Annotated in this window: 54 protein-coding genes (1 of these 54 only partly in view); 13 read left to right on the forward strand and 41 right to left on the reverse strand. The window is 60.8% G+C overall.

The features are described from left to right. Positions 1-186 precede the first annotated feature (186 nt). From hemG to ACJ8QI_RS18955, 5 genes are all read right to left on the reverse strand, one after another. Positions 187-720 carry a menaquinone-dependent protoporphyrinogen IX dehydrogenase gene (hemG, locus tag ACJ8QI_RS18935; RefSeq protein ID WP_004934493.1) on the reverse strand — a complete coding sequence of 178 codons (534 nt, stop codon included), beginning with the start codon at positions 718-720 and terminating at the stop codon, positions 187-189. A 21-nt stretch (positions 721-741) separates the two neighbouring features. Beyond that, on the reverse strand, positions 742-2,193 hold the full coding sequence (gene trkH / locus ACJ8QI_RS18940) for a Trk system potassium transporter TrkH (RefSeq protein ID WP_004934492.1): 1,452 nt from the start codon (positions 2,191-2,193) through the stop codon (positions 742-744). A 35-nt stretch (positions 2,194-2,228) separates the two neighbouring features. After that, a complete protein-coding gene (locus tag ACJ8QI_RS18945) occupies positions 2,229-2,843 on the reverse strand; it encodes an IMPACT family protein (protein WP_087762646.1) in 615 nt (204 codons plus the stop codon). Then, the gene (gene pepQ, locus ACJ8QI_RS18950) at positions 2,843-4,174 is read right to left on the reverse strand and encodes a Xaa-Pro dipeptidase (RefSeq protein WP_197808536.1); all 1,332 of its coding nucleotides are present in this window, start codon (positions 4,172-4,174) and stop codon (positions 2,843-2,845) included. The genes ACJ8QI_RS18945 and pepQ overlap by 1 nt, the downstream gene beginning before the upstream one ends. A 112-nt stretch (positions 4,175-4,286) precedes the next feature. After that, on the reverse strand, positions 4,287-5,483 hold the full coding sequence (locus tag ACJ8QI_RS18955) for an MFS transporter (protein ID WP_442532942.1): 1,197 nt from the start codon (positions 5,481-5,483) through the stop codon (positions 4,287-4,289). 233 nt (positions 5,484-5,716) lie between these two features. Between ACJ8QI_RS18955 and fadB the strand changes: the two genes are divergently transcribed. Then, positions 5,717-7,906, forward strand: coding sequence for a fatty acid oxidation complex subunit alpha FadB (gene fadB, locus ACJ8QI_RS18960; RefSeq protein ID WP_060424134.1), 2,190 nt, complete (start codon positions 5,717-5,719; stop codon positions 7,904-7,906). 10 nt (positions 7,907-7,916) lie between these two features. Continuing rightward, complete coding sequence (gene fadA, locus ACJ8QI_RS18965; protein WP_197780173.1) at positions 7,917-9,080, forward strand: acetyl-CoA C-acyltransferase FadA; 1,164 nt, start codon at positions 7,917-7,919, stop codon at positions 9,078-9,080. 172 nt (positions 9,081-9,252) lie between these two features. On the opposite strand, the gene fre is transcribed toward fadA, so the two are convergent. The 3 genes from fre to pepE all read right to left on the reverse strand — a co-directional run bounded on the left by fre (position 9,253) and on the right by pepE (position 12,313). Then, complete coding sequence (gene fre, locus ACJ8QI_RS18970) at positions 9,253-9,954, reverse strand: NAD(P)H-flavin reductase (protein WP_004934474.1); 702 nt, start codon at positions 9,952-9,954, stop codon at positions 9,253-9,255. Positions 9,955-10,004: 50 nt separating this feature from the next. Continuing rightward, a complete protein-coding gene (gene ubiD, locus ACJ8QI_RS18975) occupies positions 10,005-11,501 on the reverse strand; it encodes a 4-hydroxy-3-polyprenylbenzoate decarboxylase (RefSeq protein ID WP_025304926.1) in 1,497 nt (498 codons plus the stop codon). Positions 11,502-11,587: 86 nt separating this feature from the next. Further along, positions 11,588-12,313 (reverse strand): dipeptidase PepE, encoded by a 726-nt coding sequence (pepE, locus tag ACJ8QI_RS18980; protein ID WP_159318834.1) that lies wholly within the window; start codon positions 12,311-12,313, stop codon positions 11,588-11,590. A gap of 246 nt (positions 12,314-12,559) precedes the next feature. On the opposite strand from pepE, the gene rfaH reads away from it, so the two are divergent. Next, positions 12,560-13,048, forward strand: a complete 489-nt coding sequence (gene rfaH / locus ACJ8QI_RS18985) for a transcription/translation regulatory transformer protein RfaH (protein ID WP_004934466.1) — start codon at positions 12,560-12,562, stop codon at positions 13,046-13,048. A 45-nt stretch (positions 13,049-13,093) separates the two neighbouring features. Here the strand turns inward: rfaH and hemB are convergent, their stop codons facing one another. The 12 genes from hemB to udp form a co-directional block, all read right to left on the reverse strand. Continuing rightward, positions 13,094-14,116, reverse strand: a complete 1,023-nt coding sequence (hemB, locus tag ACJ8QI_RS18990) for a porphobilinogen synthase (protein ID WP_033636707.1) — start codon at positions 14,114-14,116, stop codon at positions 13,094-13,096. Between the two features lie 14 nt (positions 14,117-14,130). Beyond that, entirely contained in the window at positions 14,131-14,913 is a 783-nt protein-coding gene (gene tatD / locus ACJ8QI_RS18995) for a 3'-5' ssDNA/RNA exonuclease TatD (RefSeq protein WP_070915677.1), read from the reverse strand. A gap of 53 nt (positions 14,914-14,966) precedes the next feature. Beyond that, on the reverse strand, positions 14,967-15,737 hold the full coding sequence (gene tatC, locus ACJ8QI_RS19000) for a Sec-independent protein translocase subunit TatC (RefSeq protein ID WP_004934456.1): 771 nt from the start codon (positions 15,735-15,737) through the stop codon (positions 14,967-14,969). Between the two features lie 3 nt (positions 15,738-15,740). Further along, the gene (gene tatB / locus ACJ8QI_RS19005; RefSeq protein ID WP_060424141.1) at positions 15,741-16,310 is read right to left on the reverse strand and encodes a Sec-independent protein translocase protein TatB; all 570 of its coding nucleotides are present in this window, start codon (positions 16,308-16,310) and stop codon (positions 15,741-15,743) included. Between the two features lie 3 nt (positions 16,311-16,313). Further along, positions 16,314-16,577: a Sec-independent protein translocase subunit TatA gene (tatA, locus tag ACJ8QI_RS19010; protein ID WP_004934452.1), complete on the reverse strand. Its 264-nt coding sequence runs from the start codon at positions 16,575-16,577 to the stop codon at positions 16,314-16,316. A gap of 80 nt (positions 16,578-16,657) precedes the next feature. Beyond that, positions 16,658-18,289, reverse strand: coding sequence for a ubiquinone biosynthesis regulatory protein kinase UbiB (gene ubiB, locus ACJ8QI_RS19015; protein WP_038874180.1), 1,632 nt, complete (start codon positions 18,287-18,289; stop codon positions 16,658-16,660). Further along, complete coding sequence (ubiJ, locus tag ACJ8QI_RS19020; RefSeq protein ID WP_060424142.1) at positions 18,286-18,894, reverse strand: ubiquinone biosynthesis protein UbiJ; 609 nt, start codon at positions 18,892-18,894, stop codon at positions 18,286-18,288. The genes ubiB and ubiJ overlap by 4 nt, the downstream gene beginning before the upstream one ends. A gap of 13 nt (positions 18,895-18,907) precedes the next feature. Further along, complete coding sequence (gene ubiE / locus ACJ8QI_RS19025; RefSeq protein WP_025304918.1) at positions 18,908-19,663, reverse strand: bifunctional demethylmenaquinone methyltransferase/2-methoxy-6-polyprenyl-1,4-benzoquinol methylase UbiE; 756 nt, start codon at positions 19,661-19,663, stop codon at positions 18,908-18,910. Between the two features lie 78 nt (positions 19,664-19,741). After that, positions 19,742-21,289 (reverse strand): DNA recombination protein RmuC, encoded by a 1,548-nt coding sequence (gene rmuC, locus ACJ8QI_RS19030; protein WP_442532943.1) that lies wholly within the window; start codon positions 21,287-21,289, stop codon positions 19,742-19,744. 140 nt (positions 21,290-21,429) lie between these two features. Next, entirely contained in the window at positions 21,430-21,960 is a 531-nt protein-coding gene (locus tag ACJ8QI_RS19035; RefSeq protein WP_019455291.1) for a DedA family protein, read from the reverse strand. A 79-nt stretch (positions 21,961-22,039) separates the two neighbouring features. Beyond that, positions 22,040-22,822 (reverse strand): tyrosine-protein phosphatase, encoded by a 783-nt coding sequence (locus ACJ8QI_RS19040; protein WP_049209368.1) that lies wholly within the window; start codon positions 22,820-22,822, stop codon positions 22,040-22,042. A gap of 130 nt (positions 22,823-22,952) precedes the next feature. Further along, complete coding sequence (gene udp / locus ACJ8QI_RS19045) at positions 22,953-23,714, reverse strand: uridine phosphorylase (protein ID WP_004934432.1); 762 nt, start codon at positions 23,712-23,714, stop codon at positions 22,953-22,955. A 487-nt stretch (positions 23,715-24,201) separates the two neighbouring features. Between udp and ACJ8QI_RS19050 the strand changes: the two genes are divergently transcribed. Next, positions 24,202-25,029, forward strand: coding sequence for a dienelactone hydrolase family protein (locus tag ACJ8QI_RS19050; RefSeq protein WP_038874174.1), 828 nt, complete (start codon positions 24,202-24,204; stop codon positions 25,027-25,029). 84 nt (positions 25,030-25,113) lie between these two features. Here ACJ8QI_RS19050 and metE read toward each other — a convergent pair whose 3' ends face one another. Then, the gene (metE, locus tag ACJ8QI_RS19055) at positions 25,114-27,402 is read right to left on the reverse strand and encodes a 5-methyltetrahydropteroyltriglutamate--homocysteine S-methyltransferase (RefSeq protein ID WP_442532944.1); all 2,289 of its coding nucleotides are present in this window, start codon (positions 27,400-27,402) and stop codon (positions 25,114-25,116) included. Positions 27,403-27,492: 90 nt separating this feature from the next. Here metE and metR point away from each other — a divergent pair, with 90 nt between their 5' ends. Beyond that, on the forward strand, positions 27,493-28,437 hold the full coding sequence (metR, locus tag ACJ8QI_RS19060) for an HTH-type transcriptional regulator MetR (RefSeq protein ID WP_038874173.1): 945 nt from the start codon (positions 27,493-27,495) through the stop codon (positions 28,435-28,437). A 36-nt stretch (positions 28,438-28,473) separates the two neighbouring features. Here metR and ACJ8QI_RS19065 read toward each other — a convergent pair whose 3' ends face one another. Next, complete coding sequence (locus tag ACJ8QI_RS19065; RefSeq protein ID WP_048232416.1) at positions 28,474-29,334, reverse strand: carboxylate/amino acid/amine transporter; 861 nt, start codon at positions 29,332-29,334, stop codon at positions 28,474-28,476. Between the two features lie 151 nt (positions 29,335-29,485). On the opposite strand from ACJ8QI_RS19065, the gene ACJ8QI_RS19070 reads away from it, so the two are divergent. Then, positions 29,486-29,815 (forward strand): hypothetical protein, encoded by a 330-nt coding sequence (locus ACJ8QI_RS19070; RefSeq protein WP_038874168.1) that lies wholly within the window; start codon positions 29,486-29,488, stop codon positions 29,813-29,815. Here the strand turns inward: ACJ8QI_RS19070 and ACJ8QI_RS19075 are convergent. The 12 genes from ACJ8QI_RS19075 to ACJ8QI_RS19130 form a co-directional block, all read right to left on the reverse strand. Beyond that, positions 29,796-30,752 carry an AEC family transporter gene (locus tag ACJ8QI_RS19075; protein ID WP_049202434.1) on the reverse strand — a complete coding sequence of 319 codons (957 nt, stop codon included), beginning with the start codon at positions 30,750-30,752 and terminating at the stop codon, positions 29,796-29,798. The two genes, ACJ8QI_RS19070 and ACJ8QI_RS19075, sit on opposite strands and share 20 nt — an antisense overlap. 60 nt (positions 30,753-30,812) lie before the next feature. After that, complete coding sequence (ugpQ, locus tag ACJ8QI_RS19080; protein ID WP_141957700.1) at positions 30,813-31,550, reverse strand: glycerophosphodiester phosphodiesterase; 738 nt, start codon at positions 31,548-31,550, stop codon at positions 30,813-30,815. Further along, positions 31,550-32,620, reverse strand: a complete 1,071-nt coding sequence (locus ACJ8QI_RS19085) for a sn-glycerol-3-phosphate import ATP-binding protein UgpC (protein WP_060424153.1) — start codon at positions 32,618-32,620, stop codon at positions 31,550-31,552. Before ACJ8QI_RS19085 ends, ugpQ begins: the two co-directional genes overlap by 1 nt. 5 nt (positions 32,621-32,625) lie before the next feature. Continuing rightward, the gene (ugpE, locus tag ACJ8QI_RS19090) at positions 32,626-33,471 is read right to left on the reverse strand and encodes a sn-glycerol-3-phosphate ABC transporter permease UgpE (protein ID WP_019455301.1); all 846 of its coding nucleotides are present in this window, start codon (positions 33,469-33,471) and stop codon (positions 32,626-32,628) included. After that, positions 33,468-34,355, reverse strand: coding sequence for a sn-glycerol-3-phosphate ABC transporter permease UgpA (gene ugpA, locus ACJ8QI_RS19095; protein ID WP_015376293.1), 888 nt, complete (start codon positions 34,353-34,355; stop codon positions 33,468-33,470). Before ugpA ends, ugpE begins: the two co-directional genes overlap by 4 nt. Before the next feature lie 78 nt (positions 34,356-34,433). Then, entirely contained in the window at positions 34,434-35,753 is a 1,320-nt protein-coding gene (gene ugpB, locus ACJ8QI_RS19100; protein ID WP_049195230.1) for a sn-glycerol-3-phosphate ABC transporter substrate-binding protein UgpB, read from the reverse strand. 312 nt (positions 35,754-36,065) lie between these two features. Next, positions 36,066-37,253: an aminotransferase-like domain-containing protein gene (locus tag ACJ8QI_RS19105; RefSeq protein ID WP_049202437.1), complete on the reverse strand. Its 1,188-nt coding sequence runs from the start codon at positions 37,251-37,253 to the stop codon at positions 36,066-36,068. Positions 37,254-37,297: 44 nt separating this feature from the next. Beyond that, positions 37,298-37,999: a high-affinity branched-chain amino acid ABC transporter ATP-binding protein LivF gene (gene livF / locus ACJ8QI_RS19110; protein ID WP_038874157.1), complete on the reverse strand. Its 702-nt coding sequence runs from the start codon at positions 37,997-37,999 to the stop codon at positions 37,298-37,300. A gap of 1 nt (position 38,000) precedes the next feature. Then, positions 38,001-38,771 (reverse strand): high-affinity branched-chain amino acid ABC transporter ATP-binding protein LivG, encoded by a 771-nt coding sequence (gene livG / locus ACJ8QI_RS19115; RefSeq protein WP_025304904.1) that lies wholly within the window; start codon positions 38,769-38,771, stop codon positions 38,001-38,003. Further along, on the reverse strand, positions 38,768-40,051 hold the full coding sequence (locus ACJ8QI_RS19120; protein ID WP_060441197.1) for a high-affinity branched-chain amino acid ABC transporter permease LivM: 1,284 nt from the start codon (positions 40,049-40,051) through the stop codon (positions 38,768-38,770). Before ACJ8QI_RS19120 ends, livG begins: the two co-directional genes overlap by 4 nt. Beyond that, positions 40,048-40,974: a high-affinity branched-chain amino acid ABC transporter permease LivH gene (livH, locus tag ACJ8QI_RS19125; RefSeq protein ID WP_149571834.1), complete on the reverse strand. Its 927-nt coding sequence runs from the start codon at positions 40,972-40,974 to the stop codon at positions 40,048-40,050. Before livH ends, ACJ8QI_RS19120 begins: the two co-directional genes overlap by 4 nt. A 117-nt stretch (positions 40,975-41,091) precedes the next feature. Continuing rightward, positions 41,092-42,207 carry a branched-chain amino acid ABC transporter substrate-binding protein gene (locus ACJ8QI_RS19130; RefSeq protein ID WP_025304902.1) on the reverse strand — a complete coding sequence of 372 codons (1,116 nt, stop codon included), beginning with the start codon at positions 42,205-42,207 and terminating at the stop codon, positions 41,092-41,094. Positions 42,208-42,612: 405 nt separating this feature from the next. Between ACJ8QI_RS19130 and panM the strand changes: the two genes are divergently transcribed. The 3 genes from panM to ACJ8QI_RS19145 are packed head-to-tail and all read left to right on the forward strand — an operon-like array spanning position 42,613 to position 46,281. After that, positions 42,613-43,005: an aspartate 1-decarboxylase autocleavage activator PanM gene (gene panM, locus ACJ8QI_RS19135; protein ID WP_049198652.1), complete on the forward strand. Its 393-nt coding sequence runs from the start codon at positions 42,613-42,615 to the stop codon at positions 43,003-43,005. Next, complete coding sequence (locus ACJ8QI_RS19140; protein WP_442532945.1) at positions 43,002-44,219, forward strand: DUF3142 domain-containing protein; 1,218 nt, start codon at positions 43,002-43,004, stop codon at positions 44,217-44,219. Before panM ends, ACJ8QI_RS19140 begins: the two co-directional genes overlap by 4 nt. A 43-nt stretch (positions 44,220-44,262) precedes the next feature. Next, positions 44,263-46,281 (forward strand): hypothetical protein, encoded by a 2,019-nt coding sequence (locus ACJ8QI_RS19145; RefSeq protein WP_442532983.1) that lies wholly within the window; start codon positions 44,263-44,265, stop codon positions 46,279-46,281. A 62-nt stretch (positions 46,282-46,343) separates the two neighbouring features. On the opposite strand, the gene rpoH is transcribed toward ACJ8QI_RS19145, so the two are convergent. From rpoH to ftsY, 4 genes are all read right to left on the reverse strand, one after another. Beyond that, positions 46,344-47,201 carry an RNA polymerase sigma factor RpoH gene (gene rpoH, locus ACJ8QI_RS19150; protein ID WP_038874147.1) on the reverse strand — a complete coding sequence of 286 codons (858 nt, stop codon included), beginning with the start codon at positions 47,199-47,201 and terminating at the stop codon, positions 46,344-46,346. Positions 47,202-47,518: 317 nt separating this feature from the next. Further along, positions 47,519-48,472 carry a permease-like cell division protein FtsX gene (gene ftsX / locus ACJ8QI_RS19155; protein ID WP_033636680.1) on the reverse strand — a complete coding sequence of 318 codons (954 nt, stop codon included), beginning with the start codon at positions 48,470-48,472 and terminating at the stop codon, positions 47,519-47,521. Beyond that, positions 48,462-49,133, reverse strand: coding sequence for a cell division ATP-binding protein FtsE (ftsE, locus tag ACJ8QI_RS19160; protein ID WP_004934337.1), 672 nt, complete (start codon positions 49,131-49,133; stop codon positions 48,462-48,464). The genes ftsX and ftsE overlap by 11 nt, the downstream gene beginning before the upstream one ends. 5 nt (positions 49,134-49,138) lie before the next feature. Then, entirely contained in the window at positions 49,139-50,773 is a 1,635-nt protein-coding gene (gene ftsY / locus ACJ8QI_RS19165) for a signal recognition particle-docking protein FtsY (RefSeq protein ID WP_442532946.1), read from the reverse strand. A gap of 242 nt (positions 50,774-51,015) precedes the next feature. Between ftsY and rsmD the strand changes: the two genes are divergently transcribed. Both rsmD and ACJ8QI_RS19175 read left to right on the forward strand, forming a co-directional pair. After that, a complete protein-coding gene (rsmD, locus tag ACJ8QI_RS19170; protein ID WP_141971659.1) occupies positions 51,016-51,636 on the forward strand; it encodes a 16S rRNA (guanine(966)-N(2))-methyltransferase in 621 nt (206 codons plus the stop codon). Next, positions 51,626-51,898, forward strand: a complete 273-nt coding sequence (locus ACJ8QI_RS19175) for a DUF1145 family protein (RefSeq protein WP_004934327.1) — start codon at positions 51,626-51,628, stop codon at positions 51,896-51,898. Before rsmD ends, ACJ8QI_RS19175 begins: the two co-directional genes overlap by 11 nt. Before the next feature lie 3 nt (positions 51,899-51,901). Here the strand turns inward: ACJ8QI_RS19175 and ACJ8QI_RS19180 are convergent, their stop codons facing one another. Continuing rightward, positions 51,902-52,258, reverse strand: coding sequence for a DUF2500 domain-containing protein (locus ACJ8QI_RS19180; RefSeq protein WP_442532947.1), 357 nt, complete (start codon positions 52,256-52,258; stop codon positions 51,902-51,904). A 159-nt stretch (positions 52,259-52,417) separates the two neighbouring features. Between ACJ8QI_RS19180 and ACJ8QI_RS19185 the strand changes: the two genes are divergently transcribed. After that, positions 52,418-53,044 (forward strand): lysoplasmalogenase, encoded by a 627-nt coding sequence (locus ACJ8QI_RS19185; protein WP_164268762.1) that lies wholly within the window; start codon positions 52,418-52,420, stop codon positions 53,042-53,044. Between the two features lie 40 nt (positions 53,045-53,084). Here ACJ8QI_RS19185 and ACJ8QI_RS19190 read toward each other — a convergent pair whose 3' ends face one another. Both ACJ8QI_RS19190 and ACJ8QI_RS19195 read right to left on the reverse strand, forming a co-directional pair. Next, a complete protein-coding gene (locus ACJ8QI_RS19190) occupies positions 53,085-53,462 on the reverse strand; it encodes an AprI/Inh family metalloprotease inhibitor (protein ID WP_038874139.1) in 378 nt (125 codons plus the stop codon). A gap of 55 nt (positions 53,463-53,517) precedes the next feature. Beyond that, positions 53,518-54,981, reverse strand: a complete 1,464-nt coding sequence (locus ACJ8QI_RS19195; RefSeq protein WP_141971664.1) for a serralysin family metalloprotease — start codon at positions 54,979-54,981, stop codon at positions 53,518-53,520. 681 nt (positions 54,982-55,662) lie between these two features. On the opposite strand from ACJ8QI_RS19195, the gene ACJ8QI_RS19200 reads away from it, so the two are divergent. After that, positions 55,663-56,448, forward strand: the start of a protein-coding gene (locus tag ACJ8QI_RS19200; RefSeq protein ID WP_308381372.1) for a zinc/cadmium/mercury/lead-transporting ATPase. It continues 1,533 nt past the right edge of the window; only the first 786 of its 2,319 coding nucleotides appear in the window; the start codon lies at positions 55,663-55,665; its stop codon lies off the right edge, out of view.

The following is a 56,448-nucleotide window of genomic DNA, read 5'->3' on the forward strand; positions in this document are numbered from 1 at the left end:
CTTTTCACCCGGAGAGTCAAGCGTTTATTTCGCTTTTCTCTCGCTGACCCGGCGGCTTGTCAGTCGTTGTTCCCGGTCAGTGGAGGCGCATTATAGGGAGTTCTCGGCGGGCCGCAACCCCTAATTGCAAAAAACTTTTCAAGCGCGGGTTTTTTCGGCAAAACGCTGGCCAAACCCGCATTTTTGTCACTTTTCGTACTGGATCTGGCTAAATTCCTGGGCGAAACGGTCGACCTGCTGCCAATCGGTGTACTCCACTTCCTTACTGGTATCCGTTTCACCGCCCGTCATACGCATAATAAATTGAATCATGATGCGGTCGAACCAGCGATAGCGCGGATAACGCAATGCGCCGGCAAACACCGCGCACTGTTTTGGCTGCCACGGCGAGGCCAACAGGAACTTGCGGGTATAGGCGTTGGTTTGCGGCGAACGCTTTTCCGGTTTACGCGCGGTCAGGTTCACCGCGAAGAACGCGCTCGGCATCCTATTCAGCTGTTCGGCATGGCGCTTAACGAATTTATCCAGTACCGGGTTAAAGTGCCCGTAGCGGATGGAGGCGCCGATCATCACCTGCTGATACTGGCTAAGGTCGACCTGTTCCGCCTGCAGCAGATCGATCACCTCACAACGCAGCGTGTCCTGCAGCTTGCTTGCTATATAAGAAGCGATAGCGCGTGTTTGCCCGTCACGGCTCGAATAAAGTATCAATGCCTTCATGGCGTACTCCTTATATCAGGCTCACTCACGCCAGAAGGTTGGCGTGAACAGCACCAGCAATGTGAACACTTCCAGGCGCCCGAACAGCATCGTCACCACCAGGATCCACTTGGCCGCCGCCGGCATCGTGGTGAAGTTATCCGCCACTACGCCCAAGCCGGGGCCGAGGTTATTGAGCGTTGCCGTCACTGCGGCGAACGCGGAAAAGTCGTCAACACCGGTGGCAATGATCGCCAGCATGCTGACGATAAACACCAGCGCATAGGCAGAGAAGAATCCCCATACCGCCTCCAGGATGCGTTCCGGCAGCGCGCGGTTGCCCAATTTGATGGTATAGACCGCGTTGGGGTGCACCAACCTTTTCAACTCGCGCGATCCCTGCAGGTACAGAAGCAGGATACGGATCACCTTCAGGCCTCCGCCGGTCGAGCCGGCGCAACCGCCGATGAACGCCGAGCACAGCAACAACATAGGCAGAAACAGCGGCCACTTGGCGATGCTGTCGGTCGTAAAACCGGCCGTAGTCGCCATCGATACCACCTGGAAGAACGCCTGATTGAGCGTTTCCATACCGCTCTTATAGACGCCATGCCCCCAGAGCACCAACGTGCATACCACCACCAGCGTCAACTGGACGAAGATGAACATGCGGAATTCAGGATCGCGCCCATACACCTTCAGACTGCGACCGCTTAGCAAAGCGAAGTGCAAGCCGTAGTTACAGCCGGAAATCAGCAGGAACACGGCGATGATGGTGTTGATGGTCGGACTGGCGTAATAACCGATACTGGCGTCGTGGGTAGAAAAACCGCCGATGGCGATAGTCGAGAAACTGTGGCCGATGGCATCGAACACCGACATCCCGGCACCCCATAGCGCCAGCGCGCAGGCGACGGTCAGCAACACATAAATTAGCCACAGAGTTTTGGCGGTTTCGGCAATGCGCGGACGCATCTTGTTATCTTTCAGCGGCCCGGGCATTTCCGCCCGATACAGCTGCATGCCGCCGACGCCGAGTATCGGCAGTATCGCCACCGCCAGCACGATGATCCCCATACCGCCCATCCATTGCAGCATTTGGCGATAAAACAGAATGGCCTTCGGCAGCGAGTCCAGCCCCACCAGCGTCGTCGCGCCGGTAGTCGTCAATCCCGAGAAGGATTCAAAGAAGGCGTCGGTCAGCGACAGGTTGGGCCGTTCCGAAAACAGGAACGGCAATGCCCCTACGCTGCCCAGCACGGTCCAGAACAGCACGACGATCAGGAAGCCTTCGCGCGGCTTCAGCTCGTGTTTCTGTTTGCGGTTCGGCCACCACAGCATCAGGCCGATGGTCAGCGCCACGAAGAAGGTTTGGCTGAACGCACGCCCCGCCCCATCGCGGTAAATCAATGCCACCAGGCCGGGAATAAACATCGTCCCGGAGAACAGGATGACCAGCAGACCAACGATACGGGTTATGGCGCGAAAATGCATTTCAGCACGATCCTTAGCAATTCAATTGGGAGGAATTATTGCGAAATGGGGGTTAATTGCAAATTACCGCGACTGAGATCACGCAATTTATTTCCAAACAGCTCGACCTCGGTGGCCGGCAAGGCCAGATGCAGCACGACGGCGGCGCCGTATTCGCCCTGCAGGATCCGGCCTGCGGTTTGCTGCAGCAAGTTCTCCACCAGCGCCAACTGCGCATAGTCGCACTGCAAGATATATTCTGCTTCCGGCACCTTTTGTACCAACGCCAACTGCTTCAACGCCTGTTGAACACCGTTGCCATAGGCTTTCACCAGCCCGCCGGTGCCCAACTTGACGCCGCCATAGTAACGAACGACCACGGCGGTCACTTCGCCGATACCGCTGCCCATCAGCTGCGCGAGGATCGGTTTGCCGGCGGTGCCCGACGGTTCTCCATCGTCGGAGAACCCCAGCTGCTGCGAGTCATCGGGGCTGCCGGCGACGAATGCCCAACAATGGTGCCGCGCCGTTGGGTGCTCATCCCGCACCTGCTGAATAAACGCCTTTGCCGCTTCTACCCCGCTGGTCGGCGCCAGCAGGGTGATAAAACGGCTCTTCTTTATTTCTTCGGTAAAGCAGGTTGCTTCCGCCGGTATCGGGTACGGCCGCATCAGGCCAGGTTCAGATCGCGCGTCATGTTCTCGATGCGCTTTTCGTGGATCACAATGTTGTCTTCGATGCGGATGCCGCCGTACGGCTTCAGCGCATCGATGCGATCCCAGGCGAAGTGCTGCTTGAACTCACCGCTGCGCCACGGCGCCAACAGAGAGTCGATGAAGTACAGACCCGGCTCGATGGTCAACACCATGCCCGGCTGCAACACGCGAGTGCAGCGCAGGAACGGATACTTGGACGGCGCCGCCAGATGGGTGCCTTGCTCGTCCTGCATAAAGCCGGCGGCGTCGTGCACCTGCAGGCCCAGCGGGTGGCCCAGCCCGTGCGGCAGGAACGGCGTAGTGATACCCGTTTCAACCATCGCCTCTTCGCTGAGGCCGTTCACCAACTGGTGATTCTTGAGCAGCTTGGCGATGCGCTGGTGCATCTGCACATGGTAGTCGGTATAACGCACGCCGGTTTTGATGGTGTCGATCAACGCCAGCTGCTCACCGTTGAGATCTTTCACCAGGTGGGCGAACTCGCTGCCGCTTTGCGCCGCGTAGGTGCGGGTCAGATCGGCGGCGTAGCCGTTATATTCCGCGCCGGCGTCGATCAGAAAACTCAGGGATTCGGCCGGCGGCTGATGATCCAGCTTGGTGTAGTGCAGTACCGAAGCGTGTTCGTTCAGCGCCACGATGTTGTCGTAAGGCACGTCGGTATCGCGGTGGCCGGTCGCCGTCAGGTAGGCCAGGTTGATGTCGAACTCGCTCATGCCGGAGAGGAAGGCCTCATGCGCCGCACGATGGCCGGTTACCGCCGTCTTCTGCGCTTCGCGCATGCAGGCCAGCTCATAGCCGGTTTTGATCGAACGGTGGAAATCCAGGTAGTTCAACACCGCTTTCGGGTTGATGTTCTCGGAAGGGATGCCGAGATCGCGGGCGCGCTGTTGCGCATAACCGATATAGCCCACGCGCTCGCGCTGCGGCGGAAGCTGCTGGGCGATGGCGTCGGCGTTGGCCAGCGGCATCAATTCAAGGGATTTGGTCCAGAAACTCTCCGGCAGCGGCTCTACGCTGTGCCAGTAGTCAACCGGGGAGTAGAACCACAGCTTCGGCTTGTTAACACCGTCGATCCACAACCAGCAGTTCGGCACCGACGTCACCGGCACCCAGGCTTTGAAATGCGCGTTCACTTTGAACGGATAGCTATGGTCGTCCAAAAATACCTTTTGCAGTTCTCCGGAGTGAATCAGCAGCGCATCCAACTTGTTGCGCTCCAGCACTTCGCGCGCGCGTTTTTGCAGCTCTGCCAGGTGGTCGTTATACAAAGAAGCCAGCGTTTCCATCACAGTACCCTTATGCCTTAGCACGAAAGAAGCCATCTTAACACAGCGCTCCGACGCACCAACCTCATCGCGTTGGGCATGCGGAGCAGCTCGCAATTCCCTGCAAATGCCGTTACATCCGCAGTTTAACCATTAGCCAACCGGCCAGGCCGAGCACCGCTATCGCCAGCGCCCACAGGCCATGGTGCTCCAACAACACCGCGCCGGCTGCGGCGACGCCCGCCAGACACTGCTGCAGAAAGCCACACAGTGCCATCGCATAGGCACCGTACTCTTTGGCGTCGCTGACCGCCATCGCCATGCTGTTGGGAAACAACACCGCCTGGCCAAAAATAGTCAGGCAATACAGCGCGATGAACAGCGCCATACCGGAAAGGTCGGCCAGAATGCCGCTCCACCACAATATCAGGATCGCCACCGTCGCCAGGGCCACGATGCCGCTGCCGGTTTGCATCAGTTTTTTCCCGCCGACGCGCGCCACCGTACGGTTCACCGTCAACGCGCCGCTAAAGTAGGCGATGCCGATCACCAAGCCCAGCGCGCCGAACGCCGTGACGTTGAGACCAAAACCCTGTTGCATGACGAACGGGCTCACCTCCTGCAACGTCACCGTGGTGGCGAAACCCAGCCCGCCGACGCAGGCCGGCCAAAAAAATCCCGGCCGCTGCAGGATGGCGAAGTAGGTAGCCGTCATCGCCGGGCGAGGCCCGCGATCGCGGCCCGCCTCCAGTGGCAGCGTCGCCATCAGCGCCAGAATGGCCAAACCGGTGGCACCCATCAAGACGAAGCCCATCTGCCAGTGCGAATATTGGCTGAGCAGGCCGCCGACGAACTGACCGCCGCCCAGCGCGGTGATAAAAGCGATAGAGAGCACCGACAGCCGCCGCGCCAGCTCGTCACCGCTCCAGTTATCCCGCACGATGATGCGTGCAATGATCGCCGCGCCACCGGCACCCACACCCTGCAGCGCGCGCAGCGCCAGCAGCTGGGCGCCGTTGCTGCACAGCGCCAACAGCCCGCTGCAGCCAATGAAAAGCAGCAGGGAAAGCGTCAGCGGCGCTCGGCGGCCAAAGCGATCGGCAGCCGCGCCCCAGAACAGCACCGGCAAGGCAGCGCCGATGACGAAGATCGAAATGGACAGCTCGGTGGCGCGCCGGCTCATTGCCAACTCGCGCATCACCGTCGGCAGCGAAGGCAGGTACACGGTCGTCGCCATCTGCGCCATAAATACCAACAGACACGCCAGCGTCATGGTTCTGGCGGGAATACTCCATAAGCCGCTGCGTTTGACACAAGCCGCCTTAGTCATGCCTTACCTCGTCTGAATGCTAAATCGCTGCAGGCAAGTGTATGAGGGCCGACAGACTCCAGCAAATGCCGATAGCACATAAAATATAACTTCGTTTTAAATCAAAAAACTAACTTGGCGAGATGTGATCCGACCAGCAAATATGCAATCTCTCATTTGCATATTTTTAACATAAAAACCACACTCCTCATCATCTGGTCATACCAGATCATACGCTGATTCAGGAGATAGACATGCTCTACCAAGGCGAAACATTACAACTGCACTGGCTCGATAACGGCATCGCCGAGCTGGTGTTCAACGCACCGGGCTCGGTCAACAAGCTGGACACCCGCACCGTCGCCAGCCTGGGCGAAGCGCTCACCGTGCTGGAAAACCAGCCTGAGCTGAAGGGGCTGCTGCTGCGCTCCTCCAAAGCCGCGTTTATCGTCGGCGCCGATATCACCGAATTCCTTTCTCTGTTCGCCGCACCGGCTGAAAAGCTGCAAGAGTGGCTGGTGTTCGCCAACAACGTCTTTAACCGGCTGGAAGATTTGCCGGTGCCGACCATTTCGGCCATTAACGGCTATGCGCTCGGCGGCGGTTGCGAATGCATTCTGGCGACCGATTTCCGCGTCGCCTCACCGGACGCGCGCATCGGCCTGCCGGAAACCAAATTGGGCATCATGCCGGGCTTCGGCGGTTCCGTCCGCCTGCCGCGCCTGCTGGGTAACGACAGCGCGCTGGAAATCATCGCCGCCGGCAAAGACGTCAGCGCCAAAGACGCGTTGAAAGTCGGTCTGGTGGATGCGGTAGTGGCACCGGAAAAACTGGCCGAAGCGGCGCTGAAAATGCTGCAACAGGCGATCGACGGCAAGCTGGACTGGCGCGCCGCGCGTCAACCTAAGCTGGAGCCGCTGAAGCTCAGCCCGATTGAAGCCGCGATGAGCTTCACCACCGCCAAAGGCATGGTGCTGCAGACCGCCGGGAAACATTACCCGGCGCCGATGACCGCGGTGAAAACCATTGAAGCCGCCGCCAAGCTGGGCCGCGATGAAGCGCTGAAACTGGAAACCGCCAGCTTCGTGCCGTTGGCGCGTTCCAACGAAGCGCGCGCGCTGGTCGGCATCTTCCTTAACGACCAGTTCGTGAAGGGCCAGGCGAAAAAGCTGGCCAAGAATGTGGATGCGCCGAAACAGGCGGCGGTGCTGGGCGCCGGCATCATGGGCGGCGGCATCGCCTACCAATCGGCGCTGAAAGGCGTGCCGGTGATCATGAAAGACATCAGCGACAAGTCGCTGACGCTGGGCATGAGCGAAGCGGCCAAGCTGCTCAATAAGCAGCTGGAGCGCGGCAAGCTGGATGGCCTGAAAATGGCGCAGGTGCTGTCGACCATTCAGCCGACGCTGGACTACGCCGGCATCGAGCGCGCACAGGTGATCGTTGAAGCGGTCGTCGAGAATCCGAAGGTCAAAGCCGCCGTGCTGTCGGAAGTGGAAAACCTGATCGATGAGGACACCGTTCTGGCGTCGAACACCTCGACCATTCCGATTAATCACCTGGCAAAATCGCTGAAGCGCCCGCAAAACTTCTGCGGCATGCACTTCTTTAACCCGGTACACCGCATGCCGCTGGTTGAAATCATCCGCGGCGAACAGACCAGCGATGACACCATCGCCAAAGTGGTGGCCTACGCCAGCCGCATGGGCAAAACGCCAATCGTGGTGAACGACTGCCCGGGCTTCTTCGTCAACCGCGTGCTGTTCCCGTATTTCGCCGGCTTCAGCCTGCTGCTGCGCGACGGCGCCGACTTCCGTCAGATTGATAAAGTGATGGAAAAACAGTTCGGCTGGCCGATGGGCCCGGCCTACCTGCTCGACGTCGTGGGCATCGACACCGCGCACCACGCGCAGGCGGTAATGGCCGCCGGCTTCCCGGATCGCATGAGCAAAGACTATCGCGACGCCATTGACGTGATGTTCGACAACCAGCGCTTCGGTCAGAAAAATCAATTGGGCTTCTACCGCTACAGCCAGGACAGCAAAGGCAAACCGCGCAAGGACAACGACGAGCAGACCGACGCGCTGCTGGCCGAAGTGAGCCAACCGCGCCAGACCATCAGCGACGAAGAAATCATCGCGCGCATGATGATCCCGATGATCAACGAAGTGGTTCGCTGCCTGGAAGAGAAGATCGTCGCCAGCCCGGCGGAAGCCGATATGGCGTTGGTTTACGGCATCGGCTTCCCTCCGTTCCACGGCGGCGCGTTCCGCTACCTGGATACGCTCGGCACCGCCAACTATGTTGAGCTGGCCCAGCGTTACGCACACCTCGGCGCCCTGTATCAGGTGCCGGCCGGTCTGCGCGCCAAGGCCGAACGCAATGAAAGCTACTACCCGGTGGCGACACCGCTGTCCGACGTCGCTACCCGCCAACCGGCATGAGGTCATAAAGATGGAAAACGTAGTTATTGTTGATGCCGTACGCACGCCGATGGGCCGCTCCAAGGGCGGCGCCTTCCGCCAGGTGCGCGCCGAAGATCTCTCCGCTCACCTGATGCGTGAAGTGCTGAGCCGCAACCCGTCGCTGGATGCCGCCGAGATCGATGACATTTACTGGGGCTGCGTGCAGCAGACGCTGGAACAAGGCTTCAACATCGCCCGCAACGCCGCGCTGCTGGCCGAGATCCCGCACCGCGTACCGGCGGTGACCGTCAACCGCCTGTGCGGCTCTTCGATGCAGGCGCTGCACGACGCGGCGCGCGCCATCATGGTCGGCGACGCGCACGTCAGCCTGATCGGCGGCGTGGAACACATGGGTCATGTGCCGATGAACCACGGCGTGGATTTCCATCCGGGGCTGAGCCGCAGCGTGGCCAAAGCCGCCGGGATGATGGGGCTGACCGCCGAAATGCTGGCCAAGATGCACAACATCAGCCGCCAGATGCAGGATGAGTTCGCCGCCCGCTCCCACCAGCGCGCGCATGCGGCGACGCTGGCAGGTTACTTCAAAAACGAGATCATACCGACCAACGGCCACGACGCCGATGGCGTGCTGACCCGTTACGATTTCGATGAGGTCATTCGCCCGGAAACCACCGTCGAAAGCCTGTCGGCCCTGCGTCCGGCGTTCGATCCGGTCAACGGCACCGTCACCGCCGGCAGTTCTTCCGCCCTGTCGGACGGCGCTTCCGCCATGCTGCTGATGAGCGAATCGCGCGCCAAAGCGCTCGGTTTGAAGGCCCGCGCCCGCATCCGCTCGATGGCGGTCGTCGGCTGCGATCCTTCCATCATGGGTTACGGCCCGGTGCCGGCCAGCAAGCTGGCGCTGAAACGCGCCGGTCTGAGCGTGCAGGACATCGATCTGTTCGAGCTGAACGAGGCGTTCGCCGCCCAGTCGCTGCCGTGCATCAAGGATCTGGGGCTGATGGACAGCATCGACGACAAGATCAACCTGAACGGCGGCGCCATCGCGCTCGGCCACCCGCTGGGGTGTTCAGGCTCCCGCATCTCGACCACCCTGTTGAACAACATGGAACGTCGCGACGCGCAGTTCGGCCTGGCGACCATGTGCATCGGCCTGGGCCAGGGCATCGCCACCGTCTTCGAACGCGTTTAGCTGTGTCTATCTTGGGATGACCGCGTCACCACTTCAAATCGCGGCATCCCGCCAAGTTTAGTTGCCGTTCTTCCCGCCTGTCAGGGGCGGGTTTTTTATGCCTGAAGTTTGCCGGCGCCCAAATAAAAACGGGGCGACCCTCGGCCACCCCGTTCACTGCGCACCGCATCGGTCAGATAAACGAAAACGCATCGCCGAACATATGCGCTTCCAGCGCGCCGCGCTCGGCGCAGAAACGCTCACGGGCGATTTTCGCCATCTCGAAACGCCCGGCGATATAGATATCGTGCTCCGCCAGCGTGCCGAAATCCTGCAGCACCGCGCTGAGCACGGTGCCGCTGCGGCCGCGCCATTCGGCTTCCGGCTGCTCGACCACCGGGATCACCTTCAGATTCGGATGCTGCAACGACAGCGCTTCCAGCTCGCTCAAATCGTACAGGTGCTTCAGCTCACGCCCGCCCCAGTAGATCGAAATGTCGCGATCGGGCTGCTGCTCCAACGCGGTCAACAAGATTGAACGCGCGTAAGAGAAGCCGGTGCCGCCGGCGATCAGCACCAGCGGACGGCTGCCCTCTTCCCGCAGCCAGGCGTCGCCGTGCGGCACGTCGACGGTGATCGCCTGCTCTTTCAGGATGCGATCCATCACCGCCATGGCATACAGATTCAGCTCCGAAGCGCCGATGTGCAGCTCGATATAATCTTGCTGCGTCGGGGTAGATGCCAGCGAGAACGGACGCTTGTCGCGCTCGTCCATCACCACCATCAGATATTGCCCTGCCTTGAAAGAAAACGGCTGCTCGGGCACCAGACGTACCCGATAAACCGTATCGGTAATGGCCTCTACCGAGGTCACTTTACAGCTCAATATTGTCATGCGTTCCCTCTGTCGGGTCATCAATGCAAAGCTGAGAACAGGGCCTGACGCTACAGCGTCGGTTCCCTGTCACTGAAGATTGCGAGCTCATCCCAGATTTCGTCGACGCGCGCACGTACCTTTTCATCCATCTGAATCGGACGGCCCCATTCGCGATCGGTTTCACCCGGCCATTTATTGGTGGCGTCCAGCCCCATCTTCGAACCCAGGCCGGAAACCGGCGAGGCGAAGTCCAGATAGTCGATCGGCGTATTCTCCACCAGAACGGTATCCCTTGCCGGATCCATTCGTGTGGTGATCGCCCAAATCACGTCGTTCCAGTCGCGCGCATTGACGTCGTCATCGCAGACGATAACAAATTTGGTGTACATAAACTGCCGCAGGAACGACCAGACGCCCATCATCACGCGTTTAGCGTGGCCGGCGTACTGTTTTTTCATGGTCACTACCGCCAGGCGGTACGAGCACCCTTCCGGCGGCAGATAGAAATCGACGATTTCCGGGAACTGTTTTTGCAGGATCGGCACGAACACTTCATTCAGCGCCACGCCCAGGATCGCCGGCTCATCCGGCGGGCGGCCGGTATAGGTCGAGTGGTAGATCGCGTTGCGGCGCTGGGTGATGTGGGTGACAGTGAACACCGGGAACTGGTCGATTTCATTGTAGTAACCGGTGTGGTCGCCGTAAGGGCCTTCCGGCGCCATTTCACCCGGCTCGATATAGCCTTCCAGCACGATTTCGGCGCTGGCGGGCACTTCCAGATCGTTGGAAAGGCACTTGACCACTTCGGTTTTATTGCCGCGCAGCAGCCCGGCAAAAGCGTATTCAGACAAGGTATCCGGCACCGGCGTGACCGCACCGAGGATGGTGGCGGGATCGGCGCCCAGCGCTACCGCGACCGGGAAACGCTCGCCGGGGTGCGCCTGGCACCACTCCTGATAATCCAGCGCGCCGCCGCGATGCGACAGCCAGCGCATGATCACTTTGTTCTTGCCCAGCACCTGCTGGCGATAGATGCCGAGATTTTGCCGTTCTTTATGCGGGCCGCGGGTCACCGTCAGCCCCCAGGTAATCAGCGGCGCGGCGTCTTCCGGCCAGCAGTGCATCACCGGAATACGGCCCAGATCGACATCCTCACCCTGCCATACCTGCTCCTGACAAGGCGCGGATCCCAGCACCTTGGTCGGCATGTTCAGCACTTGCTTGAACTTCGGCATTTTGTCGAACAGATCGCGGAAGCCTTTCGGCGGCTCAGGCTCTTTGAGGAACGCCAGCAGTTTGCCGACTTCGCGCAGCGCGCTGATGTCTTCCTGCCCCATGCCCATCGCCACGCGATTGGCGGTGCCGAACAGGTTGCACAGCACCGGCATGTCGTAGCCTTTCGGGTTTTCAAACAGCAATGCCGGGCCGCCCGCCCGCAGGGTGCGATCGGCAATCTCCGTCATTTCCAGGTAAGGATCGATCGGCTGGCTGATGCGTTTTAGTTCCCCTCTCTTCTCCAGCAACGAGAGGAAATCGCGTAAGTCACGGTATTTCATGCTGATCATTATAACGGCCAGTGGGGAGGGCATTATAAGCCCTCTTCACGGTTGTTGCTGCAATTTTGTTAACGCCGCCCGCTGCGGGGTGGCCCTCAGCCGCAGTTGAACGGCACCAGCGTGGCCAGCGCACGCGTATCCTGATACTCGCGCGTCTCCTCGCCGTGGCGGAACACCTTGAAGCCCTGCCCGTTAGCGCTGAAGTAACGCAGCGCATCGCCTTCAACGTGCAGCAGGCTGCCTTCACGCAGCGCCACCACCGATTCACTCGGGTTGACCGCGCAGAACTCCGCCAGGCGCTCGTCACGGGTTTCGCCCATGTGGCCGCTGATATGCGCGTCGATGTAATGCGGGTTGATCTGCACCGGGAACAGCCCCAGCGCTGGCAGCACCACGCTGCAGCGCACCGGCATATCATTGGTGGTACGAATGCTCGGCGTAGCCACGTTGCAACCGGCGCTCCAGCCGACGTAAGGCACCTCACGCTCGCGCACCGCGCGCTGGATAGGCACGATCAGGCCTTGTTCGTGCAGCATTTGGTTCAGCAACCAGGTATTGCCGCCGCTGACCAAAATACACTCCGCCTGCGCGATCGCCGCCGCCGGCGAAGCGGCGTGGTGGATACTGGTGACTTCGATGCCCAGCGTTTGCGCCAGCTCCTGCGCACGCTGGTCGTAGTCATAACGGATCAGGGCGTAAGGGATAAAGACGGCGGATTTGATGCCGCGACGCGCAATCATCGCCAGCAGTTGGTTTTTGGCGTACCCCAGCAGCTCGGCTTCGCCAGACAGCTTGCCGTTGCTCAACAGAAACAGCTCCATTTCTTTCCCCCTCGGTCAAAAACGATGAATAGCGTCACAGCCGGTAGCGCAACGCCTTGCCATACTGTGACGGTAACAAATTTTCAGCCCTCTGTTATACCAGCGCCGTATCGATAAGTGTGTGACCCCTCGCTAATAGCCGCATATTCATAGAGATAGGTGATGTTACACGCTGAAACTTGCATCACTATGTATCCGGAATAGCTTTTGATATGCTTACCGGCTGGCAGAAAGGCATGTGAAATTATGGAATCCTGGTATCTACTTTATTGCAAACGCGGTCAGCTGTTGCGAGCGCAGGAACATCTGGAACGGCAGCAGGTAAACTGCCTCAGCCCGATCATCACGCTGGAAAAGATCGTGCGCGGCAAGCGCATCGCGGTCAGCGAACCCCTGTTTCCCAACTATCTGTTTGTGGAGTTCGACCCGGAGCGCATTCACACCACCACCATCAGCGCCACCCGCGGCGTCAGCCACTTCGTGCGTTTCGGCGCGTTGCCGAGCGTGATCCCGAGCAAGGTGATCGATGAGCTGCGCACGCACGCCAGCGAAACCTATGTCGATCCGGAAACCCCGCAGCCGGGGGATACCGTTCTGATCGTCGACGGCGTATTCGAAGGGCTGCAGGCGATCTACACCGAGCCGGACGGCGAGGCGCGTTCCATGTTGTTGCTGAACCTGATCAACAAACAGGTCAGTCAAAGCATCGACAACCGACAGTTCCAGAAGATGTAATGCAAAAGGCGCCCTCAGGCGCCTTTTTGTTGGCTCAGTTGGCGCTTAACGACGCATCGCGTCGTCGTGCAGCCACTGGGCGACACGCTTGGCGAAGTAGGTCAACACACCGTCGGCGCCGGCGCGTTTGAAACACATCAACGACTCCATCACCGCAGGTTGTTCTTGCAGCCAGCCGTTCTGAATCGCCGCCATATGCATCGCGTACTCGCCGGACACCTGATAAGCGAAGGTTGGCACGCCGAAGGTATCCTTCACGCGGCGTACGACGTCGAGGTACGGCATGCCCGGTTTCACCATCACCATGTCCGCGCCTTCCTGCAGATCCTGTGCAATCTCCTGCAGCGCTTCGTCGCTGTTGGCCGGATCCATCTGATAGGTCTTCTTGTTGCCGCCCTTCAGGTTGCCGCTGGAGCCCAGCGCATCGCGGAACGGGCCGTAGTAACAGGAAGCATACTTGGCGGAATAGGCCATAATCTGGGTATTCACCAGGCCCTGCAATTCCAGACGATCGCGGATCGCCCCGATGCGGCCGTCCATCATGTCACTCGGCGCCACGATTTCCGCACCCGCTTCGGCATGGGACAGCGCCTGACGCACCAGGATGTCTTTGGTCACGTCGTTAATCACATAGCCCTGCTCATCGATGACCCCGTCCTGCCCATGCGTGGTGTAGGGATCGAGCGCTACGTCGGTCAGAATGCCCAGCTCAGGCACCGCGTCTTTCAGCGCGCGCACCGTGCGCTGCACCAACCCTTCCGGGTTATAGGCTTCTTCCGCATGCAGCGATTTCAGGCCCGGCTCGATCACCGGGAACAGGGAGATCACCGGCACGCCGAGTTTGGCGATGGTTTCCGCTTCCTTGACCAGCAGATCGATCGTCATGCGCGATACGCCTGGCATCGAGGCCACTTCTTCCTGACGGTTGCTGCCTTCCATGACAAACACCGGATAAATCAGGTCGTTGACCGTCAGCTGGTTCTCGGCGACCAAGCGGCGGCTGAAGTCATGACGGCGCACGCGGCGCATACGGCGACCAGGGAAGGTACCCGGAAATGCATAGCTCATAGTTTTCTCCTAGCTCAAACCAGCCGGAATAGCCGGCGGGCGTTCTCATCGGTTTTTTGCCCCAGCCATTGCGGCTCTTCCTGTCGCCAGACGGCGACCTGATGCACGATATGGGGCAGGAAACAGGGTTCGTTGCGGCGAGATGCGGGTTTAGGTTGTAAATCCCGGGGCAACAGATAAGGGGCGTCCGTTTCCAGCAGCAGACGCTCGGCCGGGATCTGCGGCAACAGGGCGCGCAGTTCCAGGCCGCGCCGCTCGTCGCAGACCCAACCGGTAATCCCGATCGACAGGCCCAGCGACAGGCAGCTTGTTAATTCTTCGGCGGTGCCGGTGAAGCAGTGCACCACGGCCGCGGGCAGTTTATCCAACCACGGCGTCAGTAGCTCGGCAAAACGTGCGTGTGCGTCGCGGCAGTGGAGAAACACCGGCAGCGCCAACTCCGCCGCCAGCGCCAGCTGCGCGGTGAACGCCGCTTCCTGCTGCGCGGGCGTCGAGAAGTTGCGATTGAAATCCAGGCCGCATTCGCCGATCGCCGCCACTTCAGGGCGCGCGGCCAACGCATAAATCTGCTCGGCGGTGTGTTCATCCCAACCGCTGGCGTAGTGCGGATGCACGCCGGCGGTAGACCAACCGTAGCCCGCATGTTGCTGCGCCAGTTCGGCGGCCTCGCGGCTCTCCGCCAGATCGGTGCCGGTAATCAACATCCCCGTCACGCCCGCAACGCGGGCGCGTTCCACCACCGCCTGGCGGTCTTTGGCGAATTGGCTGCTGGTGAGATTAACGCCGATATCAAACATGGTTTTTTCCAAAGCAAAAGCCGCCCAATGGGCGGCTTCGCAATCAATGTGGATCAGGGTGCTGGGGGTTCGTCACCCTCGTCTTCTTCTTCCGCCTGCGGGCGACGTTTACCGGTATAGAAGCGAGCGAAGAACACCCCCACTTCAAACAGCAGATACATCGGTATTGCCAACAGGGTTTGCGAGAACACGTCCGGCGGCGTCAACAGCATGCCGACCACAAACGCGCCGACCAACACATACGGCCGTTTCTTCTTCAGATCTTCCGGCGAGGTGACGCCGCTCCAGCACAGCAGAATGATGGCGACCGGCACTTCGAAGGCGACGCCAAACGCCATAAACAGCGCCATGACGAAATCGAGGTAGTTTTTAATGTCGGTCGCAATGGTCACCCCCATCGGCGCGGTCTTGGCAAAGAAGCCGAAGGCCAGCGGGAACACGATGAAGTAGGCGAAAGCCATGCCGAGGTAGAACAGCAGGCTGCTGGACACCAGCAGCGGCATCATCAGGCGGCGTTCATGCTTGTACAGCGCCGGTGCGATGAATGCCCACACCTGATACAGAATCATCGGCGCTGAGACGAACACCGAGACGATCATGGTCAGCTTGATCGGCGTAAAGAACGGTGACGCCACGTCGGTAGCGATCATGCTCGCCCCGGCCGGCAGCTGCTTGAGCAGCGGCGCAGAGACCAGCTGGTAGATGTCGTTGGCGAAAAACACCAGCACCACGAACACCGCCAGCACGCAAATAATCGAGTTCAACAGCCGCTTGCGCAGCTCTATCAGATGACTGATAAGGGGTTGGGTATCTTCAACAGCCATGTATTAACGATCGCCACTAGGTTGGTGAGACGCTGGGGTTTTATCCGCAACAGGTTCGACAGGTGCCGGCGCGGTTTCCACCGGCGCTTTAGCCTGCTGCGCTGGCACTGGCGCGGCCGGTGACACAGGCGCGACGGCCTCAGGCTCCGCTGCCGGTTTTGGCACGGCGGCGGGCGCGCTGGCGCTGGTTGCCGCTTCCGCCGGCGTCACGCCGTCGTGCAAGGCTTCCGGATCGGTGACCTGCGGGTTATGAATGGTGTTCGCCAGCTCTTCTTTCTCGCCCCGGTAGGTGCGTTTCAATGATTCCGCCGCGTCTTTCAGCTCATCCATTGACGCCTTCAGCTCCGGCGTCAGGTTCTGCAAACCGGCCTGTTCCGCTTTTTTCAGGCTGTCCTGCAGCTCCTGCAGCTTCAGTTCCTGAGACAGTTCGTGCTGCACCGAGGCCGCCAGCGAGCGCAGCGCGCGGATCCAGCCCGACACCGTTCTGACCGCGACCGGCAACCGTTCCGGCCCCAGAACAACCAGGCCGATCACCAGCACCAGCAGCAGCTCACTAAACCCAATGTCAAACACGGTTTATACCTGCTCTTTGTTCTTCGACTCTTCCGGTTTCACTTCCGGCTGCTTATCGGTAATAGGCTTGGCCGAGAAGTCAGCGTCATCCAGGCTGCTTTTCTCAGCCGTGTTGGGGGTCGACGGCGTGTCGTCGCCGATCGCCTTCTTGAAGCCCTTGATCGAGGCGCCGAGATCGGAGCCCAGCGTGCGCAGTTTTTTGGTACCGAACAGCAGCACCACGATCACTGCGATGATCAACAATTGCGTAATACTAATACCGCCCATTTTAATTACCTCTAATTTTAAAGGGTCTTTCAAAGCCAGCCCGCATTATAGGGCCGACTTTACCAGAGTGACGAATTAAATCAGGTGGTTCGCTTCCAGCCAATCACCCAGCATACGATGCCGGCGGCCATCATCCAGGCAGGAAACACCTCGATTTGCCCCAGCAGCAACAGCGTGCCGCTTACCAAGAGTGTAGCGCCAACGCCGAACAAATAACGTGACTGCCCCTGACGAACCCGCTGAGCCTGCATTTGGTTGGTCAGCTTATCAACGCTTTGTTGCAACAGTTTATGCTGCTGCAGGCTGTCGTAAAACAGCTCGGGCAGTTCCGGCAGCTTCTCCGCCCAGAACGGCGCTTTTTCTTTGAGCGCGCGCACCACGGCAGGGATGCCGACCTGATCGCGCAGCCAGCTCTCGAGGAACGGCTTGGCCGTGGTCCACAGATCCAGCTGCGGGTAGAGCTGGCGCCCCAGTCCTTCAACATACAGCAAGGTCTTCTGCAATAACACCAGCTGCGGCTGCACTTCCATATTGAAGCGGCGTGCGGTGTTGAACAGGTTCAGCAGCACGTTGCCGAAGGAAATCTCCGCCAGCGGTTTCTCGAAAATCGGCTCGCACACGGTGCGGATGGCGAATTCAAAGTCTTCCACATTAGTGTCGCGCGGCACCCAACCGGAGTCGACGTGCAGTTCCGCCACCTTGCGGTAATCACGGTTGAAGAAGGCGATGAAATTTTCCGCCAGGTAGCGTTTATCATCCTTGTTCAGCGAGCCGACGATGCCGCAGTCGATGCCGATATAGCAAGGATCTTCCGGATGTTCGTAGCTGACGAAAATATTACCGGGATGCATGTCCGCATGGAAGAAGCTGTCGCGGAATACCTGGGTAAAGAACACCTGAACGCCGCGTTCCGCCAACAGCTTCATGTTGGTGCCCTGCTGCTCCAGCGTGGCGATATCCGAGACCGGAATGCCGTAGATGCGCTCCATCACCAATACGCTTTCACGGCAGTAGTCAGAATAAACTTCCGGTACGTACAGCATCGGGCTGCCGTCGAAATTGCGGCGCAGCTGAATGGCGTTGGCCGCTTCGCGCAGCAGGTTCAATTCGTCCAGCAAGGTTTTCTCGTACTCACGCACCACTTCGCGCGGGCGCAGACGGCGGCCGTCCGGCAACAGCTTCGGCACCCAGCCGGCCAAACGGTACATCAGGCGCACGTCGGCCTTGATGATCGGCCCGATATCCGGCCGGATCACCTTCAGCACCACTTCCTGGCCGGTGGTTTTCAACCGCGCGGTATGCACCTGCGCGATCGAAGCAGAGGCCAACGGCTGCTGATCGAAATCGTCGAACCAGGTTTCCAGCGGGCCGCCCATCGCCAGTTCAATATGTTTACGCGCCAGCGCGCCGTCGAAAGGCGCGACCCGGTCCTGCAACAAAGTCAGCTGATCGGCAATCTGCGGCGGAAACAGATCGCGGCGGGTCGACATCATCTGGCCGAACTTGATCCAGACCGGCCCCAGTTCCTGCAGCGCCAGCCGCAGGCGTTCACCCAGCGGCTTGTCCTTGTGCCGATTCGGCATCCAGAACAGCAGCCGGCGGCCGAAGCGCAGCGGCAGCGTCAAACGCATTTTAGGGATCAGTTCGTCCAGCCCATAGCTGAGAAAAACGCGGACGATAAAATACAAACGGCGCAGTTCGCCTGGGGTCATCGCTTGCCCTCCAACTTGTCCATGCGGGCAGACAGCGCTTCCGCGCTGCGGGCGAGTGCATCAACTTCCTCGTTGAACCACACCACTTCCAGCGGCCCCGGTGCCAGACGCCACTCTTCCGTCAATGCCTCCGCCATGTCCTGCTGCCGGCGCATAAAGCCGGTTTTCAGCAGCGAGGCGCCTTTTCCCAGCGCCTGCGTAATGCCCTGGGCGGCGATATCGCCGATATAGGGCGCCAGCCACTCCGCCGGATCCCACTCCGCCAGATCGAGCAGGCCAACCAGCTGTTGCACCACCTGAATATCGCCTTCCACCGTCAATTCGCCGCTGCGCATCAGCACCGGCAACTGCTGGCGATCGCGCAGCTTCAGTAAGGCGGGAATGCGGCTGCGCACGGTGCAATCGGCGCTGTCCTCAGACTGCCCCAGCACGTCCACGCGCAGTTCGCTGAACACCAGCACCAGCGGTGAAGCCAGCTCTTCCAGTTCGATACGCAGCACCTTGCCCGCCAGGCGTTGGCGAGCGGCTTTCATGCTGCGATCGCGAAACAGCAGATTATTCAGCGAGGTTTCCAGCGCACCGGTCAGCAGAGGGGTAAACAGCATCGGCATCTCCCTCTCAGAACTTGAAGCCGCGATGCAGGGCGACAATCCCACCGGTCAGGTTGAAATAGGTGACGTTTTCAAAACCGGCGTTGCCCATCATGCCCTTCAGAGTTTCCTGATCGGGGTGCATGCGGATCGATTCCGCCAGGTAGCGGTAGCTGTCCGGATCCTTCACCACCAGCTCGCCGATCTTCGGCAATACGTGGAACGAGTAGGCATCGTAAGCTTTGCTCAGCGGCGCCAGCAGCGGCTTGGAGAATTCCAGCACCAGCAGGCGGCCGCCCGGCTTCAGTACGCGGAACATCGAGCGCAGCGCTTTGTCTTTGTCGGTGACGTTGCGCAGGCCAAAGGAGATGGTGATGCAATCGAAGTAATTGTCCGGGAACGGCAGCGCTTCGGCGTTGGCCTGCACGTAATTGATGTTGCCGACGATGCCGCGATCGCGCAGCTTCTCGCGTCCCATCTTCAGCATCGAATCGTTGATGTCCGCCAGCACCACCTGCCCCTGCTCGCCGACCATGCGGGAGAACTTGGCCGCCAGATCGCCGGTACCGCCGGCCAGATCCAGCACGCGCTGCCCACGGCGCACGCCGCTGCAGTCAATGGTGAAACGCTTCCAGATACGGTGGATGCCGAACGACATCAGGTCGTTCATCACGTCATACTTTGCCGCTACCGAATGAAAAACGTCCGCCACCATGGCCTGTTTTTCGTCTCTAGCGACGGTGCGAAAACCGAAATCGGTGGTTTCCTGCGGTTGATCTGCCATTGTCCTGCCTGCTATTCAGTCAATTTTGTGTGGATGAGTGTACCAGAAGCCAGGGGAATACCCCACCTCGCCACGGCCTCAGCCGTGCGAAACGAAGCCCGGTTCCCCGGCGGTATCGTCATCGTCTTTCGTCTGCGGCAGCGCGGCGACATCATCGTCGTTCGCCTCTTCCGCTTCATCGTGTTGCGCGCCGGCTTGCTGCGCCAGCAGCGGGTTGATCGGCCGTTTGACCTCAACCCCCAACGCGCGGAAACCTTCAATTTGGCCGATAAGGTTACCACGGCCTTCGCTCAGTTTGTTCATCGCCTGACGATAACTGCCCTGCGCTTTGTCCAGGCTCTGCCCCAGCGCGGACATATCGTCCACGAACAGCCGCATCTTGTCATACAGTTTCGCCGCGCGATCGGCGATGCGCTGGGCGTTCTGGCTTTGATGCTCATAGCGCCACAGGTTGGTGATAGTGCGCAGCGCCACCAGCAACGTGGTCGGGCTGACCAGCATGATGTTGTGCTTGAGCGCTTCGCTGATCAGCTCCGGCTCGCGATCGATAGCCAGCAGGAAGGCAGGCTCGACCGGAATGAACATCAGCACATAATCCAGCGAGCGCAGCCCCGGCAGCTGCTGATAGTCCTTGCGGCCCAGCATGCGAATGTGGCCGCGCAGTGAGGCGATATGTTCGCTCAGCGCCGCTTCGCGCTCCACCTCGTCTTCACCGTTGAAATAGCGCTCGTAGGCGATCAGCGACATCTTGGCGTCGATCACCACGTCCTTGCCCTGCGGCAGGCGCACGATCACATCGGGCTGCATGCGGCTCTGGTGATCCACCCGCACGTTGACCTGCGTTTCATACTCGTGCCCTTCGCGCAGGCCGGAGGCCTCCAGCACCCGGCTCAGCACCACTTCGCCCCAGTTGCCCTGCGTTTTGTTGTCGCCTTTAAGCGCCTTGGTGAGGTTAATGGCCTCGCGCGCCATCTGTGCGTTCAACTGCTGCAGATTACGTATTTCGTGCGTCAGCGTGTGACGTTCCCGCGCCTCCTGACCAAAGCTGTCCTGCACCTGACGGCGGAAACCGTCCAGCTGTTCACGCAGCGGCAGCAGCAACCGATCCAAGCTTTGCTTATTTTGCTCGTCCACCTTGCGGCCGCTGTGTTCAAAAATGCGGTTGGCGAGGTTTTCAAACTGGGTGGTGAGGCGTTGTTCGCTGTTGATAAGCACGCGCTGCTTCTCCTCCGCCGCCATGCGCGTCTCTTCCAGACGGATGGTGACTTCGCGCAGCTCGGCCTCCTGCGCGCTGTTAACCTCGCGCTGGGCGCGCAGCTCCTGGTTGAGCAATTCGCATTCGTTGCGCCAATGGTTGAGCTGTTGAAGCTTTTCATGCCCGGCCGCCAGCTGGCTGTGCAGGTTACGCAGCTCCAGCTCGCTCTGCCTCAGCTGCTGCTCGTGGCGCTGCAGAGCCTCCTGCCGCGCCGCCGTTTCCTGCTGCGCCTGCTGCAACGCTTGCTCCAGCAACCGCAGCTCGGTTTCATGCTGCGCATTCGTCTGTTGCACCCGCAGACTGGCGATCAACCACCCCAACAGCATGCCGATCGTTACGCCGCCAATCCCATAAATCAGACTGGTATCCACCCTGCCTCCTGTTGCACCTTGCCGTTCCGGCGTTTCGCACGCCCATTGCCCGTCACGTTAAGGGGAGCCTGTATGGATGTCCAGCCTGATTTTGCCCGCCGCGCACAATATTGCGCGGCGCTGCGCAATTTAGCGAGAAATCAGCCCAGCCACTGGCTGAGCCACTTGATGCCGAATGCCCCCGGCGCCAGAATGCCGAACGCCCAGATCATCGCCGACGTGACGTTGGCTAACTGGAAATAACGCTGCGGCATGCCGCAAATGCCGCCCACCAGCGGCACCACGGCGCGCAGCGGGCCGAAAAAGCGGCCGATGAAGATGCCCAGCACGCCCCAGCGTTCAAAGAACGCGTGGCCGCGCGCCAGCAGCTGCGGATTGCGCGACAGCGGCCACATATGCGCCACCCGGTCCTGATAGTGATAGCCGATCCAGTAAGAGAGCCAGTCGCCGAAAAACGCCCCGACGGCGGCAGCGGCCCAAATCGGCCAAAAGGCGATGCCGCTTTCGCCGATCAGCGCGCCCAGCGCCAGCAGGATCACCGTGGCCGGCAGCAGCAGCGACAAAAACGCCAGCGACTCGCCGAACGCCAGGAAAAAGATGATGGGAATGGCCCAGCCTTCGTGCTGACGCACGACGTCGCTGACCCAGTTGATAACGTCATTGAGGCTCAATGCGGGGCTCCTGATACGCGATAATTCGCCGCCTAGGATAGGCCGGGGCGAGTTAAACCCCGGCTAAACGCGCAGCGATTTACTCGAGGTAGAACGCCTGCAGCGCTTCGCGCTGGGCGGCGCCCAGGCCGTATTCCGCTTCCAGCCAGCGGTCGGTGGAACCGTATTGCTGACGGATGCAGCCCAACGCCGTCATCAGGAACTCCTCGCGCGCGCTGAGCACGTAGGCGAATTGCTCCAGCGCCGCCGCATTCAGCTTGATAGACAGCTGATCCAGCATCTGCTCGCGGAAAGTGGCCAGCGTGGTTTCGGTCAGCAGATAGTCTTCCAGCACCGTCGCTTCGTCGGCCCCCAGCGCGAACAGCACCAGTGCCGAACCGACCCCGGTGCGATCCTTGCCGACCGCGCAGTGCTGTACGATGGCGCCGCCGCCAGGATTGCTCAACAGCTGCGCCAGCCGCTGATAGGCCGCATTGCCGAACGGCAGGCGGCGATACAGCTCCAGCATGAACGCGCGGGCGTCGAAGGCGGCCAACGTTTCGTTGGTGAGCTTCTCCAGGTTGGCGTTGACTTCGCTGCTCAGCGGGTTGGCCGGCACGTGGTGATAATCGGCGCCATTCCACAGAATATCCGGCTTGGCCTGCACCTCGTCGGCATCGCGGTAGTCCAGCACCGAGCGCACCGGCACGCCGGCGAGAAAGGTGCAGTCGTTTTCCGTCAGCCGCTCGAGGGAACCGGAGCGGAACAGCAGGCCGCGCTTGATGCGGCGCCCGTCGGCCACGCCGTTGCCGCCGAAGTCGCGGAAATTGATGCCGCCGTCGAGCGGCGCGAGCGAAGGATGAAGCAGGATCTGGGCGGTCATAAACGTCCTCGTTGTTTTTGTTATGACAACGCGCGGCAGCCATCGGTGCAGCGCTGAGGAGTATCACCGTAACAGATTCGCCGCGAATGGAAAAACGGGCCGCGTCGGCGGCCCGCTGGGGGAAAGGCGATTACAGCAGGCGGCGGGCGGCGTCCACCACGATCTGCACCGCTTTGCTTTCGGTGTTTTTCATGGTCTCGGCGTTCGGGATCTCTTGCTGGGTGCGGTTGACGATCACCCCGGCCACCATGCCGGCACGCAGGCCCTGGCTGGCGCACATGGTCAACAGCGTGGCGGATTCCATTTCATAGTTCATCACGCCCATCGCCTGCCACTCTTCCATCGAGCCTTTGAAGCGGCTGACCACGCGGCCGGAGTAAGTGTCGTAACGCTCCTGGCCCGGATAGAAGGTATCGGAGGAGGCGGTCACGCCAATGTGCGTGGTAGCGCCGCTGGCCTTGGCCGCTTCCACCAGCGCGGTGGTGCAGGCGAAGTCAGCGACTGCCGGGAACTCCATCGGCGCAAAGTGCAGGCTGGCGCCGTCGAGGCGTACCGCCGCCGTGGTGACCAGCACGTCACCGACGTTGATGTTCGCCTGAATGGCGCCGGTGGTGCCGATGCGCAGGAAAGTGCGAATGCCCAGCTGCGCCAGCTCTTCCACCGCGATAGAGGTAGACGGGCCACCGATACCGGTAGAGCAGACGATCACCGCCTTGCCGTCCAGCTCCGCGCGCCAGGTAGTGAATTCACGATGGGAGGCCAGATGCACCGGATTTTCCATCAGCTTGGCAATCTTCTCTACGCGCTGCGGATCGCCCGGCACGATGGCAAGCTGGGCCCCTTGTAAATCGTTCTTGGTGAGGCCGAGATGAAAAACGTCAGACTGAGACATACGAGACTCCTCATGGATCATGTTTATTGGGAGGAACAAAAAAGCACTCTACTGAAAATCGCCGCTTAATTTCGTGACGATAGTCACTATGAAAAGAGAAACAAATTACATGCTACATATTTTTTGTGATTTTTATCACAAAAAAGCACTATAACGCCCCCAGAGCGCACCGCTATACCTCAGTCTAGCCGACAAATCTTGCCGCCCTCTGCCCGTCGGTTGCCGGCTGAAACTATTTAGCTGATCAATCCCAAATAACCCCATCTTATCGGTTGCTTAGGGACAAAAAAGCCCTCTAACGCACCTTATGGCACTTACGCGAGGCAAAACGCGTAATAACATGATAAAAAGCGCTTAAAAATGCCGCAAAGCCAGATAATTAGCCGTTTTTTATCAACTTGTCCGAAAGTGCGCCACGCAGCGCCAATAATGGATAATCTTTCCTATAGTTAATCTCAGCGCTTTTTTCTATTGCACGGAGACCGCAATGAAAACCGAACATGTGATGACATTAGAACAGGCTCAGGGGGGATTCGCCCCGGCCGCCGCGCCGTTGGCCGCCTCCGCGATTATCACCGACGAACAGGGCATTCACGCCGGGCAAACGACCATTCCTTCTCAGGGCGACGCGCTGCCGGCCTACGTCGCCAAACCCGCCGACCAGAGCGGCCCTTTCCCCATCGTGCTGGTGGTGCAGGAAATCTTCGGCGTCCATGAACATATTCAGGATCTGTGCCGCCGCCTGGCCAAGCAGGGCTATCTGGCGATCGCGCCCGAGCTCTATTTCCGCCAGGGCGACGCCAACGACTACACCGATATCGGCGAGCTGTTCCAGCAGTTGGTCACCAAGGTGCCGGATCGTCAGGTGCTGTCGGATCTGGATCACGCCGCGCACTGGGCTATCCGCCACGGCGGCGACGCCGGCAAGCTGGCGATCACCGGTTTTTGCTGGGGTGGCCGCATCACCTGGCTGTACGCGGCGCATAACCCGCAGTTGAAGGCGGCGGTCGCCTGGTACGGCAAACTGGTCGGCGAGAAAACGCTGAATTCACCGAAGCAGCCGGTCGACGTCGCCACCCACCTGTCGGCGCCGGTGCTGGGGCTGTATGGCGGGCAGGACAGCGGCATCCCACTGGAGACGGTGGAAACCATGCGTCAGGCGATCCGCGCCGCCAACGCCGAGGCCGAAATCGTGGTGTATCCCGAAGTCGGGCATGCGTTCAACGCCGACTATCGCCCCAGCTACAACGCCGAAGCGGCGCAAGACGGCTGGCAGCGCATGCTGGCATGGTTCGCCCAGCACGGCGTCAAATAATTTCCCGCGCATAAAAAAGGGCGCCGAAGCGCCCAATCATCACACCAGTAAATCTATAAGCGGCGGTTTATCCGCCGCACGGCATCACGCGTGCTCGCGCAGGCGCTGTGCCGCCAATACCATGTTGGCCAGCGACTGCCGGGTTTCCGGCCAGCCGCGGGTTTTCAGGCCGCAATCCGGGTTAACCCACAGGCGTTCCGCCGGGATATTCTGCGCCGCTTTACGCAGCAGCGCTTCAATCCATTCCACGCTCGGCACGTTCGGCGAGTGGATATCGTAGACGCCCGGCCCGATTTCGTTCGGGTATTCGAACTCTTTGAAAGCTTCCAGCAGATCCATATCGGAACGCGAGGTCTCGATGGTGATCACGTCGGCGTCCAGCGCGGCGATGGAGTCCATGATGTCGTTGAACTCGCAGTAACACATGTGGGTGTGGATCTGGGTGTCGTCCCGCGCCACGGCGGCGTTCAATTTGAAGGCGTCCACCGCCCAGTTCAGGTACGCGGCCCAGTCGGATTGACGCAGCGGCAGCCCCTCACGCAGCGCAGGTTCGTCGATCTGGATGATGCCGATACCGGCTTTTTCCAGATCTTCCACCTCGTCGCGCAGCGCCAGCGCAATCTGCTTGGCAATCACTTCACGGGTCACGTCTTCACGCGGGAACGACCAGCACAGAATGGTCACCGGCCCGGTCAGCATGCCTTTCACCGGCTTGTCGGTCAGCGACTGGGCGAATTTGGCCCATTCGACGGTGATGGCTTCCGGGCGGCTGACGTCGCCGATGATGACCGGTGGCTTCACGCAGCGGGAGCCGTAGCTCTGCACCCAGCCGTTTTGGGTAAACACGAAGCCGTCCAGGTTCTCGCCGAAATACTCCACCATGTCGTTACGCTCGGCTTCACCGTGCACCAGCACGTCCAGCCCGAGGCGCTCCTGCTCGACGATCGCCTGTTTGATGTGCTCACCGATGCTGGTGCGGTAGTTGTTGCCGTCCAAACGGCCCTGTTTGAAGTCCAGACGCAGGCTGCGGATCTCGGTGGTCTGCGGGAACGAACCGATGGTGGTGGTCGGCCAGGCCGGCAGGTTGAAACGCTCGCGCTGCGCCCTGGCGCGTTCGGCGTAAGCGCTGTGGCGTTCGCTGTCCTGCGCGGTGATCGCGGCCAGGCGACGCTCAACCTGCGGGTTGTGCACGCGGCTCGACTGACGGCGGGCGCGGATCGGTGCGCTGTAGGCATCCAGTTCAGCCTGCTTGGCCGCGTCAGGCGCGTTCAGCGCCGAGCTCAACAGCGCCAGCTCGGCGCATTTTTGCAGCGCGAAGGCGAACCAGCTTTTCACTTCTTCGTCCAGACGGCTTTCCACGCTCAGGTCGATCGGGCTGTGCAGCAGTGAACAGGAGCTGCCGATCCACAGTGGGCGGGTGCCCACCAGCGGCTGAAGACGTTCGAACCAGCGGCTCAGATCGGCGCGCCAGACGTTGCGGCCGTTGATGACCCCCAGCGACAGCAGCCAGTCGTTCGGCAGTGCGGCGCTCAGCGCGGCAATATCGTCATGGCCGGCGACCAGATCGACGTGCAGCCCCTGCACCGACAGCGTGCGGACGGTATCGAGGTTGTGGCCGACGCTGTCGAAATACGTGGTCAGCAGCAGCTTCACCTGCCCCTGCAGCGCGTCGTAAGCCGGTTTGAACGCATCCAGCCAGGCTTGCGGCAGCTCCAGCACCAGCGCAGGTTCATCAATTTGCACCCACTCGACGCCGCGTTTCGCCAGCTCGGCCAGCACCTGTTGGTAAACCGGCAGGATGTCTTTCAGCAGCGACAGGCGGTCGAACGGCTCGCCCTTCACCTTACCCAGCCACAGATAGGTCACCGGGCCCAGCAGCACCGGCTTGATGCGATGGCCGAGCGCCAGCGCTTCGTCCACTTCGTCCAGCAGCTGAGTCCAGCCCAGCTTGAACTGCTGGCCTTGCTGAAATTCGGGCACCATGTAGTGATAGTTGGTGTTGAACCATTTGGTCATTTCCGCCGCGGCCGCCGGCTCGCCGGTCGGTGCGCGGCCACGGCCGATGCGAAACAGCGTGTCCAGATCGATCGAACCATCCGCATTCTGATGGCGCGCCGGCACGTTGCCCAGCAGCAGGCTGGTGGTCAACACATGATCGTACCAGGCGAAATCGCCGACCGGCACCAAATCCACCCCGGCCTGCTGCTGTTGCTGCCAATGACGAGCGCGCAGCTCGCGGCCAACCGCCAACAGCTCTTCCTGCGTTGAGTTGCCGGCCCAGTAGCTTTCCTGAGCTTTTTTCAGCTCACGTCGTAGCCCAACGCGAGGAAAACCCAGTGTGTGATTCAAAATTGCCATCGTCATATTCCCCATTTAGCCGTCCAGATGTTTACACATCCATAATCAGCAGGTACTGTATTAACCACAAGCGCAATTTATTCACTGTCAATGTGAAGGACTCTCATGATCGAACTGAAACATTTACGGACGCTGCAGGCCCTGCGCAACAGCGGTTCGCTGGCGGGGGCGGCGGCCCAACTTCATCAGACGCAGTCTGCCCTGTCGCACCAGTTCAGCGATCTTGAACAACGTCTGGGCTTCAAACTGTTCGTGCGCAAGAGCCAGCCCCTGCGCTTCACCGCCCAGGGCGAGATCCTGCTGCAGCTGGCGGAGCAGGTGCTGCCGCAGATCCAGCAGGCGCTGCAGGCCTGCCACGAGCCGCATCAGACCACGCTGCGCATCGCCATCGAATGCCACAGCTGCATTCAGTGGCTGACGCCGGCGCTGGACAACTTCCGCCGGCGTTTCCCGCAGGTGGTAATGGACTTCACTTCCGGCGTGACTTTCGATCCGCAACCGGCCTTGCAACAGGGCGAACTGGATCTGGTGATGACGTCGGATATTCTGCCGCGCAGCGGCCTGCACTATTCGCCGATGTTCGATTTCGAGGTGCGCCTGGTGCTGGCGCCGGATCATCCGCTGGCCGGCAGACCGCACATCGAACCGGAAGACTTGAGTGACGAAACGCTGTTGATTTACCCGGTGCAGCGCCAACGGCTGGATATCTGGCGGCATTTTCTGCAGCCGGCGGGCGTCAGCCCGGCGTTGAAGAACGTCGATAACACGCTGCTGCTGATCCAGATGGTATCGGCGCGAATGGGGATTGCGGCGCTGCCGCACTGGGTGGTGGAGAGTTTCGAACAGCAGGGTCTGGTGGTGACCAAAACCCTGGGTGACGGCCTGTGGAGCCGCCTGTATGCCGCCGTGCGCGACGGTGAACAGCGCCAGGCGGTGACCGAAGCCTTTATCCGCTCGGCCCGCCAGCACGCCTGCGATCATCTGCCGTTTGTGCGCGACGCCGCACGTCCCGGCGCGACCGGCGCCAAAGCGTTGGCGGCCGGCGTATAAACTTTCGGGCCCCCCGGGCCGGGGTGGCCCGCCCGCTTAGCCGAGCTGTTTCGGCGCCACCCAGCGGCGATGCACCCACAGCGAAGCGACGATCACCGCCCCGCCGATGATAAAGCTCGGCCAATGCGGCTGCTGTTGCCAGATGGCCAGGTTGACCAACAAACCGGCCGGCACATGCATATTGTTCATGATGCCGAGCGTGCCGGCATCCACCTGCGTCGCGCCGTAGTTCCACATGAAGTAGCCCAACCCCGACGCCACCACGCCCAGCCAGATCAGCACGCCCCACTGCAGATTGGTGGTCGGCAGCTGCTGCGGATTGCCCCACAGGAACCAGGCCACCACCGCCACCGCCGCCGCCCCCAGGTAGAACCAGGAAAATGCGGTGTGCTGCGGCAAGGGGTGCACTTCCATCAGGCGCTTATAGCCGACCATGCCGATGGCGAAGCTGATATTCGCCGCCTGCACCAACAGCAGCCCCCACCAGAAATGCTCACTCAGCTGGTGATAACGGATAATCGCCGCGCCCAGCACCGCCAGCAACGCGCTGAAGACATAGCCCCAACGCAGGCGTCGGCCGCTCAGCAAGTCGTAGATCAGCGTGATGTACAGCGGCGTCAGCACGGTGAACAGCAGGAATTCCGGCACCGTCAGGTACAGATAGGCGCGGAAGCTGAACAGGTACATGATGCCCAACTGGAAGGCGCCCACCAGCATATACAGCAGGATCACCTTGAGTTTGATGTTGCGCCAACGCAGAAACGGCAGAAACACCAGCGCCGCCAGCCCGATGCGCACCAGCGCCGAGAATCCGCTGTCGACGTGGCCCGCCAGGTACTCGCCAATCAGGCTGAAAGAAAATGCCCACAGAATGGTGGTTATAACCAAAAGCAGCACGATGGGTTCACCCTAAAAAGACCGAAAGGGCGATTGTAACGGAAGATGCGCACCGCGTTGGTGAAAAGGCGGTTTACATCCGAACAAAAGATAAACTACCGGCAAAATTTCACCGCTGGGTTAGGCTTAATAAAAAGGCGAGGTAACCATCATGAAAACTTCTCACATCCTGTTCGCCCTGCTGTGGCTGCCCGGCCTGGCTGCGGCGGCCAACGGCGTAACCGATCTGCGTTCACAGCAGCAGTTTCTCAACCAAAGCAGCCAGCAGGCCCAGCAACAGCGCCTGTTGAACAATCGGCAAATGGACCAACGCCGCCTGCAGCAACAGCGGCAGTTCGACAATCAGCGGCAACAGCTGATGCAAACCACGCCGAACGGCGGGCAACTGCTGCCTAATGGCAATCAGCCGCGCGATCCGTTCAATCGCACCGCGCCGGCGGTGCCGCAGGCACCGATGCCGGCTACGCCCGCACGCCCATAACGGTGAGGATCAGCGGCGTGGTGATCGCCGCCAGCACGGTGGACATCACCAGGCTGGTGGCGGCCGGGCCGGTGAGCGTATTGAACTGGCGCGACATCAGGTAGACGTTCACCCCCACCGCCATCGACCCCAGCAGCACCACAACGCGGGTTTCCATCGGCGGCAGATCCATCATCCAGGCCAGCAGCCAAATCACTAACGGTTGTACCAGCAACTTCAGCACGCAGATGGCGCTGCTCAGCTGCCAGCCTTCGCTGATGCGGTACTCGGCAAGCCCCATGCCCAGCACCACCAGCGACAGCGGCGCCGCCACCTGGCCGAGCATGCTGACCGGCCGATCGACGAAGGCCGGCAGCGGCAGGCCGGTCAGGCTGAACAGGGTGCCGGACAAGATGCCGACGATCAGCGGATTGGTCAGCACGCTACGCGCGGTTTTAACAAAACCGCTCAGCGTCGGCGAACCATTGCGCGCCCATTCGATCGACACCGTCACCAGCGTCCACAGGATCAGGCCGTTGAATACCAGCACCAGCGCCACCGACGGGATCGCCGCCTCCCCCAGCATCACGCCGGCGATCGGCAAGCCGAGCATCACGTTATTGGAGAAAATACCGCCCAGCGCAAACACCGATCCGGCGACGCCATCCAGCCGGAAGAGATGCCGGGCGACGAGGCGGCCAAGCACGAACACGATCAGGCAACTGCCGAAGAACGCGATCAGCAGCCGGGCGTCGACCGCCGGGCGCTGCGAGAAGTCGCACATCATGCGAAACAGCATGGCGGGCAAGGCGAGGGAAAACACGAAACGCGTCAGGCCATCGGTGATACTGGCAGGCCATTTCCCCCAGCGAATCAGCCCATAACCCAACGCGATCAGAACAAACAGCGGTAAAGACAGCACGATCTGGTGCCACAGTGACAGGATAAAGCCAGGCATCGCATTCCTTCCGGTGGTGCGGCGGCAAGGCTTGTCGTCGCGGGATTCATCGGTGCCGGATTAAAAATCCGGGCCGATCAAATCTATCCGGTCGGTGCAAATGCAGTCAACGCCCCAGTCGAGCAGCAGGCGCGCGCGATCCGGTTGGTTGACGGTGTACACCAGAATGCGCAGCCCGGCGTCTTTCAACGCTTTTACCCGCTCGGCGGTCAGCGCTTTGTGATCGATATGCAGCGAGACACAGTCCAGGCGTTCGGTCAGCTCGCGCCAGTTGTCGTCCCAGGCCTCGAGCAGCAGGCCGCGCGGCAAATCCGGCACGGTGCGCTGCGCCGCCGCCAGCGCTTCTACCGAGAAGGAGGAAAGCAGCGGATCGGTCTGCCCTTGCCACAGCAGCCGCGCCGCCAGCGCCACCACCCGGCCGGTTTCATCGTCGCTGCCGGTGGTCGGCTTGATCTCGATATTGGCCATCAGGCCGTGTTCCTGGCAGCGTTCCGCCACCTCCGACAACAGCGGCAACCGCTCGCCCTTGAAGGCCGAGCTGTACCAGTTGCCGGCGTCCAGCTGCACCAGTTTGTCCCACGGCAGCTCGCCCGCCACGCCCCAACCGTTGCTGGTGCGATCCAGCGTGTCGTCGTGCAGCAGGAAAATTTGCCCGTCCTGCGCCAGCTTGGCATCGAACTCGATCATCTTGTGGCCGTGGCGCGCGCCGACGTCGATCGCCGCCAGGGTGTTTTCCGGCGCCAGAGAACCGCCGCCGCGGTGGGCGACGATATGAGGGTAAGGCCAGGGTCTAGTCATCAATCCATCCGTAATCCGCTATGGGTGTCAAAGAAGTGCAGCGCCTGAGCAGGCAGCTGCAAATATAGCGTACAGCCCGCCGCCGGCAAGGTTTCGTGCGACAGCCGCGCGATCACCCCGTGGCCGCCCCACTGGCCGTGCGCCAGATTGTCGGCCCCCAGCAGTTCCAGCGTCTGCAGCTGCAGCGGCACGCCCTGGCCTTGCGCCACCAGTTGAATATGCTCCGGCCGAATGCCCAACGTCAACTGCCGCCCCGCCCACTGCGGTTTGGCCGCCGGCAACGGCAGCGCCATGCCGTCCGCCAGCAGCAGCTGGCCGCCGTCGGCGCTGAGGGTGCCGGGCAAGAGGTTCATCGCTGGCGATCCGATAAAGCCCGCGACAAACAGCGAAGCCGGCCGTTGGTACACTTCGCTCGGGGTGCCGATCTGTTCCGCCACGCCCTTGTTCATTACGATGACCCGCTGCGCCAGCGTCATCGCCTCCACCTGATCGTGCGTCACGTACAGGCTGGTGGTTTTCAGACGACGATGCAGCTGTTGCAGCTCCAGGCGCATCTGCACCCGCAGCTTGGCGTCCAGGTTGGACAGCGGCTCATCGAACAGGAATACCGCCGGTTCGCGCACGATGGCGCGCCCCATCGCCACGCGCTGGCGCTGGCCGCCGGAAAGCTCGCGCGGTTTGCGTTTGAGCAGCGGCTCCAGCTCCAGGATGCGCGCCGCCTCCTCCACCCGTTGGCGGATATGATCCTTGCCGAAACCGCGGATCTTGAGGCCGTAGGCCATGTTGTCGTACACGCTCATGTGCGGATAGAGCGCGTAGTTCTGGAACACCATCGCGATGCCGCGATCCTTGGGCTCCAGATCGGTCACGCGCCGGGTATCGATATAGATATCGCCGCTGGTGGTGCGTTCCAGCCCGGCCACCATACGCAGCAGCGTGGATTTGCCGCAGCCGGACGGGCCGACCATCACGATGAATTCGCCGTCCGCCACATCGAGGTCAATCTGTTTGATCACCGGCGTTTTACCGTCGTAAGACTTGGTGACCGCCTGTAGTTTTAATCCTGCCATCGTCGTTATTTCTCGCTATCAACCAGACCGCGCACAAACCAGCGCTGCATCAGAAGCACCACCGCCAGCGGTGGCAATAAAGTCAGAATCATCGCCGCCATCACCTGGTTCCACTGGGTCGGCGCGCCGGAAGTGGAGATCATGCTCTTGATGCCCGCCACCGCGGTGCCCATCGAGGCGTCGCTGGTGATCAGGATCGGCCACAGGTATTGGTTCCAGCCGTAGATAAAGGTGATGACGAACAGCGCCGCCAGATTGGTTTTCGACAGCGGCAGCACGATGTCCCAGAAGAAACGCATCGGCCCGGCGCCGTCGATCCGCGCCGCCTCCAGCAGCTCATCCGGCAGCGTCATGAAGAACTGACGCAGCAGGAAGGTCGCGGTGGCCGAGGCCATCAGCGGCAGCGTCAGGCCGGTGTAGCTGTCCAGCAGGTTGAGGTTGGAGATCACCTCCACCGTCGGGAAAATACGCACCTCCACCGGCAGCATCAGGGTGAGGAAAATCAGCCAGAAGAACAGGCTGCGCAGCGGAAAGCGGAAGTACACGATGGCGTAAGCCGACAGCACCGACACCGCAATTTTGCCGAAGGTGATCGCCAGCGCCATGATCACGCTGTTGAGCAGCAGCAGCGAGAACGGCACCTTGAGGTTGCCCACGCCGCCCTGCCAGATATTGCGGATGTTCTCCCACAGGTGGCCGCCGGGCACCAGCGTCATCGGCACCTGAAACACCTGCTTGTCGTCCAGCGTGGCGGCGACAAAGGCCACATACAGCGGGAACAACACCACCAGCACGCCGATAATCAGCATCACATGGCTGAAGATATCCAGCCCGCGTCGATTCTCAATCATTGATAGCGCACCTTACGTTCAACAAAGCGGAACTGGATCACCGTCAGGCCGATCACCAGCAGCATCAGGATCACCGACTGCGCGGCAGAGCTGGAGAGATCCAATCCGGCGAAGCCTTCGCGGTAGATCTTGTAGATCAACGTGGTGGTGGACTGCACCGGCCCGCCGCCGGTGGCGGCGTCGATCACCGGGAAGGTATCGAAGAAGGCGTACACCAGATTGACCACCAGCAGGAAGAAGCTCACCGGCGCGATCAGCGGCAGCACCAGATGGAAGAAACGCCGCACCGGGCCGGCGCCGTCGATGGCCGCCGCCTCCACCAGCGAGCGCGGGATCGACTGCAGCGCCGCGAGGAAAAACAGGAAGTTATAGCTTATCTGCTGCCATACCGAGGCCAGCACCACCAGGAACATCGCCTGGCCGCTGTTTTGCGCATGGTTCCAGTTATAACCCAGCCCGTTGAGGAAATGGGTGATCAACCCCAGGCCGGGGTTGAACAGAAAGATCCACAGCACCGCCGCCACCGCCGGTGCCACCGCATAGGGCAGGATCATCAGCGTGCGATAGAGGCGGCTGCCGCGCAGCACGTAGTCCACCAGCGCGGCGAAGAACAGCGACACCGCCAGCCCGATGCCCGCCACCAGGAAGCTGAAGATCAGCGTGGTGTAGAACGAGTCAAGATAGTAAGGATCCTGAAACAGCTGCTTAAAGTTATCCAGCCCGACAAACTGGCTGGACAGGCCGAACGGATCGAGGCTCTGCACCGAATACCACAGCGCCTCGCCGGCGGGCCATAAAAAGAACACGGCGGTAATCAGCAGCTGCGGCAGCACCAACGCATAGGGCAACCAGCTGCAGCCGAAACCGGGACGGGAAGATGACATAGCAGTTAAACCATTAATCGGGTACGGAAGGATCGGCGTGAAGACGCGAGCCCGATCGGACGGGCCCGCGACGCAGGGTTACTTGGTTGATGCTTCGAAACGGCGCAGCAGCACGTCACCGCGCTGCACGGCGGCGTCCAACGCCTGCTGAGGCGTTTTCTTGCCGGTCCACACGCCTTCCAGTTCCTCATCCACCACGCTGCGGATCTGCGGCATGTTGCCCAGGCGCAGGCCCTTGGTGAACGGCAACGGCGGCTTGTTCAGCATCTGGCGAGTGGCGACGTCAGCACCCGGGTTCTTGTCGTAGAAGCCCTGCTGCTTGGTCAGATCGTAAGCCGCGGTGGTGATCGGCAGATAGCCGGTCTTCTGGTGCCATTCGGCGGCGATTTCCGGCTGCGCCAGGTACTGCAGGAACTCGGCCACGCCCTTGTAGGTGGCGGCGTCTTTGCCGTTCATCACCCACAGGCTGGCCCCGCCGATGATGGCGTTCTGCGGCGCGTTTTTCGCGTCAGCGTCGTACGGCATCATGCCGACGCCGTAGTTGAATTTGGCGTAGTGCTTGATGTCCGCCAGCGAACCGGAAGAAGCGGTGGTGATGGCGCAGTCGCCGTTATAAAACTTCTCGGTGGATTCGTCTTTGCGGCCGAAGTAGGTGAAATCGCCCTTCTTGTTCATCGCCTCCAGCAGCTCGATGTGCTTGACCTGCAGCGGCTTGTTGAACTCCAGCTTGGCGTTGGTGCCGCCGAACCCGTTGTTTTCGCTGGCGAACGGCACGCCGTGCCAGGCGCTGAAGTTCTCCAGCTGGATCCAGCCCTGCCAGCCGCTGGCGTAGCCGCACTTCATGCCGGCCTCACGCAGCTTGGCGGTATCCGCCGCCAGCTCCTGCCAGGTTTTCGGCGGCTGGTCCGGGTTCAGGCCGGCCTTCTTGAAGGCGTCTTTGTTGTAGTACAGCACCGGCGTGGAGCTGTTGAACGGCTGAGACAGCAGATGGCCGCTCTTGTTGTCGGTGTAATAGCCGGCTACCGTCGGCACGAACACCGACTCGTCGAAGTTGATGCCGGCCTCTTTAAACACTTCGTAGACCGGTTTGATGGCCTTGCTGGCCATCATGGTGGCGGTGCCCACCTCGTAAACCTGCAGGATCGCCGGCGCCTTGCCGGAGCGGTAAGCGGCGATGCCCGCCGCCAGGCTCTGTTCGTAGTTGCCTTTATAAACCGGCACAATCTTGACGTCGCTGTGCGACTGGTTGAAGCGATCCGCCAGGGAATCCACTTCCTTACCCAGTTCGCCTTCCATCGAATGCCAGAACGGGATCTCGGTCGCCGCCAGCGCCTGAGTGCTGACCGCCAGGGTCAACGCGACGCACAGCGTGGTTTTGCGAATAGCGTAGGTGAGCATGCCTAACTCCTGAAAAAAGCTGGTGTAAAAGCGCGTGAGCGAAAAGAATCAATTCTTGATGAGGGAGTGCCCCCTATAGCTTTCGAGTTGCAGCTAGGCGGCAACCTGCTGGCACCCTGGAGCTTAGCTAACTAAGTGACAGGGGGGCAGTCGGGCAGCCAACAACGCTGCGGCTCGAAAGATGACGGGGGATAACATGCCATGCGCGGATGACAGAAAAATAACCGTTATATGACAGCCACATGACGGCAAGGTGAAGTGAAGATGGCGGTTTGATGTCGGCGGCGGGCATGGGCTCCGCCGCCGCGAGGATTACAGCGAACGGCGCAGACGCGCCACCGCTTCCTGCATCTGCTGTTCGGTGGCGGTGGCGAACGACAGGCGGAAGGTCGAACGATCCGGGTTGTCGGAGAAGAAGTATTCCCCCGGCACGAACACCACGCCCTGCTGCAGGGTAGCGTTCAGCCATTCGGTGGCGTTGAACGGCTGGCGGAAACGCGCCCACAGGAACATGCCGCCCTTCGGCTTATCGAAGGTGATGTAGTCGCCCAGCTCCTGCTCCACCAAACCGGCCAGGATCTCGCCCTTCTGTTTGTAGGCGGCGCGGATCTTGTCGATCTGCGCCGGCAGGCGGCCCAGGCCGAGGTAGCATTCGACGATGCTCTGCGACAGCGCGCTGGCGTGCAGATCCGCCGCCTGCTTGATGATCGCCACTTTATGCAGCAGGAACGGCGGCAGGATCGCCCAGCCCAACCGCAGGCCCGGCGCCAGGATCTTGGAGAAGGTCGAGGTATAGATGATGTGGTCGGTGTTGCCCAGCACCCGCTGCGACACCTGATGCAGCGTCGGGTGGCGCTCTTCGGTAAAACGCAGCTCGCCGTACGGATCGTCTTCGATGATCAGGAAGTTATGTTCGGCGGCCAGCTTCACCAGCAGTTCGCGGCGCGCGGCGCTCAGGGTGATGCCGCTGGGGTTGCCGAAGTTCGGCACCACGTACACGCCCTTGATGCGCTGGGTTTTCAGCAGCTCGGCCAGCTCTTCCACCACCATGCCGTCGCTGTCGGACGAGACCGACATGATGTTGGCTTCCGCCAGCTCCAGCGTTTGCAGCGCCGCCAGGTAGGTCGGGCGCTCCACCACGAACACGTCGCCGGGGTTGACGATGGCGCGCATCACCAAATCCAATGCCTGCTGCGAGCCGGCGGTGACCATCACCTCTTCCGCACCAGCGGTGACGCCGCGCTCGGCGCACAGCGCGCAAATGCGCTCACGCAGCAGCGGGCTGCCCTCGGTCAGGCCATACTGGAACGCGCTTTTCGGCTGTTCGGTGATCGCCTGCTGGGTGGCGATGCTCAATCCTTCGAAATCGAACAGCGCATCAGAGGGGATGCCGCCCGCCAGCGAAATGACGTGTTCCATCTTGCTGTGTTTAAGCAATTCACGGATGGCCGAACTTTTTACGTTAACGATGCGCTGCGCGAGTAACCCTTCTGTCTTCATTTCTTCTTCTCGTACCTGATTATTTTAATTCGTAGGGGGGCGGATTAACCGCCCAGATACGCCGACCTCACTGCTTCGTTGGCTAACAATGCAGCCCCCGTATCTTCCAACACCACGCGGCCGTTTTCCAGCACATAACCGCGGTCCGCCAATTTCAGCGCCTGATTGGCGTTTTGTTCCACCAGGAAGATGGTCATGCCCTCTTCCCGCAGCTGCTGAATGATGTCGAAAATCTGCTGGATGATGATCGGCGCCAGCCCGAGCGAGGGCTCGTCGAGCAGCAGCAGCTTCGGCTGGCTCATCAGCGCGCGGCCGATGGCCAACATCTGCTGCTCGCCGCCGGACATGGTGCCGGCACGCTGGCTTCGGCGTTCCAGCAGGCGCGGGAACAGAGTGAACACCCGTTCGATGCGCTGTTGATACTGCCGGCGATCGGCGAAGAAGCCGCCCATCGCCAGGTTTTCTTCCACCGTCATGCGCGAGAAGACGCGCCGCCCTTCCGGCACGATCGCCACCGCTTCGCGCATGATGCGCGAGGTTTGCCACTGGGTGATGTCCTGGTTCTGAAAGACGATGCTGCCTTCGCTGGCGCGCGGCTCGCCGCACAGGGTGCCGAGCAGCGTGGTTTTACCGGCGCCGTTGGCGCCGATTAACGTCACGATTTCCCCCTGGCTTATCGTGAGACTGACCTGATGCAGCGCCTGAATTTTGCCGTAATGGGCGGATACCTGATTGAATGACAACATATTATTCTTCGCCCAAATAAGCCCGGATCACGTCCGGGTTGTTGCGGATCTCCGCCGGTGTGCCCTGCGCCAGCGGCGTGCCCTGATTCACCACGTAAATGCGGTCGGAAATGCCCATCACCAGCTTCATGTCGTGCTCGATCAGCAGCACCGATACCTTATGCCGATCGCGCAGCTCGACGATCAGGTGATCCAGCTCGTCGGTCTCTTTCGGGTTGAGGCCGGCGGCCGGTTCATCCAGCATCAGCAGCTCCGGCCGGGTCACCATGCAGCGGGCGATCTCCAGCCGCCGCTGCTGCCCATAGGCCAGGTTGCCCGCCGAACGGTTAGCCATCTCCAGCAGGCCGACGCGCTCCAGCCACTCCGCCGCGCGCGCCAGCGCTTCGGCTTCGGCGCGGCGGAAGGCCGGGGTTTTCAGCAACCCGGCAAACACGCCGCTTTTCAGGTGCTGATGCTGCGCCACCAGCAGGTTTTCGATCACCGTCATTTCACGGAACAGCCGCACGTGCTGGAAGGTGCGCACCACGCCCATACGGGCGATGGCCTGTCCCGCCAACCCTTCCAGGTGGCGATCGCGCAATTTGATGGTGCCGCCGGTCGGGCGGTAAAAACCGGTCAGGCAGTTGAACACCGTGGTCTTACCGGCGCCGTTGGGGCCGATCAGCGACACGATTTCACCTTCGTTCAGCGTCAACGCCACGTTGTTGACCGCCAGCAGCCCGCCGAAACGCATCGACAGGCCCTCCACCTGCAGCAAAGGTTGAACGCTCATGCCTGCTCCCCCTTACCCGCGTGAATGTCCGCCGCCTGCAGCTTCAGCTGCGGCCGTTTCATCGGCAACAGCCCCTGCGGCCGCCAAATCATCATCAGCACCATCAGCGCACCCAGCAGCAACATGCTGTATTCATTCAGATCGCGCATCAGCTCGCGCGACACCACCAGCAGGATCGCCGCCAGAATGACCGCGAACTGCGAGCCCATGCCCCCCAGTACGACGATCGCCAGTACGAAGGCCGATTCGACGAAGGTGAAGGATTCCGGGCTGACGAACCCCTGGCGCGCGGCGAACAGCGTGCCGGCAAACCCGGCGAAAGCGGCGCTGATGGTAAAAGCGGTCAGCTTGATGCGCGTCGGGCTGAGGCCCAGCGAGCGGCAGGCGATCTCGTCTTCGCGCAGCGCTTCCCAGGCGCGCCCCAGCGGCATACGCAGCAGGCGGTTGATGACGAACAGCGTCAGCACCACCAGCAGCAGCGCCACCAGGTACAGGAACACGATGCGATCGCTCGGATCGTATTTCAGGCCGAAGAAGTTATGGAAGGTATCCCAGCCGCCGTCGCGCACGCTGCGGTTGAACTCCAGGCCGAAGAAGGTCGGTTTCGGGATCTGGCTGATGCCGTTCGGCCCGCCGGTGATCTCGGTATTGTTCAGCAGCAGGATGCGCACGATCTCACCGAAGCCGAGCGTCACGATTGCCAGATAGTCGCCGCGCAGCCGCAGCACCGGGAAACCGAGCAGGAAGCCGAAGGCGGCGGTGACGATGCCCGCCAGCGGCAGGCTCTCCCAGAAGCCGAGGCCGTAATAGTGATTCAGCAGCGCGTAGGTGTAAGCGCCGATGGCGTAGAAACCGCCGTAGCCGAGCACCAGCAGACCGGACAAGCCCACCACCACGTTGAGGCCGAGGCCCAGCATCACGTAGATCAGCGTCAGGGTGGCGATATCCACCGTGCCGCGCGAGACCAGGAACGGCCAGGCGACCGCCGCGACGATGAGCAGAGCCGCCAGCAGCTTTTGCCGCGGCGTGGTGCCGTCGAAGCTCGGCAGCACGAACGCCGGGCCGGAGACTTTTTTCAATCCCTGCTGCAGCAGCGGGCGCAACAGCTGGAAGAAAAAGACGATGACACAGCCGATGCCGATCCACATCCAGCGCACTTCCGCCGCGCCGTGCACCACCAGCTTGGTGCCGTCCAGGCTGAGCTGCATGCCCATCAGGAACGACGCCATCACGAACAGCACCGCCGTGGCGATCAGCGCATTGAGCAGATTGAGTTTCATACTTTCTCAACCTCCGGACGCCCGAGGATGCCGGTCGGCATGATCAGCAGCACCACGATCAGCAACGCGAACGACACCACGTCTTTATATTCAGTGCTGAGGTAGGCGGAGGTCAGCGCTTCCGCCACGCCCAGCACCAGGCCGCCGATCATCGCGCCGGGAATGCTGCCGATACCGCCCAGAACCGCGGCGGTGAAGGCTTTCATACCGGCCATAAAGCCGATGTAAGGGTTGATGACGCCGTAGAACTGGCCGAGCAATACCCCGGCCACCGCCGCCATCACCGCCCCGATGACGAAGGTCAGCGAGATCACCCGGTCGGTGTTGATGCCCAGCAGGCTGGCCATCTTCAGGTCTTCCGCACAGGCGCGACAGGCGCGGCCCATACGCGAATAACGGATAAACAGCGTCAGCGCCAGCATCGCCAGGAAGGTCACGAGCCAGATGATCAGCTGCATGGTGCTGATGGTGGCGGCGAAGCCGTTGCTTTCCCCCAGCATCCACTGGCCGGTCACCAGGCTGGGCAGCGCCAGATCGCGTGAGCCCTGCGTCAGGCTGACGTAGTTTTGCAGGAATATCGACATGCCGATGGCCGAGATCAGCGCAATCAGGCGCTTGGAGTTGCGCACCGGCTTGTAGGCCACCCGCTCGATGCTCCAGCCGTAGGCGCTGGCGATGACGATCGAGACCAGGAACGCGGCGCCGATCAGCAACCAGCCGACGTCGATACCGAGCATCATCAGGGCGGCGATGACGATAAAGGAGACATAGCTACCGATCATGTACACCTCGCCGTGGGCGAAGTTGATCATGCCGATGATGCCGTAAACCATGGTGTAACCGATGGCGATCAATGCATAGGTGCTGCCCAACGTTAAGCCGTTGAACATCTGCTGCAGAAAATAGAGGAGCTGCTCTGACATACTCTGAACCCTTGGCTGCGAAACCCGCCGGCGGAGAACCGGCGGGTAAAGGGAGACGGGGCCGGCAAGCCGACCCGCCGGGCGCAGCGGGCTGCGCCCCACCCTAATCATTATGGCTTATTTGATCGGTGTGGACGTGCCGTTGGCATGCCATTCGAACACGCCGAACTCGAAGCCTTTCAGATCGCCCTTGTCATCCCAGGTCAGCGGCCCCATCACGGTCTCCACCGGCTTGCCGGTTTTCAGATCCTTGACGATATCCGCCGGCTCCTGGCTGCCGCTGCGCTCCATGCCGGTGGTCAGCGACTGCAGCGCGGCATAGGTGGTCCAGACGAACGGGCCGGTCGGATCCAGCTTCTTGGCTTTCAATGCATCGACGATCGGCTGGTTGGCAGGCACCTGGTCGTAGCGTTTCGGCAGCGTCACCAGCATGCCTTCCGAAGCGGCTCCGGCGATGTTGGACAGCGAGGAGTTGCCCACGCCTTCCGGCCCCATGAAGCGGGTGGTCAACCCGGCCTGCTTGGCCTGACGCAGGATCTGGCCCATTTCCGGGTAGTAACCGCCGAAGTACACGAAGTCGATATTTTCTTTCTTCAGGCGCGCCACCAGGGTGGAGAAGTCTTTGTCGCCGGCGGTGATGCCTTCGAACATCGCCACTTCGGTGCCCTGTTTTTTCAGGCTGTCGCGCACCGAGCGCGCCAGGCCTTCACCGTATTGCTGCTTGTCGTGCACCACGGCGATGCGCTTCGGCTTGATGTCGCTGAGGATGTATTTGGCGGCGGTCGGGCCCTGATCCGAGTCCAGGCCGGTGGTGCGCAGGATCATCTTGTAGCCGCGGGTGGTCAGATCGGCGTTGGTGGCCGCCGGGGTAATCATGATCACGCCTTCGTCTTCATAGATATCGGACGCCGGCTGGGTAGACGAGGAGCACAGGTGGCCGATCACGTAGCGAATGCCGTCGTTGATCACCTTGTTGGCGACCGCAACCGCCTGTTTCGGGTCGCAGGCGTCGTCGTATTCCACGCCAACCAGCTTGTCGCCCTTGATACCGCCCTTGGCGTTGATATCGGCAATCGCCTGGCGCGCGCCGGTAAACTCCATGTCGCCATACTGCGCGACCGGGCCGGACATCGCCCCGACGATCGCCACCTTGATGTCTTTCGCCATGGCCGCCTGGCTCATGGCCATCGCAATACAACCCGCCAGCAGTGCCTTACCTGTTGTTAATTTCATCCGCAAATCCCCATCTGTCGTTGTGAACGTACCTGTTGTGTTTGCCTGCGCCCGATCGTTATTGACCGCTTTTGTTATAAGTAATAATGATTTAGGCGCTTTATCGGCATTATTTTCTAATAAGACTTTATTTTTCATACCATTAAACAGGAATTTTCTTCTGCAAATCAACTTCATCCGGCAGAAACAAGCGGTGTAAACAGGATAAAATTCGAATCAAATCTGCGCTCTTTACCTTGAGGCGTAGTGCGTTGTGCTGGTTAACAATCCGTTTACTAACTATTTACTCGGAAAATGCCCCGTGCAAAAAACATATTGCACAGTAATCGTACAGAAAAACTTACACAACGCTCTGCACAAGATCTATTACACTGTCGGCATCATTTAGCTGCGCGGAAATTCTGCATGAAACTGACCATCGAGCGCCTGACCGCGCTGTCCCCGCAAGACCTTATCGACCTCGGTAAAATTTGGCCTCACCAGCAGCCGGAACAGTGGCAGAGCTGGCTGAGCGACGGCAAGGCGCTGTTCGCCGCCCGCTTCAACGAGCGGCTGCTGGGGGCGGTGAAAATCGCGCTGCAGGACGACCGCGCCGAACTGCAGGACCTGCTGGTGCGCGAAGTGACGCGCCGCCGTGGCGTCGGTCTTTACCTGGTGCAGGATGCGCAGCGCCAGCTGCCGCAGGTCGCCCACTGGCAGCTGTCGACCGCCGGCCTGGCGCCGCGCGAACGCGGGGAAGTCGATAACTTCATGCGCGCCTGCGGCTTCGCACCGCAGGGCGATCTCTGGCAAAAATGAAACGCCGGCTGGCGGCGCTGGTCTTGATTGCGCTGGGGCTGGCGGCCGCGCTCCTCGGGCGCCAGCAGGCGCTGCGCCTGGCCTCAGGCTGGGATCAGCAGGTTTATGTCTGGCAGCGGGTCTGGACGCCGCAGCACGCCGATGCGCTGGCGCACAGCCGCGATCTGTTCGGTGGGCTGCGCGTGCTGGCGCTGCAGGTACATCCGCGCGAGGGCTGGCGGGAGATCCCAGCCGATCTCAGCCTGCTGAAGCAGGACGGCCGCCCGCTCTGGCTGGTAGCACGCCTCGACGGCCAGCTGCCGCAGCTGGACCAAGAAGCCATTATCCAGCGTCTGCTGGCGCTCACCCAACGCTGGCAGGCGGCCGGGCTGCCCGTCACCGGCGTCGAGATCGATCATGACGCCGCCACCGCCCGCCTGCCGGACTACCAACGCTTTCTACAGCGGCTGCACCAACGGCTGCCCACCGCTTTGCAACTCGGCATCACCGCCCTGCCGGCCTGGATCGGCTCACCCGCTCTGCCCAGCGTACTGCAGCAGGCCGACAGCTCCGTCCTGCAGGTGCACGCGGTGCTCTCGCCGCAGCAGGGGCTGTTTGACGGCCCCTTGGCGCTGCGCTGGGTGCGGCAGTACGCCGCCGTCACACCGAAGCCGTTTCGCGTCGCGCTGCCGGCCTACGGCATGGCGCTGCTGGGGTTTGATGCGCAGGGCGCGCAGGTGGAGAGCGAATCCTCGCTGCGCGTGGCGGGCAACGGCCGCGAGCTGACGGTCGCGCCGCAGCAGATCGCCGATTTTCTGCAAACGCTGACGCAGCAAACGCCGCTCCGGCTGCGCGGCATTATCTGGTTTCGCTTGCCGCTGGCGGACGATCGGCGCGCCTGGTCGCTCGCCACGCTGCGAGCGGTGATCGAACGGCGGCCGCTGAACGTCGACTGGCAGGTAAAATTTAGGCCTCAGCCACAGCAAAACGGGCTGTATGATCTGATAATTCATAACAACGGGCCGGTGGACGCCCCGCTGCCGCAAGAGGTGGTCATCCGCGCCGACGACTGCCTGGCAGCGGACGCGGTCGGCAACTACCGGCTGGAATCCGCACCGCAACGGCAACGCTTTATCCGCATCAGCGGCGACCAGCTGCGCGCCGGGCAATCCCGGCCGCTGGGCTGGCTGCGCTGCCAACAACTGACGCCAGGAGGCACCCTTGTCACACCTTGATTCGCGCGCGGCACGGAACACCCGCCGCCTTCTTCCGCTGGCCATGCTGATCGGCGCCGCGCTGGCGCTGCCGCTGAACGGCTATGCCTGCGGCCCGGATTTTCCTAACCGGCTGCTGATCGACCGCAACGGCACCCTGCTGTATATGCCGGAGGGCAATTTCGCCTTCGAAGCCGGCCGACTGGTGCCGGCGGATAAGCAGCTGCCGCACTGGCAAGCCCCCCCGCCGCCGATGCCGCCGAAACCGATGCCGCAGTCGCCGGAAACGGTGGCGATCGGCAAAATGCGCGCCGCCAAAACGGTGGAAGAGGCTGACGCCGTCAATACGCAGGGGTTGTCCAACGCCGCGCGCCTTTATCAACTGGGCGCCGTCGCTTTCGCCAGCCACGATCCGCGCGCCACAGACTATTTCCAGCAGGTGCTGAAGCTGCCGGCCGCCGAACAGGGCGACTGGGGACTGCGGACGCAGTATTCGCTTGGGCGGGTCTTGATGAATGACCACAGCACGCCGATGAATGAATCTGGTGAAGCGGCGCCCGCCGCCGAGCATCCGCCTAAAGCCGAACTTGAACAGGCGCTGGCGGCGTTCCAGCAGGTGATCGATCGGGTGAAAAGCGGCGCCGCCGACCCCGATCAGCTGGCGCTGAGCAGCCTCGGTCAGCAGGCGCGCATCCACCTGTGGCTGGGTGACGTCGCCCCCGCCGCCCACCTGTATGCACAGCAGGCGGCGCAGGGCGATCCGAGCGGCGGGCAGTCGCTGCAGTACGTCTCCAGTTTCCTGGTCAATCCCGACCATCTGGAAACGCTGAAACAGGTTATCGGCGATCCCTTAATCCAACAGCTGGTGACCATTGAACTGTTCGCCCGCAGCGGCAACCTGCAGATGGCGGATACCGACGGCAACGGCCGCTCCGCACAGATCATCAGCCAGATCCTGACGCTGCTGGACGGCACGGTGAAAAGCGGCTTCGCCGGCAGCGATCGGCTGGCGGCATTGGCCTACCGTTCCGGGCAGTACCCGATGGCGGCCAGCCTGCTGAAAAACGCCGGCGACAGCGGCCTGGCGTGGTGGCTGCGCGCCAAAATGGCGCTGCGTGACGGTGACGTGAAAGCTGCCACCGCCGCCTATGCCAAGGCGGCAAGCGCATTCCCCGCCGACGAAAGCTGGGGCGAACAGCGCAACGCCGACTTCGTCGCGGAAACCATCGTGCCCGAGTGCCGGGTGGCCGGCGAACAGGCTATCCTGGCGCTCAACCGCGGCGACTATCTGCAGGCGATGGACCTGCTGTATCGCGGCAAGGCGATCTACTGGGCCGACGTGGCCGACGTGGCGGAGCGGGTGTTGACCGTCGATGAGTTGAAAGGCTTTGTCGATAAGCACGCCCCGGCGCCGACGACGCCGCTCAAGCCGGTTAACCCGGACGACTACGGCGGCCAGCAGATCACGCCGGAAGTGCAGCTGCGCGAACTGTTGGCGCGGCGCTTGATGCGCGCCGGGCGGGCCGCAGAGGCGCAGGCCTACTTCGATATCCCCAACTACCGCCAGGCGGCGCAGCAGTATGCCGACGAGCTGAAGGCCGCCAAGGACAAGTCCGCCGCGCCGCTGACGCGCGCACAGGCTTACTATCGCGCCGCCAACCTGCTACGCGCCCAGGGGCTGGAGTTTACCGGCTATGAGATGACGCCGGACTACGCCATCTATGGCGCCGGCTATTCCTATCTGGGGGATGCGTTCGATACTCGCGAGCTGAAGCACAAAAGCTGGATAGACAACGCAGAAGCTGCGCGCGCCAAGGCGGCGCTGCCATTGGAAGACAACCGTTTCCTGCACTATCGCTGGCAGGCGGTGGGGTTGGCGCAACAGGCGGCCGATCTGCTGCCGCCGAAAAGCCAGGCCTACGCCGCCGTGCTGTGTAACGCCGCCAGCTGGGTTATCAAGCGCGACGCCAAGACCGGTCGGGCGCTTTATCAGCGCTACATCAACACCGGCACCCGCTACCCGTGGGCGGCAAAATTCGGCTACGACTGCCCGGCGCCGGACTTCGCCACTGTTGCGCCATAACGCCGAATTTCAGGCATGAAAAAGCCCGGCTTGCCGGGCTTTTTTTCGAATATCGCATCGACTCAGGCTTCGATCGCCATTTTCAATTTCTTCATGGCGTTCTTTTCCAGCTGGCGCACACGCTCGGCGGAAACGCCGTACTGATCGGCCAGCTCTTGCAGCGTCGACTTATTGTCGTCGTCCAGCCAACGGGCGCGGATGATATGCTGGCTGCGCTCGTCCAGACCTTCCAGCGCATAGGCCAGTTTGTCTGCGGCGTTGCTTTCCCAGTTATCTTCCTCGATGCCTTCGGCGAAGTCCGAGCTCTTGTCCTGCAGGTACAGCACCGGCGCCATCGCCTGGCCATCGCGGGCCTCGTCGTCCGGAGTCGGATCGAAAGTCATGTCCTGCGCCGCCATGCGAGATTCCATCTCGCGCACGTCTTTGCTGGTGACGCCCAGCTCGCGGGCCACCAGCTCCACTTCGTCCTGGTTGAACCAGCCCAAACGCTGTTTGGTTTTGCGCAGGTTAAAGAACAGCTTGCGCTGCGCTTTGGTGGTCGCCACTTTCACGATGCGCCAGTTGCGCAATACGTACTCGTGGATTTCCGCCTTAATCCAATGCACCGCAAAGGAAACCAGACGCACGCCGACTTCAGGGTTGAAGCGGCGAACGGCTTTCATCAGGCCGATATTACCTTCCTGAATCAGATCCGCCTGCGGCAGACCGTAGCCTGAATAGTTGCGGGCAATATGAGCGACAAAGCGCAGGTGAGACAGGATGAGCTGCTTAGCGGCATCCAGATCGCCCTGATAATGCAGCCGTTCAGCCAGCTCCCGCTCTTCCTCTGCCGTCAGCATCGGATAGGCGTTGGCTGCCCGGATATAGGCTTCCAAGCTACCTTGGGGTACTAAGGCTAAAGTTTGCATTTCTTTGGTCATTCAAACCCTCTCTATGAGAATACAAAATCATGCAGGTGATTATTACAGCGGGGAAATGATTGATTCTACGGCAGTTGCTGAAGCAAAAGCGGTTCCACACGCCGGGCACCTTAACATTTGCTGCAATTTTTGACCGTACTCCGCCCTATAAGTTCACCCTTTTTTGCAAGCATTGTTGCTGACAATACGTGACGAGGGTGCAGGCCGATAGGGAATTTGTGCGCTAAGAAGAGAGGTGTGGTGCTGACTTCGCTTGAGGTCACTCTTCTCCCGCAACGCGATCAAAAGCAGCAGGAGAAGAGTATACCAAAAAAATCTTACTGTGGTGTAAATCGGCGTAAATGTTGCACTGTCGCCAGCCAGGCGGCGATCCAGCCGATCATCGCGGAGATGATCAGCAGCAGCAGCGCCTCGTCCCAGCCCAGCCCGTGCAGGGTGAAGGTGGTGCCGAATACCTTAGCTACCCCGGCGACTACCGACTCCAGCTGCCACACCAGCGCGCCGGAGAGCACCAGCGACAGCAGCGCGCCGGCAAAGCCCAGCATCGCCCCGCCGTTGAGGAACGGCCGCAGGATAAAGCCGTCGGTGGCGCCGATCAGCTTCATCACATTGATGGTGTCGCGACGGCTGAAGATGCTCAGACGCACGCTGTTGCCGATCACCAGGAACACCGCCACGATCATCAGCACGCCGATGATCGCCGCGATCTGGCCCGCCAGCCCGGTGAGCGCCGCCAGGCGGGCAAACCAGCTGTCATCCATACGCACTTCTTCCACGCCCTGCACCGCCGCTACGCGATCGCGCAGGGTGTTGAGGGTGTCCGAACTCTGGAAGCTCATCTTCGGCGTGACGATCGCCACCGCCGGCAGCGGGTTCTCTTCCAGCATGTCCAGCGCGCCGCCAAAACCCGACCAGTTGCGGAACTCGCCGCGCGCTTCTTCACGCGACAGGTAGTTCACCTTCTCCACGCCGGCTTCCGCCTTGATGGCATCGAGCACTTTCAGCGCCGCGTCGTCATCGAGCGACTTATCCAGGTAGACCGTCAGCTGCGGCGTCGGGTACCACTGGCTGGCCGCGGTGCTGACGTTTTTCCACACGATGTAGCACACACTCGGCAGCGTCAGGGAGATGGCGATCACCATCACCGTCAGCAGCGTCGCCAACGGCTGACGCAGCATGTCTTTGATGGCGTTCATCCAGGCGTAACGCCACTGTTCGCGCCAGCCACCGCGCAGCGCCTTGCTCTTGGCGGTTTTTGCGTTATTGGCCATGGTGAGCGCCCCCTTGCATGCGGCCCTGGCTCAGCGTCAGGATGCGGTAATTACGGCGGGCGATAAGCCCGGTGTCGTGCGTCGCCATTAATACGGTGACGCCGACGCGGTTGAATTCTTCAAACAGGCGCAGAATGCCTTCCGACAGCGCGTCGTCCAGGTTGCCGGTCGGCTCATCCGCCAGCAGCACCGCCGGCTTGTTCACCACCGCACGGGCGATGCCCACGCGCTGCTGCTCACCGCCGGACAGCTGAATCGGGAAGTTTTTCGCTTTATCCAGCAAACCGACCTTGTCCAGCGCGGCGGAGACGCGGCGACGGATGTCTTCGGTACTGGCGCCGGCGATGATCAGCGGCATCGCCACGTTGTCATACACCGTGCGATCCAGCAGCAGATGGTGATCCTGGAAGATCATGCCGATCTGCCGACGCAGGAACGGCACCTCGCGGTTTTTCAAACGGCTGATGTCGTGGCCGCCAAACCAGATGTGGCCGGCGCTGGGCCGTTCGATACCGCAAATCAGTTTCAGCAGGGTACTTTTCCCCGCGCCGGAATGGCCGGTCAGAAACGCCATTTCCGCCGGGCGCAGATGGAAATCGACCCCCTGCAGCGCTTGCCGTCCGCCCAGATAAGCTTTACTGACCTGTTCAAAGCGAATCATCCGTATTAATCCTCTCGGGCAAAAAGTGCCTCAATAAAATCGTCAGCCTTAAACGGCCGCAAATCTTCGATGCCTTCCCCGACGCCGATATAGCGAATCGGGATACCGAACTGATCGGCGATGGCGAAGATCACCCCGCCCTTGGCGGTACCGTCCAGTTTAGTCAGCGTGATGCCGGTTAAGCCCACGGCCTCATTAAATAATTTCGCCTGACTGACCGCATTCTGGCCGGTGCTGGCATCGAGCGTCAGCATAACCTCATGGGGGGCCTGGTCGTCCAGTTTTTTCATGACGCGGACGATCTTCTTCAGCTCTTCCATCAGGTGCGATTTATTTTGCAGACGGCCGGCGGTATCGGCGATCAAGACATCGATGCCGCGCGCTTTGGCAGCCTGCACCGCATCGAAGATCACCGAAGCGGAATCCGCGCCGGTATGCTGCGCCACCACCGGGATGCGGTTACGTTCGCCCCACACCTGCAGCTGCTCTACCGCCGCGGCGCGGAAAGTATCCCCCGCCGCCAGCATCACCGACTTGCCTTCCGCCTGGAACTGACGCGCCAGCTTACCGATGGTGGTGGTTTTACCCACGCCGTTCACGCCGACCATCAGGATGACATACGGGGTTTTCCCGCTGACATCCAGCGGCTGATCGACCTTGGCCAGAATTTCGGACATTTCCTCCTTCAGCTTGCCGTACAGCGCTTCGGCGTCTTTCAGCTGCTTGCGGCTGGCGTGCTGGGTCAGGGAGGTAATGATCTTGCGCGTGGTATCCACGCCGACATCGGCGATCAGCAGTTGTTCTTCCAACTCGTCGAACAGGTCGTCGTCGATCTTTTTACCACGGAACAGCCCCATAAAGCCGGAACCGAGGTTTTGCTTGGTCTTCAGCAGGCTGCGCTTCAGGCGAGCGAAGAAGCCTTCTTTGGTCGGGCGCTCCTGCTCTTGCGCAGCGGCCGGCACCACAGGTTCAAGCGGCGCTTCTTCTTCCGGCTCGGGTTCTGGTTCGACGACAGGCTCAGGCTCGACGACCGGCTCAGGCTCAATGACCGGCTCAGGTTCAACAACTGGCTCTGGCTCAACGACCGGCTCAGGTTCGACGACAGGCTCTGGCTCAACAATCGGCTCAGGCTCAACAATCGGCTCAGGCTCGACGACCGGCTCTGGCTCAACGACCGGCTCGGGCTCAACAACTGGCTCTGGCTCGACGACCGGCTCAGGTTCGACGACCGGTTCGGGCTCAATGACTGGCTCTGGCTCAACGACCGGCTCAGGTTCGACAACCGGCTCTGGCTCGGCGATCGGCTGCTGCTGCGCCACTACCTGCTCGGTCACGCTGACAATCTCTTCGGCCAACGCTTGCGCCGTTGGGTGTTCGGCCGCCGCCGGCAGGTTCTCCGCGATTTGTTCGCCGGCCTGACCGTTATCCCACTCTCCCGGGGTGTCGACGGAGGCGGCAGGTTCAGATTCCTGGGCGGGGAGCTTGTCATCCAGCTTGGCGGCAGCCGGTTCAGCCGGCGTCTCCGTGGCCTGAGGCTCCGCCTGCTCTACCGGCTGCTCAGGTTGCTGTTGCTCTTCTTCCTTTTCCTTCTGGCCAAAGCCCAGCCAGGAGAAAAACCCACGTTTCTTATCTTTTGCCATGTTATGACTCTACTCCGTACCGAAGGCTCGCTTACCCTACATACCTGAAGGATATATGCTGACAATAATCCGCCGAGTCTATCACTTTCCCTCGCGCAGCAACACGCATCCGGCATGCTTTCCGGTGTGAAATCAGACAACAACGTTTTACCGTTCCCCCCGACGCCCGTCACCGGTAGAATAGGGGCAACTTTTCGTTAACCTCTGCGGCCCCGCGCCGCAAAAGAAATCAAACAACGCTTATGACAAGACTCTCGCCACGGGCGGCGGCCAAAAAACCGCCCCAGGCCGCAGCCGGACAAATCCGCATCATCGGCGGCCAATGGCGCGGTCGCAAGCTTCCGGTGCCGAACAGCCCGGGGCTGCGCCCCACCACCGATCGGGTGCGCGAAACCCTGTTCAACTGGCTGGCGCCGGTGATTCAGGGCGCGCGCTGTCTGGACTGCTTCGCCGGCAGTGGCGCATTAGGGCTGGAAGCGCTGTCGCGCTACGCCGGCAGCGCCACGCTGCTGGAATTCGAACGGCCGGTGGCGCAGCAACTGGAAAAAAATCTGGCGCTGCTGCAGGGCAAAGGGGTGGTTATCAACACCAACGCGCTGAGCTGGCTAGCTGGCGAGGGCAAACCGTTCGACGTGGTGTTCCTCGATCCGCCATTCCGCAAAGGCCTGCTGGCGGAGACCGCCCTGCTGCTGGAGCAGCGAGGTTGGCTGGCCGACGAGGCCTGGATCTATGTAGAAGCCGAGGCGGAAAGCGCCGCGGCAGACGTGCCTGCCAGCTGGCAACTGCACCGGGAGAAAGTCGCCGGCCAGGTGGCTTATCGCCTTTATATTCGTTCGCAAGAGAAAACCGACCATGCTGATTAATCTGGGCCGCCTGCTGATGCTGTGCGTGTGGGGCTTCCTGCTCTCTAACCTGTTCCATCCGTTTCCCAAGCCGCTGAAGTATTTCATCGACGTGGCGCTGTTCTTTATGGTGGTGATGCACGGCCTGCAGTTGGTGCTGTTGAAATCCACCCAGCCGAAGGATCAGCCGATCAGCTACTGGCAAGAGGCCAAGATCTTTATCTTTGGCGTGTTCGAGCTGCTGGCCTGGCAAAAGAAACAGCCGCCCATCAAGAAGAAGTGACCGCTACGGCTGAGCGGTGAACGAGACGAAGCGCGTGCCCTGCATGTTTAACGTGCCCTGCGCGCCTTTTTCTATCGGGTTGTACTGCCATTGCTTCAGCCGCAGCTGGATGTCTTCACCGCCCTGTATCGGGCTGAACACCACCTCGTAATTCATCGGTTCATTGACCAACGGCTCGCGCTGCGGCGCGCGGGTCTTGGTGACCGGCACCGCGCGTTTGTCGCTCACCGTCACCTGCAGACTGCGCATCGGCGCGCGGTCGTTTTCCGCCTCCTGCTGGCGCTGTTTGAAGTAGCGTTGCGTGGCCAGTACGGCGATCAGCGCAATCACGGCGACAAAAAATAACGGTGGTTTGCTCATCGGTTTCCCATTTCCTTCACGGCCAAATCGGCGTAAACATAGCATTCTCAAGAAAGCATTGTCGATCGTCGGCAGGCTACCTACACTGAAATAAGAAGTGACATGGGTGACAGTTTGGAGCCGGTGGTTGCGGCTCCCTCATACATAAGGAAGACATCAATGAGTTGGCCGTTCCTTGCCGTATTCTTTTCCGGTTGGCTGTTCGTCGACGCCTCATACCGTGGGCCGCGCTGGCAACGCTGGGTGTTCAAACCCGTCACGCTGCTGCTGCTGTTGCTGTTGGCCTGGCAGGCGCCGGTGCTCAGCGCGGCAGGTTATCTGATCGTACTCGGCCTGCTGGCGACGCTGATCGGCGACGCGCTGCTCCTGTTGCCGCGCGAGCGGGTGCTGTACGCCATCGGCGCCTTTTTCCTCTCGCACCTGCTGTATACCCTGAGCTTTGCCAGCCAGATGACGTTCAGTCTGTTCTGGCCGCTGCCGCTGGCGCTGCTGGCGATAGGCGCGTTGCTGCTGGCCACCCTTTGGACCCGGCTGGAAGAGATGCGCTGGCCAATCATCACCTATGTGGCGATGACGCTGCTGATGGTCTGGTTGGCGGGCGAACAATATTTCCTGCGCAGCACCGATTTCGGCTTCTCGCTGCTGACCGGCACCTCGCTATTGCTACTGGCCAACGTGGTTTGGCTGATCAACCGCTACCGTTTCACCTTCCGCGCAGCGGACGCCATCGTCGCTTTCTGTTACTTCTCCGGCCACTTCCTGATCGTGCGCTCACTCTACCTGTAACAACCTGCCGCGGGTTCGGCACGCCGAACCCGTTTCCACATCAAGCCAACGCTTTCAACGTTAAGGCATCATCGGCGCCCAGCTGATTGCGATACAGATCGCCGTCGCGCGAGAAGAACGCCAGCGTGCTGCCATCCGCCCGCAGCAGGGCGATGCCGTCCGGCGCCGGGCGCCAGCCCACCACCTCGGCCGCAAACACGCTTTGCAGACAACGTTGCCGATCCACCAGCTGATAGCCGTTGGTTTCACTTTGCTCATTCGCCAAAAACTCGATTTGGCATTGGCGTTCGCTGTCGGCAACCTGCCATTGCCCCGCCAGCGACTGCGCGGTCGGCAGCGCCAGGCTGCCGGCCATGACCGCACTCGTCACCATCATGCCGCCCGCCGCCAGGGCGGTGCGCGTTAAAGTACCTTTCATACCGGGCTCCCACATCACGCCCGGCCGAGACTGCGCCGGGCGTTTCGTTGCTGTGTTACACGATAAAGTCGGTGGCGACGTCTACCTGACCGACGATTTTCACCAGGAAGTCCGGCGCCTGATGGCCGCCGATGTTCACCGACAAATCGGTCACGTTGTTGGAAGCGTTGTAGCTGAGCAGCGCTTCACCGGCCGCGCCGCTGAAGTGATCGACGAAGTGGATGAAATCACTGCTCTGTGCCTCTTTGTTGAAGAACGACAGGTCAATTTTGTCGATCCCTTTCTGGAAGTCACGGATCCAGTCCGAAGCACCCGGTGCAGAGTCGCTGGCAGCGGTGAACACGAAGGTATCCTGGCCGGAACCGCCCCACAGTTCATCCGCCCCACCACCGCCGAACAACACGTCATTACCCGCACCGCCTTTCAGCACGTTGTTGGCCGCGTTGCCGACGATCACGTCATTGCCGGAACCGCCAATGGCGTTCTCGATGGTCACCCCGGCGGCAATCGAGACGTTGCCCTTCAGGCCGCCCACGTCGGAGAACGACTTCTCGTTCAGGTTGATGCGCTGGTTAGCGGTATAACCGGAGAAATCGAAGGTATCGTTGCCGCCCGCATCCCAGACCGCAAAGATCACTTTCTGCGAGTTGCTGGTGGTGCTGAGGAAGTCACGACCGGTGTTGGAGTTAAAGCCGTACACGGTGTCGCCAGTGCGGGTCGACAGGTTGGCGCCATACAGATGTTGAATGGCGGCAATGTCATCCAGCAGCGGAGCAGCGGCGTAATGACCGCCGTTATCCCCACCGGTGTTGGTTTCGCTCCAGTAGCTCATCAGGCTGAACTGACGGGTATCTTCCGCGTAAGTGACGTCGCGGTAGGTTGGGTTGCCTTCACCGGCGTTGTAATCGCCCGGGTGGCTCAGACCCAGCGCATGGCCAATCTCATGGGTGAACGTCTGGCGGCCGTAGTCTTCGGTCGCCGGATGCTTCACGTTGGACTGGTTGACGTTGTACCAGGTCTGGCCGCCCAGATCCTGGCCCTGCCAAATGGTGTTCGGCAGGAAGGCATAGGCTTGGGTGCCGTAATCATAATGACCAGGACGATCCTGGCTGTAGTTGCCGAAGGTGATATTGGCCTTTTGACCGGCCGCCACTTCGGTAAAGGTGATATTGGCGACGTCGGCCCAGGACTGCAGCGACAGCTTAGCCTGCTGCTGCTGTTCCGCGCTGAACTTGCTCAGCCCGGTGTCGCCGGCGACGTTGGTGGCAGAGAACTTATAGTCCGGGAAGGAGAAGGTTAATTTAACCGGCTGGCCAAATACCTTGTAACCGTTCCAGGTTTGGTTCTCACGGGTAATAAACAGCCCAGCTTGCTCGTTAGAAAATGAATCCTTGCCATTAATCTGAATCCCGTTGCCACGCTCATGATAATGCAGCAGGTCGGCTACAGCATCGTAGCCGGTTTTGGCGGCCGCGAAGTTGGATTCAGTAATTTCAATTGCCTTTTTAGTAGATTGCATTGGTTCGATTCCACTCATTATCTGATCGTTATCAATCAGACAGATAGACATAACCTCCCCGTAAGCCACGGTTAATGAACCTTAAGCTTGCTGGAAGGGGCTTATGCGCCGTTGCCGGCAGTGTGTTAGGTAGAATTAATGCATATATATCAGCAAATAAGATCACCATTAAAAATGGTAATCGATTCCAATTATAGGCAGGGTCACGAAACTGAACATAAAATAATCAACCTTTTATTGTCTCAACGAAAGTTTGTTATGCTGCTTTTTTGGCTTCTTTACAAAACAAATGAAACTTAACGAGGATAAGTTGGCACCAAACTTCAATAACAATGCGGCCTGCAGACACAAGCGAATCATGCTGGCTTGCGATGGGCAAAAAGGTAAATTTTGCTAAAGCGTTATAGGTTAATAACTCTTTATTATTAGGTCGGGCGACTTTTTAGTTTCTATAGGAATATTATTTTCTTATTTAAACTAACGGCAGTGAGCCTTTTCACCCAAATAGAGGATAAGAAAAGCCTATAGATTTAAATTCGCATTATTCATTATTGAATGAATACCCCTTTATAGGCTCGAACGCCGTTAGCAATAATTCTCATCCGTCGCTTGACTCTGGAGTTGACTCCAGGGTGTAGAGTCAGCTGAGCAAACCCGTTTAACAGCCCGAAGGGGGACGTTATGCACAATCAGCAAAATCATAATCATCAGGAACATCACCACGCCGAAGGCGGATGCGGCTGCAACCACAGCCACAGCAAAACTCAGCATGGCTGCAGCAGCGAGCCGAAAAACGCCGCCGCACAGGCCGAACACGCCCACCACCATCACGATCATGGCGATAGCAGCTGCTGCACCGCCGCACCCGACGATCCGGACGAGGAAAGCGACAGGCAGGCCGCCGCGCCCCCTTCCGGTAGCCAACGTTTCAGCTGGAAAGTCACCGGCATGGACTGCCCCAGCTGTGCCAAGAAAATCGAAAATGCCGTCACCGCACTTCCCGGCGTCGACAGCGCGCGCGTGCTGTTTGCGACCGAGAAACTGGTGGTCGACGCGCAGTCCGACATCAGCCTGCGGATCCAGGACGCGGTTGCCCAGGCCGGCTTTACCCTGCTCGGCACTCAGACCGCCAAAGCCGCCGCGCCAAAAACCTCACGCTTCGGCGAATTCGCACCGCTGCTGCTGTTGACCACCCTGATGGTCGTCAGCTGGGTGCTGGATCGGGTTAACCCGGAGCTGGGCCGCATCGCCTTTATCGCCACCACGCTGGTCGGATTGGCACCGGTCGCCGCCAAGGCGCTGCGTCTGATTCGTTCCGGCACGCCGTTCGCCATTGAAACGCTGATGAGCGTGGCGGCCATCGGCGCGCTGTTCATCGGCGCCACCGCCGAGGCGGCGATGGTGCTGCTGCTGTTTATGGTCGGTGAACTGCTGGAATCCTATGCCGCCAACCGCGCGCGGCGCGGC

The organism is Serratia sp. CY84636, from assembly GCF_052166245.1.
Classification (GTDB): domain Bacteria; phylum Pseudomonadota; class Gammaproteobacteria; order Enterobacterales; family Enterobacteriaceae; genus Serratia; species Serratia nevei.

Coding starts and splice junctions, on each gene's coding strand:
- hemG (WP_004934493.1), bottom strand. CDS start 720: ATGAAGGCATTGATACTTTATTCGAGCCGTGACGGGCAAACACGCGCT.
- trkH (WP_004934492.1), bottom strand. CDS start 2,193: ATGCATTTTCGCGCCATAACCCGTATCGTTGGTCTGCTGGTCATCCTG.
- ACJ8QI_RS18945 (WP_087762646.1), bottom strand. CDS start 2,843: ATGCGGCCGTACCCGATACCGGCGGAAGCAACCTGCTTTACCGAAGAA.
- pepQ (WP_197808536.1), bottom strand. CDS start 4,174: ATGGAAACGCTGGCTTCTTTGTATAACGACCACCTGGCAGAGCTGCAA.
- ACJ8QI_RS18955 (WP_442532942.1), bottom strand. CDS start 5,483: ATGACTAAGGCGGCTTGTGTCAAACGCAGCGGCTTATGGAGTATTCCC.
- fadB (WP_060424134.1), top strand. CDS start 5,717: ATGCTCTACCAAGGCGAAACATTACAACTGCACTGGCTCGATAACGGC.
- fadA (WP_197780173.1), top strand. CDS start 7,917: ATGGAAAACGTAGTTATTGTTGATGCCGTACGCACGCCGATGGGCCGC.
- fre (WP_004934474.1), bottom strand. CDS start 9,954: ATGACAATATTGAGCTGTAAAGTGACCTCGGTAGAGGCCATTACCGAT.
- ubiD (WP_025304926.1), bottom strand. CDS start 11,501: ATGATCAGCATGAAATACCGTGACTTACGCGATTTCCTCTCGTTGCTG.
- pepE (WP_159318834.1), bottom strand. CDS start 12,313: ATGGAGCTGTTTCTGTTGAGCAACGGCAAGCTGTCTGGCGAAGCCGAG.
- rfaH (WP_004934466.1), top strand. CDS start 12,560: ATGGAATCCTGGTATCTACTTTATTGCAAACGCGGTCAGCTGTTGCGA.
- hemB (WP_033636707.1), bottom strand. CDS start 14,116: ATGAGCTATGCATTTCCGGGTACCTTCCCTGGTCGCCGTATGCGCCGC.
- tatD (WP_070915677.1), bottom strand. CDS start 14,913: ATGTTTGATATCGGCGTTAATCTCACCAGCAGCCAATTCGCCAAAGAC.
- tatC (WP_004934456.1), bottom strand. CDS start 15,737: ATGGCTGTTGAAGATACCCAACCCCTTATCAGTCATCTGATAGAGCTG.
- tatA (WP_004934452.1), bottom strand. CDS start 16,577: ATGGGCGGTATTAGTATTACGCAATTGTTGATCATCGCAGTGATCGTG.
- ubiB (WP_038874180.1), bottom strand. CDS start 18,289: ATGACCCCAGGCGAACTGCGCCGTTTGTATTTTATCGTCCGCGTTTTT.
- ubiJ (WP_060424142.1), bottom strand. CDS start 18,894: ATGCTGTTTACCCCTCTGCTGACCGGTGCGCTGGAAACCTCGCTGAAT.
- ubiE (WP_025304918.1), bottom strand. CDS start 19,663: ATGGCAGATCAACCGCAGGAAACCACCGATTTCGGTTTTCGCACCGTC.
- ACJ8QI_RS19040 (WP_049209368.1), bottom strand. CDS start 22,822: ATGACCGCCCAGATCCTGCTTCATCCTTCGCTCGCGCCGCTCGACGGC.
- udp (WP_004934432.1), bottom strand. CDS start 23,714: ATGTCTCAGTCTGACGTTTTTCATCTCGGCCTCACCAAGAACGATTTA.
- ACJ8QI_RS19050 (WP_038874174.1), top strand. CDS start 24,202: ATGAAAACCGAACATGTGATGACATTAGAACAGGCTCAGGGGGGATTC.
- metE (WP_442532944.1), bottom strand. CDS start 27,402: ATGGGGAATATGACGATGGCAATTTTGAATCACACACTGGGTTTTCCT.
- metR (WP_038874173.1), top strand. CDS start 27,493: ATGATCGAACTGAAACATTTACGGACGCTGCAGGCCCTGCGCAACAGC.
- ACJ8QI_RS19070 (WP_038874168.1), top strand. CDS start 29,486: ATGAAAACTTCTCACATCCTGTTCGCCCTGCTGTGGCTGCCCGGCCTG.
- ACJ8QI_RS19075 (WP_049202434.1), bottom strand. CDS start 30,752: ATGCCTGGCTTTATCCTGTCACTGTGGCACCAGATCGTGCTGTCTTTA.
- ugpQ (WP_141957700.1), bottom strand. CDS start 31,550: ATGACTAGACCCTGGCCTTACCCTCATATCGTCGCCCACCGCGGCGGC.
- ACJ8QI_RS19085 (WP_060424153.1), bottom strand. CDS start 32,620: ATGGCAGGATTAAAACTACAGGCGGTCACCAAGTCTTACGACGGTAAA.
- ugpE (WP_019455301.1), bottom strand. CDS start 33,471: ATGATTGAGAATCGACGCGGGCTGGATATCTTCAGCCATGTGATGCTG.
- ugpA (WP_015376293.1), bottom strand. CDS start 34,355: ATGTCATCTTCCCGTCCCGGTTTCGGCTGCAGCTGGTTGCCCTATGCG.
- ugpB (WP_049195230.1), bottom strand. CDS start 35,753: ATGCTCACCTACGCTATTCGCAAAACCACGCTGTGCGTCGCGTTGACC.
- ACJ8QI_RS19105 (WP_049202437.1), bottom strand. CDS start 37,253: ATGAAGACAGAAGGGTTACTCGCGCAGCGCATCGTTAACGTAAAAAGT.
- livF (WP_038874157.1), bottom strand. CDS start 37,999: ATGTTGTCATTCAATCAGGTATCCGCCCATTACGGCAAAATTCAGGCG.
- livG (WP_025304904.1), bottom strand. CDS start 38,771: ATGAGCGTTCAACCTTTGCTGCAGGTGGAGGGCCTGTCGATGCGTTTC.
- ACJ8QI_RS19120 (WP_060441197.1), bottom strand. CDS start 40,051: ATGAAACTCAATCTGCTCAATGCGCTGATCGCCACGGCGGTGCTGTTC.
- livH (WP_149571834.1), bottom strand. CDS start 40,974: ATGTCAGAGCAGCTCCTCTATTTTCTGCAGCAGATGTTCAACGGCTTA.
- ACJ8QI_RS19130 (WP_025304902.1), bottom strand. CDS start 42,207: ATGAAATTAACAACAGGTAAGGCACTGCTGGCGGGTTGTATTGCGATG.
- panM (WP_049198652.1), top strand. CDS start 42,613: ATGAAACTGACCATCGAGCGCCTGACCGCGCTGTCCCCGCAAGACCTT.
- ACJ8QI_RS19140 (WP_442532945.1), top strand. CDS start 43,002: ATGAAACGCCGGCTGGCGGCGCTGGTCTTGATTGCGCTGGGGCTGGCG.
- ACJ8QI_RS19145 (WP_442532983.1), top strand. CDS start 44,263: ATGCTGATCGGCGCCGCGCTGGCGCTGCCGCTGAACGGCTATGCCTGC.
- rpoH (WP_038874147.1), bottom strand. CDS start 47,201: ATGACCAAAGAAATGCAAACTTTAGCCTTAGTACCCCAAGGTAGCTTG.
- ftsX (WP_033636680.1), bottom strand. CDS start 48,472: ATGGCCAATAACGCAAAAACCGCCAAGAGCAAGGCGCTGCGCGGTGGC.
- ftsE (WP_004934337.1), bottom strand. CDS start 49,133: ATGATTCGCTTTGAACAGGTCAGTAAAGCTTATCTGGGCGGACGGCAA.
- ftsY (WP_442532946.1), bottom strand. CDS start 50,773: ATGGCAAAAGATAAGAAACGTGGGTTTTTCTCCTGGCTGGGCTTTGGC.
- rsmD (WP_141971659.1), top strand. CDS start 51,016: ATGACAAGACTCTCGCCACGGGCGGCGGCCAAAAAACCGCCCCAGGCC.
- ACJ8QI_RS19175 (WP_004934327.1), top strand. CDS start 51,626: ATGCTGATTAATCTGGGCCGCCTGCTGATGCTGTGCGTGTGGGGCTTC.
- ACJ8QI_RS19180 (WP_442532947.1), bottom strand. CDS start 52,258: ATGAGCAAACCACCGTTATTTTTTGTCGCCGTGATTGCGCTGATCGCC.
- ACJ8QI_RS19185 (WP_164268762.1), top strand. CDS start 52,418: ATGAGTTGGCCGTTCCTTGCCGTATTCTTTTCCGGTTGGCTGTTCGTC.
- ACJ8QI_RS19190 (WP_038874139.1), bottom strand. CDS start 53,462: ATGAAAGGTACTTTAACGCGCACCGCCCTGGCGGCGGGCGGCATGATG.
- ACJ8QI_RS19195 (WP_141971664.1), bottom strand. CDS start 54,981: ATGCAATCTACTAAAAAGGCAATTGAAATTACTGAATCCAACTTCGCG.